Here is a 57,671-nt window from a genome sequence, read left to right on the forward strand (position 1 = left end):
AAACATAGAATGAGGTTCGATGGAACCTCATTTTTTTCGATGATACTATATATAACTGCGTCATTTGTTGCATAGAGAGCCATAATATACAGCTGAAAATATACAGGTATTTATTCATTTTACCTGCTATATTTTCAGCTTTTTCTTTCACTTTGGTAGTATAGGAGAAGGTTTAATTAACAAGGTATTAGATTTTTTAAGGTAAAATTTATAGTGTATTTGTATAGATTATGGGGGTGTGGGTAGTGAGTGCCGATTTAATTAGTACTACCTTACAAGCTCATTTTTGGTTTACCATCTAAGAAAAATAGAATAATCAATAAAAAAGCACCAGTTGTTCTGATGCTTAAGAAAGTCCAGTTATATCATTTGCTTTAGTTTCAAAACAAAGATTTACCGTTCTGCCTTTTGAACGGGTTCTATGTTGTGTAAAAGCAGGTACAGTAAATATTTCACCAGGGAGTAGAGATATAGTTTTCTTATTTTCTAAATCAATAAATAGTTCTCCTTCAAGGACCATAAATAATTCATCTGTGTCATGTTCATGCCAATGATAATCGCCATCGATTACTGCTATTCTTAAAACATGATCGTTTACTTCTGATACTACAAAATTTGTATAGTCGGTTATATCAGAAACACAATGAAGAAGGTTTACTTTTTCTAATATTTTGTTCATTTTTTATGACTCCTATCTTTATTTATATATTAGGAATCTTATAATACTTTTGATAGTGGATACAATTGTCAGCCCCTTAAAAACTAGAAATTTATAGTTATTATGTCGATTTATGACTCTAATTGTGCAATTAACGATTGGCTGTTATGCAACTATCGAGTGCGTTTTTTCCATTACAAAAAATAATAAGAAGTCCAAAATATGAAGATTCTTATTTCATTCCTTGACGTATCCTGTGCAAATTAATTTGGTCAATGGCATTAAAGGCACATTTATTAGTGTTATATTTCAGTCCTACAGCCAACGAGTAGAGATATTATTGCTTTTTGAAAATTCTATAATTTGTTATGATGAACTTTGTAAGTAATTAAGTAGAGTATACAGAGGAGTGCTTAAAAATATGGAATACATAACACTTAATAATGGGTTAAAAATGCCAATTGTAGGTACAGGTACAAATACTTATGGAAAAGAAAATAACGAGTATAACGGGGCACTAACAAATGAGATTCCCGAACTTGGTTCAGCACTTGAGTTAGGATACCGGTCAGTAGACGGAGCCATTATGTATCGAAACGAAGAGCTTGTCGGAAGAGTTTTAGCAGAAAGCACAGTACCTCGAGAAGAGTTATTCATTACGACAAAGGTTCCAGCCAACGAAGAATATATTTCTTCAAAGGAAGCTACTCGAGCAGCTATCGATAACAGTCTGAAAAACTTCCAAACAGACTATCTCGATCTGCTTCTTATTCATTTCCCTATCGAAGACAAAGTACAACTTAAAAACACTTGGGAAGTCTTTGAAGAATATTACGAAGCGGGCAAACTAAAAGCAATCGGCGTTTCAAACTTTGGAAAAAATCATCTAGATGAATTGAAAGAATTCGCTAAAGTGAAGCCAGCTGTTAATCAAATACAAATTAACTTAAAAGAACCTAACAAAGATCTCTTTGCCGTATTAAAAGACGAGGGCATTACACCTGTTGCATGGGGACCTATGAAAGCCGAAGCCCATCAAAAAGAAGTTTTGGATGAAATCGGTAAATCCTATAATAAATCTGGTGCACAAGTCTTATTAAAATACCAAATCCAACGCGGTGTGGTCGTTATTCCTAAATCACACAACCGTGAAAATCAAGCATCTAATATAAATCTTTTCGATTTCGTATTATCTGCAGAAGATATAGAGAAAATTGAAAACTTATAATTAGGTAGTCCTTCGTCCTAGTGATATGAATAATATCGCTAGGATTTTGATTTTTTAAACAATGAGATTGGAGTAGTACCGTTTTTTATTGAACTTAAGGAGCAGATATATGGTTTGACCCAGATATTATTATTGAGTCATAAAACCTACACGTTTTTCTTACATGGCTTTTTTTTTGAAAAAAATCAAACCAATCATCTTTTCGTATAGAAAAACTTATTTAAAAACATGCACTAGAAAAAATATAAATCATATATAGGAGATATCCGTTTACAGATCTGCCCGAACATGAAAGCCCACTAAGGTGCGATAGCACCCCCTTAAGGGGTGGGATGAAAGTGAGGTCAGATACGAAGTACCATTGAAGTTTATGGTACTTTAAGTATCTGAAATTGTTTATTTTTTTTGGTTGTCATTAAATCAAGTATTATAGTATAATTAAAATAATAAGAACATTAGTTCTGTTTATTGAGTTAATGATCCTATAATACCATTAAAAGTATTTGGCCGAATAGGTTTTTTGACAATGGAGAAGGGGTAGTCCGTATAAGTGTCATGCATATAATGAAATCAACCTAGATGCTGAAATGACACTAACAAACGGTGTACTAAACCAAAAAAATGGGTGAAAGGAGAGGTTTATAGTGCCCCGGAAAAGGAAGTTGACCCCTAGTTTTGTCTTAACATTGCCCCTTCAAGTTAGCCACTATGAGTCACATATTTTAAATAAACGATTTGAAATCGCACGCAAAATCTATAATGCTTGTTTGACAGAGGCTGATAAACGCTTGTCCATCATGAGAGAGTCAAAAGCCCATCAAAGAGCCCGCAAACTACCTAAAACAACCCATTCCGAGAGAAAAATACGATCCGTCACCTTTCAAAAACTAAACAAATACTACCAATTTGAAGAATATTCTCTACATACCTATGTTTCACCCATGCAAAAACGATACAAACATCTTATCGATTCTCATTCCGCACAGAAGTTAGCTACTCGTGCTTTTAAAGCTGTTCAAAAAAAGCAATTCGGTGAGGCCAAAAAGGTCCGTTATAAACGCTTCGATGAATTAGAATCGGTGGAAGGAAAAACGAATCAAGCTGGCATTCGATTTAAAGATAATATAGTTCATTGGTTAGGTTTATCCCTACCCATCATCTTAAAATCAAACGATAGCTACGCCCACCAAGCTCTTTTATCTAGAGTGAAATATGGCCGAATCGTACGAAAATGGATCAAAGGTCGTCATCGATACGACGTTCAACTGATTTTGGAAGGGACACCGCCACCCAAGTATAATCGTGTGGGGAAAAAAGGCCAGCTTGGAAAAGGGAAAGTGGGGATGGATATTGGTACTCAGACAGTGACCATTGTGTCCGACCTAAAGGCCTCTTTGCTTGAACTAGCTCCGAGTGTAAATGAAATTCAAAGAGAGATTCGACTCATTCAAAGAGCGCTAGACCGTAGTCGTCGGTCGATGAATCCTGAGAAATATAGGGAGGATGGAACCATCAAACCTTCACGAACGAAATGGGTGTACTCGAAACGCTATCAAAAGAAAAAATCCAAACTTCAAGAGCTACAAGGAAAGAATGCAAGTAAACGTAAACAAGATCACGGCCATTTAGCGAATCAAATCATCGAACAAGGACATGAATTTTTCATCGAAACGATGAATTTCAAAGCTCTTCAAAAACGTTCAAAGGACACGAAAAAGAAAGAAAATGGTTCGTTTAAAAGCAAAAAACGATTTGGTAAGTCTTTAGCGCGAAAGGCTCCGGCGATGTTTGTTTCGATTCTAGAACAAAAACTAGCTAGTATGGGAATCGAACTAAAAAAAATCCACACCGCAAAGGTAAAAGCAAGCCAATATAATCATGAAACAGACACCTTTGAGAAAAAAGAATTATCTACTCGGTGGAATCTCTTATTTCATCAAAAAGTACAGCGGGATCTGTATTCTGCATTTTTGGTGACAAACGTAAATAGTTCGCTAGATCAAATTGTCCGAAGGTTCTGTATAGAGGGATATGATCACTTTAAGCGATTGCACGATGAAGAAATAACAAGAATTCAAGCAAGTCCAAAAAAGAGAATCCAAAGTTTTGGCCTATAAAAGAACGACGGTTTCGAAACGAGCCGATACAGTCGTTAAGCACCACAAAGGTGTTTGGCTGTAAAAGTCTTGAGTAAACATTTTGTAGTGTCTATATGTTGTATCCTATCTTCACTGAGGTTAGGAGAGAGTATAGAAGAAACAAGTCAGTCGCTCAAGAACCCCACTGCTTCAGCTGTGGGAGTTTCAGAATGTTTGAGGAGGATATTATGAAGCCTATGTTACCTAGTGAAAAATATTTCGGTAATTTAGAACTCGTTTATGCATTTTATGGTGCTATGCCTACAGGAGTTACTGTTTCAGAAACCGGTCGTATTTTCATTTGCTTTCCGAAATGGGGAGACGATGTTAAATTTACGGTGGCGGAAATTGTTGGGGATAAATTGCAGCCTTATCCTAATTTACAAACTAATTTGGTTAACCTCGAGAATATCACAACGACTTTCATCAGTGTCCAAAGTGTAGTGGCTGATGGAAGGGGAACGCTTTGGATATTAGATACAGCGGCACCTAATTTTTCCGAACCTATTAAAGGCGGGGCAAAATTAGTTGCTGTTGATTTAAAAACCAATACAATTAGAAGAGTATATACCTTTACAGAAGATGTTGTCCTGCCTACAACTTATCTGAATGATGTCCGTTTTGATTTTCGTGTTGGAACAGCAGGATATGCCTATATAACGGATTCCTCTTCAAAAGGACCAGGAGCTATTATCGTCTTAGATTTATCAAATGGAAACGCGTTTAGACGGTTAAATGGGGCAAATTCAACTTCACCCGATCCCTATTTTTTACCGAAAGTAGAAGGTCAAATTTTAATGAATCGAAACAAAGATGGTTCAACTTCTCCATTTAGATTGGCTTCTGATAGTCTTGCGATTTCTCCCGATGGAAAGATATTATATTTTGCTCCACTAACCAGTCGTCATTTGTTCTCAATTTCAACAGAAGCCCTGAGAAACAGAGCGATACCGGATATGGATTTACCTTATCATGTGGAGTATTGGGGAGAAAAAGGTGCGTCTGATGGAATGATCACCGATGCAAAGGGAACTATTTATGCTGGAGATTATGAAAACAACAGTATCCGTAAAATATTGCCAAATGGCATAATGGAAACTATCGCACATGATCCGAGAATACTATGGCCGGATACTTTTTCAATTGGCCCTGATGGATACTTATATGTCATTGTAAACCAATTACATCGGCAGCCTAGATTTCATTATGGAAAAGACATACGACAGAAACCTTATGGTTTACTTCGTATGAAAATTGATGAATTTCCTACTCCGACCTTTTCGTAATAAAAATAGTCAATTTATTGTTTTCATTATATAGTGTAAAACAAAAACGAGTTAGCAATAAGGATTAACGTTATTTACTTCCGCCAAATAAACTCATAATGGTTTAAAAGGAACAGTTTGTTTTACTGTTCCTAAAAATTTTTTATAATGTCGGTAAGTTCAATGCTGTATTGATATTATTTAAATCCAAACTGATCTGTTCGTTTGTATCCCAAGCATGGTACCATCCTTTTTCTACCATATATGCAGATATTTGTTCATGCATATCAAGAGCTTCCACTAAATGGCGGGTGAGCATTTCTTTAATTTCCGGTGTTCCTGCCTCCGTAACGGCCATGGCATAATTTCTAATTCCACTTTTAGCTGAAATGAGTAGATCCATTGCAACGACTTGATCCGATAGTGCGTCCATTCCAGTTAAAGTTTCAATGATTGGATTCATGTTCATTCATCTCCTAATTTACTGCTTAGCGTTGGAAAGGATAGAAGCATATTCTTGTAATTGTCTCGTAGATACATCAATGTCTTGCAGCATAATATCTTTTAATAGCGGATCTGTAACTAACGCTTTCATCGTTTTGGATTTAGTTAAACAAGTGGTCTTAAATGCAGCCATCTCATGGACCTCAAGAACTTCATGTAAGGCGTAGTTCATTTTTTATACCTCCTTCCTCAAGGTTTCAACACGACTTTTATACAATCATCCATTTTTGTGTCAAAAATCTCATAGCCACGCTTTGCTTCACTAAGTGGAAGTACATGACTTACAACATCTCCTGGATCAATTTTTCCGGTCGTAACTAATTCAAACATATATGGCATATAGTGGATGACAGGTGCTTGACCGGAGCGGATATTGATATTTCGCTGCATAATATCTCCAAAAGGGAAACCATTATATCTGCCGCCATAAACGCCAGTAACTTGAATTGTCCCGCCTTTACGCACTGCTTGTGAAGCCATGATAAACGCACTTAATGCTCCGCCATGAAGCTTCATTCCGCTTGCAAGGAACTCCATATCAGTCATTTTACCGTCCATACCAACTGCATCGATGACAACATCAGCACCGCCTTTGGTGATTTCCTTCAAATAACTTCCAACATTTTCATGGTCTTCAAAGTTAACAATTTCTACTTTGTTGGTTCGCTTAGCGTGCTGCAGGCGATAATTGACATAATCAACGGCAATGACACGCTTTGCTCCTTTTAGCCAACAGAATTTTTGAGCAAAAAGACCAACCGGACCACAGCCAAGAACAATAACGGTATCTCCATCCTTTACACCTGCATTGTCAACACTCCAAAAACCAGTAGTCATCGCATCGGCAATAACTGCTAACTTTTCATCTGGCTCTTCACAAGTCTCTGGAATTTTGAAATGAGTAAAGTTGGCAAATGGCACTCTTAAATATTCAGCTTGCCCGCCTGGATAACCACCTGTCGTACCAGAATATCCGAAATAGGCACCCATATCACCATTATCATTTGAATTATCACATTGGCTTTCCAAATGGTTTTTACAGTAATGGCATTCACCGCATGCTATATTAAAGGGGATAATGACTCGATCTCCCTTTTTTAGCTTAGTCACACCTGGACCAACTTCTTCGACGATTCCCATTGGTTCATGGCCAATAACATAGTTTTCTTGTAGGTTAGGAATCATGCCATGAATTAAATGTAAATCAGACCCACATATAGCTGTACTCGTTACTTTAATAATCATGTCATCTGGTTTTTCAATCTTTGGATCTGGAACTTCTTTAACTACAACATTTTTAATTCCTTGATACGTTACTGCCTTCATTGGTTACAGCCTCCAGTGTTAGTGTTCATCAGGTGTCCGGTCAAACATACCTTTTCTATTGGTCTCAACAGGGAATAGATTCATTTTGCCAATCATCAATGTATTGTTGACAGAGAGTTGATCTAGTTTATACTGTTCACTTAGTTCGTATGGATGGAACCATTTTTTATTAATCATTAGTTCTGTAATTTCTTGGTGCATGGCAATACCTTGCATTAACTGGTTTCGTAAGAGAGTTCTAACATCAGGTGATGCAGATTCCGTTAATGCCACAGCTATATTACGCACACCTTCTTTGGCACGAAGAAGTAAATCCATCGCAAATGTAGTATCTGCTAGCTCTGGTACGTGTAGCGCGTTTATAGGGTCTAAATAGTCCTGGTTCAATGAATTTGCCTCCTTTTCAATTTACTATTGGTGTTGGACGGTTTTGAGGAACTGGAGCTTCAAAAGGTGCACGTTGATAAACTGCCTGTAATTCTCCAAGCGCTTGCATGGATTGTTCAACATCTTTTTGCATTAATGCTCTCAAATCATGATCAAATACGAGTCCTTGCATTAGTTTTGATTTCGCTAAGCAAAGGGTTTTAAAATTGATAACTTCATGTAAATCTAATGATTCATGATCGGCTAATTTTTGATTATCCATTTCTAATTAACCTCCTTATTCGTTAATAGAATCAATTGTATTGTTCCAAAAATAGGAGGGATTTTATTATTGGTAAATTATCTTAAATGGTTGGAATATTCAAAAGGGGGAAAATTTATTTATTGTGATGCTGAGGATGATTGCTGCGACGGTCTTGTTTTTCTTGTAGCTAAAAAAATGTTCAACCAGAAATATCTGGTTGAACTTGTAATACGAAAAAGGAAGAAAGAAATGCCTTATCCTTTTTACTCTTGTGTTGCTTAAGAACCTCCATCTTACGAAAAATCGTATTTATTATTGAAAAGACGTCTTATAACATACATTGAAAATCTGACCAATAAAAAGGAAAAAGAAAGCGAATAAAAAGTAGTTTTCCAATTCCACCCTTTTTTATATTTAACAAGCTGTGTATTTTTTTCTAGCCATAGCTCCGTAATAGTCATCGGTACACTGAAATACAGAACTTTTAAAAGGCACTGAAGGATACGAGAATCCTTAGTCAGTTGATTATAAAATACACAAGAAATTGGGAAAAGTATGTAATCAAACACCACACTTGTTTTAACTTGTTTTGGAAATTTGGTGGGATAATTAACATAACCTTTATTTACAACCAGTTTATCGACCAATGAGGCATAATAAGCTTTTATAAAGAAAACAAGGAGCCAGTCCTTTGCAAGTGGTTTATTAATTAAGTAAATAAAAGAACTAATACCAAAGAAATAAAGCAATTTTATAAGGTTTTTTTCAAATTTTCGACTCATGTTTAGCACCTCCATAAGATAGGTTATCTCTGATGCAGGTGGTTATACTTAGGACATTCGAAAATTAGATAAGTAAACATTGAATAGACAAGTCTTTATTTTGATATAAAATTGTTTCCTAATTATGAACTTTTTTACTTAAACACTTTAAAATAAACACCTTTAAGTTTATTGTTCTTCTACTAAAGGGTGACATATCCAGACCAATGACTGGATTCATTCTAAATCTCTTCCTAAGCTAGTAAATTACCAGTACCACTAATTCCTCTAGGCAGTGTCACAACTTCGCTTGTTATACGAGATCTATGTCCCAACCAGCCTAAACATGTTTCTACAAGTGGGGGGGCGAACGGTTTAGTTGACGGGATCAATGCACCACGAGCAGTTAGGTTCTACCCTGGCTACTGTAATAATAAGACCAAATAAAATAAGGTCAACTAGAAATATTTTCTTATCTGGGTAACCTTAGAATACGAAAGGGCAGGTTTGTGGAAAAAGAAGGTATTTAAGGCTTTTTTATAGAAACTGTTAATATTCTGATAAAGGGGGTATTAAAAAATGACAGAAACAACATTACAAAATAAGACTATTAAAGTACTAGATGAAATAAAGTTAATAGGGTTTCGAGTTTTATGTCCTGGTGACCAATATATTATCGAAATACCTAAAGCGTCATTAAAGTTAAGTGAACGTATTAGTGAAATTAAACATGTCATTAATCCATCACTACAATTTGGTGCATTTGTTGTAGAGAATAGTACTGATGATGAAGATGGCTATTGGGTTTGTGTTGAAGTTAAAGAGTACGAAGATATTCCTTCTGATATGGTTACTCTAACAGTACCACCTCAAAGATATGCTGTTTCAAGATATAAAGGTGCTAATTATAAAATAATGGATGCATATAATGACCTACATCTGTGGATTGAAAAGAACAAGTATAGAAGGCTAAAAGATAAATGGCATTTAGAAAAAATTTATAGTTGGAAAGACACTGAAAATGTAGATATTGATTTATTAGATACTATTCAATAATATCAATCCTACATGAATTACGGTCATACTATGGTCTTTTCCTATTGCTATGTAAGTTTGTGAAATTGTTTACTTAAAGTAAACGGGTGCGATTGTGCCATAAGATGACAAAACAGAAAGCCGAGAATATTCGAGTTTTTATTCAAAAAGACTTGTTGTTCTCGACTTTTTTTGATGCGAATTTTTGTATATTGTTCTGTAGATTTATGTTCATTTCAAATCTCACTTCCTTGAGAATCTATCTATTTTATTCTATTTTGCAAAATTTTACCAAAATTGAAACTACCTCTCTTCTCAATCGTATAACCAGACTAAATAGAAAAAAGGAGGACTATAATGCTTCGTTATCTCATGTTATTTATTCTCTTAACAGGTTTAATCGGTTGTTCGCCAGGGCTAAAAAAAGAAACAGTCATTCCATTAGATCTCCCCCAGGATCAGAAAAAGGCTGTTATGACTACTACTCAACATGAAAACTTATACGCATTTGCGAAGCTTTATGGATATATAAAATATTTTCATCCTTCAGATGAAGTGACTGAACTAGATTGGAATGAGTTTGCTATTTATGGAGTGGAAAGAGTACTGCCCGCTAAAGATACACTTAAATTAGAAATGATTTTGAAAGAATTGTTTTTACCAATTGCCCCAACCATGCTTATTTCTACTAATCAAAAAGAACTTGAGCAATCTCTTATAAAAGCGCCAAAAAGTTTAGAAGAATATTCCTTAATAGCTTGGGAGCATTCAGGTGTCAGTGGACCAAATGAAGAGGTTAATAGTATGTACGAGAGTAAACGGGTACAGTCTGAGGGACATAATGAAATACAAGTCTTTGACCATACGTTACAAGGTGGGGAATCGTTTATAAAGCAAATACATAATCAATTGTTTGTTAAGGTACCACTTGTGCTTTATTCTAAGGATTCGCAGACGTTTGGAGCAAAGTCAAGCAGACCATTTGAAGAACTTGTAGCAAAGATATTTGAATACAACGTAGCCGATGAACATATTCTTCATGCTGCTGATCTCGTTGTTACATGGAATGTCCTTCAACATTTTTATCCTTATTTTCATACTATTAACACTGATTGGGAAGAAGAGCTCACCATTGCCATTCAAGAGGTCCTATCTGGAAAGGAGTTTGAGGGAACGCTTACCAAGATGTTAGCCACGTTGCATGATGGTCATATTAGAGTAGAAAAGGGCTACAATCAAAGATCCTATTTACCAATCGGTTTGGATGAGGTGGAAGGTCAAATTGTTGTTTCTAATGTTGAGGAGATAGAGACCATTAAACCGGGTGACATCTTACTATCGATAGATGGAGAAGCAGTTAAAGAAAAACTGCAACTTGTTAAAACGCATATATCAGGCTCATCACAGTGGACAACGTTTATCGCCTTACGAGAATTGGTTTCTACACAGACCAAAAGCTCCTCCCAACTGGAAGTAAAAAGAGGAAATGAGATTTTGGAAGTACAAGTTCCTTACTCTAAGTATCTTGTGCCAACTGATCCCTTTAAACGCCAAGCTTCTTTTTCAAGGGTCTCTGAAGGTATTATATATATTAACTTATCTGAATCCAAAATCGAAGAATTTATTGAACACCTTCCAACTTTAGAAAATGCAGATGGGGTAATCTTCGATTTAAGAGGTTATCCGAAGAGTAGTATTGAAGAAATTCTGCAATATCTCACACAACAACCTCTTCAATCTGCCATCTGGAAGGTACCACAAATAGTTTATCCAGATCATGAAAAAACACCAAGCTTTAATACAGATGGAAGATGGCTACTCGAGCCCAAGAAACCAAAATTGAGCGGAAAAATCGTTTTTTTAACAAATAGTGCTGCCATTAGTTATTCCGAGAGTATAATGGGAATTGTTGAACATTACCAATTAGGAGAAATCGTTGGCCAACCAACAGCTGGCGCTAACGGTAATGTAAATTGGATTGGAACCCCAAGTGGGTGGGCTGTATATTGGACTGGGATGGAAGTTATAAAGAATGATGGAACTCAGCATCACCTTATAGGCATTCAGCCTACTGTTCCACTAGTACGAACCATTAGTGCCATGGCTTCGGGGAGAGATGAATACTTAGATAGAGCAATCGAGATTATTCGTTCTCAATAATAATAACAAAATTTCTAATAATTAAGAGTGATGTTCAAAGCTAATTCGATGCATTCTATATTATTTTCAGCCAAGAATATCTGTCTCTAACAGTTTTCCGGTAACAATCCACCTTAAATAACCCAAATTATGACGGATCCTTAGCGTTTCTTTTGAAAAGAAATCGAAGAATATTGAATAATATCTTAATAAGCTAAAGGAAAGCTATAATCCTATATAAAAATTATTCTAAAGCCGAAAGTATGCAGCTTTTATGCAGAGTTGTGTAATTCTCGGCTTATTTTATTGGTTATTCGGAACTATGACGCAGATTACTTCCTTAAAACAAGACTTTTGCTTATATAGGCTTATTTTGGATAAGTAGTTTCCAGATACCTTAGTCGCTAATATTCAATTTTCTAGAATGATTTAACCAACGAAACAGTGATATCATAAAACGCCCCCGGTGTTCCTTAGAGCCTTAGCAATGAATTAAAATACCAGCTGGCTTCTGAATCCAACTGGTAATTATGTACAATCAATAATATCATTCATTTGGGAAGTATGGATTCAAATGAATAAGAACTTCTTCTATATTGTCATATTTATTCATGAGTGCCTGCTTTATTTTCCTTGAAATATCATGACCTTCTTTGATTGTTTTTTCATGGTGAATGGAAATTCTAAGATCTACCAAAATATAGTGGCCATGTTCTCTAGCTCTCAACCTGTCGATTCTTTTGACACTTGGAAAAGAGGAAATAATGGATTTATATTCATTTAGGATTTCTGTGTCGATATTACGTTCCAATAATATATCAAACGCTTCTTTCAGAATTTCCCTTGCTATCTTGAATATTAAATAAGCAACTACAATACTTGCTATTTTATCTCCATAAATGAAAAGTGTAATATTTAATTTATCTCCCAAAATTGAAAGAATTACCCCTATTGCTGCAGCGACTGAGGCAACAATGTCTGCTTTATGGTCAAAAGCTATAGCTTCAATGGCTTTACTCTTTTGCTCTTTGGCCTTTTTTAATGAATACCTATATAGAAACTCCTTCGAACCAAATGAAATGATTGCAACCCACATAGCCAGTATACTTGGAGTTTGAACTGGATGAAAGAAACCAACAATTGCTTCATAAACAACATATAAAGCAACGATTAGTAATATTCCCCCTACGACTCCTGACACTATGACTTCCGCTTTTCCATGTCCATAAGGATGTTCTTGGTCAGCGGGCTTATTTGCAATTTTTATAACTAAGAGGACGATAACGGATGCAAATACATCAGCTGCTGAATGAATTCCATCTGCGAATACCGCATCACTATTTCCGAACCAGCCAACCGCTATTTTTCCTATTGTTAAAATGATATTACTAATGACACTTATCCAAGCTACTTTTTTAGCTAATGATTCTCTTGTCCCCAAGATGAAACCTCCTTAAAAGCAATCACTTTTAGTATATTAGCAAACGAAGTTTTGGTGGGTCTAGGGAAACATTATTGTCAGAAGCTATTCTTCTTAGAAGTATAAAACAGTTTAATTCTAGTCAAAAAATGTTGCCCATAGTAAAGAAGATGAAAAATAAATTTATTCCCTATGAAACCTGTCTTTTGAGATACAGAATTTAAATAATAAAAAATAATAACTGATGATAGTTAAAATTGAGCTGGATGGAAATTGTTGAAAACAAAAATGCAGTTATTTCATTAGAACATTCTAATGAGTCATATTATGAATAATTTCACTTAAACTAACGAAGGCTATCCTTCCATAAGCACATATCTTATATAGCTAAGAATATTCAAGGTTTTATGCATAACTTGACTATTTTTAGCTTTTTTCATTCCTTAGGGAGTAAAATTCAAATTTAGTCCATGAGGATTTAGGAAGGGAATAACGAACTCTTAGTCGAAATAAACAAAAACGAAAAAAATGGGGTTTAGGGAAAGTACTTTAGATAAGGAGCGATATTGAAGTGTTGATCTTGCTCTATGAATACATTATAGAATAGGATGTGATGTCATTGAGGACAACTTGTCCGCAATGTCAAAGTAAAGATATAAACCAAATTAGTTCAATATTAATTAGACTATTGTTATCTTGTTACATATTTTTATCTTTCCTATTTTTTTCGGGTGGCATATTTTATGAATCGTTATTAGCTCTAATTCCTTTTGTTATTCCATATAAATAAATGCCAAAACTGTAATACCGCCTTTGTAAAAGTTTTACCTCAATTTAGTAAGGCTAGTTTATATGGTGAAAATACAAAGTTATTAGTGTTCCTAGTTGGCATCTTACCTTCAATATTGATAATTACTTTACTAATCACTCTTTTTCCTAATACTGGATTAGGTAGAATTATCTACTTACCATTTATATTTATCATAAATAGCATAATAATTGTATCAAACTTTAGTTCTGTGAATAAAACTAATCCTATTTTAACATGGGGTATAACCATCATTTTTACATTGCTACTTACAGTTGTATTTTACCCCCAAGAAAATGGACCTCATGTTGTTAAACAGATATTTCATTACTTGCAATGATTTTAAAGACAAATTAAATTATTTTTAAAGAAAATTTCTTCTGATGCTAACAAGAGCTTTCCTTAAATAATTTTAATTATAATTATCCAAGCAGAGAGACATATGTGAAAGTTGAGGGGGAGAGGACGATAAAACGAATTGACTTACTTTTAAAAGTACTAGATTCAACATTCGATAAAGAGAGTTGGTATGCCCCATTTAAAGATGCTATAGATGGACTTACAGCTGAACAGGCTATTTGGAAACCTTCTGGAGAGTCGACTAAAACCATTTGGGAAAATGTCAATCATCTGATTTATTACAAAGAGAGACTTGCAGCAAAATTAGGAGGACGAGATTGGATACTTAATCTGGACGGTAATGAAACCTTTCATTTTATCGAACAATCTAATGATGATATGGAATGGAAGAAAGTCGTTGCACGTTCCGAAAACGCTCAACGGGATTTAAGACAGGCATTGAGTGCAATGTCCGATAGAGAGCTTGATCAAAATTCACTAGAGAAACAACTACTGGATATAATGCTACATGATGCGTATCATACTGGTCAAATTATTCATATTAGAAAATGGCAAGGGTCTTGGCCACCAAATCGTTAATGGTACCAGCTAATAGGATCTGAAAGGAAAGCAAGTTCACCTTCACATATACTAAATGTATTACTTGGACTAATTTGCTGAACCCATTTCATTGGAAACCAATTAACTAAATTTACAATTAGTCGTCTTTTAGTGTTCATTAAAAGCGTAACTAACGGTGAGAATTTATTCACAAACGTTAGTTGTGATTAAGCACCTGCTGCTCAAAATTTAGAAAATTGTCAAATTGTCAAATTGTCGTTGGAGGTCTATCTTGGGTTATATAAAAAATCTACTTAAAAGAATGTCTTATAAGCAAATCATGCTCTTCTCCCTGTTGATTCTTTGTTTTGTGGCCTCAATGATGTTTGTCTATAACAATCATTCCCTCTACGAGAGTCCGATTGCAAAAGTGATAAAAGTGGAACTCACAGCTCAAACGGAACTGGTCAATCAGTTTGGGAATCAAGATCATTTATTCACTCAGCAACTGCTTGCAGAAATAAAAAATGGGGCAGAAAAGGGGAAGCTTATCCATTTGGTGAACGAATACTCTTCTTCCAAGGCGTTTGACCATGAGTTCAAACCTGGAAACGAGCTTTTCGTTAAAATAGGTGCCAACCTAGAGGGAAACGGGGATTTAAATGGAACCATACAAGATGTAAAAAGGGATAAATATCTTCTGCTTGTGGCATGGGTGTTTGTCATTTTGCTGCTAATAGTTGGGCAAAAACAGGGCTTGTACTCCATTATCAGTTTGGTCATAAACGCCATTCTTTTATCGTGGGCATTGGATGTATATCTCAATGATCCAAGGTGGAGTTTGCTGGTCATCTTCGGTATAAGTATTGTGCTTTTTACCGTCATATCCTTGGTGCTAGTAAACGGACTAAATGAAAAAACCTTTGCAGCCATCATTGCAACGCTCCTTGGAACGTTCATTTCCCTGTTTATTACTTGGCTAGTTTTATGGGGAACCTCAGAAAGAGGGCTTCGATACGAAGAGATTCAATTTATTACGCGTCCCTACCGAATGGTCTTCCTGGCAGGGCTGTTCCTCGGATCCCTCGGAGCTGTCATGGACGTAGCCATTACCATGTCATCCTCCATTTTCAACATGTTCGAAAAAAATAACAACATCCCGGTGAAAGCACTGATAAATTCAGGAATGGAAATCGGAAAAGACATCATGGGAACGATGACAAATATATTGTTTTTTGTCTATATCAGTGGCTCTATTCCTATTATGATTATCTATTTTAAAAATGCTTCCCCACTAGGCTATACCCTTTCCATGAACTTGTCACTGGAATTGGTCCGGGCGTTAGCGGGCGGAATTGGAATTGTCTTGGCCATACCCATCGGACTTTATACAACCATCTTTTTTATCAACCGAAAGAGGGCTAAACTATGAACGCACTAGTGGTGTTAACGGCCATTTTATTTATTTTGATGTATCTGATTGGAGGAAGCAAAGGAGCAAGGTCTTTCTTGGCTTTATTCTTTAATTTCGGCGTTGTCTTTATCACCGTCGTTCTTATGAATGACCCTAACCTGAACCCGATTATCCTGACTTTAATCGCTTGTGTCTTCATTAGTTGTATCAATCTTTTTTACATCAATGAAGTGAACCAAAAAACAAAGTCGGCGTTCCTTTCAACCATCCTTTCAACGGTTGTGTTGCTGGTCTTTATTTTTTTTGTAACAGACAGGGCAATGATTCAGGGCTTTGGCGAAGAAGAAATCCATGAGATGAGCATTTTCTCCCTCTATGTTGGGGTGGATTTTGTTGGAGTTGCCACTTCTGTGATCATCATGAGCACAATCGGTGCCATAACGGATACTGCTATTGCCATCTCATCCCCAATGCGCGAAATCCATTATCATAATCCGTGCATTAGCAGGAAGGAGCTTTTTAAATCTGGTTTGAACATTGGCCGGGATATCTTAGGGACAAGCGCTAATACCTTATTCTTTGCTTTTTTCGGAGGCTATTTGGCACTGCTGATTTGGTTCAAAGACTTGGCCTATTCGACAGGGGAGGTAGTAAACTCGAAGATATTCGGTGTCGAAATGATTACCATCCTATGTGCAGGCATTGGCGTTACTCTTGTAATCCCTATTACATCCTGGATTACTTCCTACTTTTTAGTTAAAAAAGGACAGGAGGTTGAAAAATCGTAATAATTCCTGTTAGGCTAATCCTGGTTTGAAAACTGAATTCAATCGTTAGTTAAGGCTCCCAGTTTTCATTAAAGTTTCTTATGATCAGACTTATGTTCTGATGCTGAAATATGAACACTATCGATAAAGATATTAATCCTTAATCTAAATAAAAATAATAAATCCTTAAGGAGCTAACGAAAATCAAAACTTCCAAAAAAAATCAATTTAATAATGCCGAGAATATACGGAATCTTATTCATCCCTGGTATAATCCGTTTTTGTTTTATTAAGGGTAGTACAGGAGATTAGTACAAGAACATATAGATAATAATCATTAGTTGTTAATAACAAAACAAGCACTCTAGAGACTATGTTTGGTTTGAAGGCAATCTGCACGTTTACGTTTTAACTTGATTTCTGATGTCAATTTAAAGCTAACCTTTGGGTACATAAACGGTTTGTTAAACTCAGGATACCGCGCGTTTCCTTGTATATCATCTTTAAGGATGCTTCAGTAAAAGTCTGTCGCTTTTCACAAGCCCTTTCTAATTGATGTGTTATATACTCACTCATTTCTTCGAAAGTTAGCCCTTCGAGATGAACTCGAGGAGGGTACTCTCAGGAAAATGCGGATTTACAACGCTAGGGAATTTCTACTATAAAAAACCCAACTTCTCTGCAAATTAAAATAAAGAAATTGGGCTTTCCATTAATTCAGTAAAGCATCCGATTGCGGAATGGAGTTTTTACTTTACAACTCTTTTACAATATTAACCTGTAATAACTCTTTCTTTCGGATAATGATAATTATCTTCATTATTGTTTTTTCCTCCGATGATAAGAAAGAAAGAAGTTAAACCAATTCTTCCAATAAACATTAAAATCATAAGAACGCACTTGGCAAAAATACTGAGGTCGGGAGTAATCCCCATAGATAAGCCTACTGTACCAAAGGCGGAGCAAACTTCGAAAAAAATAGCAATAAGCTGGTGTTGTTTGTCAGAAATACTTATCATAATAACCGATACTAAACACATTACAATAGCTGATAGAGTAATGGCTAGTGATTTAATAATATCATCCTGATGAATCTCACGATTAAAGATTTTGATATTTCGCTTTCCTTTCGCAAAATTATAAATAAATAACAGATTTAAAGCTAATGTAGTCGTCCTAATCCCACCACCCATAGAATTAGGAGATCCGCCTATAAACATCAAAATACCTAGGACCAAGAGCGTGGGCATTGAAAATTCTGTAATATCCATTGTAGTAAATCCGGTGCTTCTTGTTGATGCGGACTGGAAAAAAGCATAAAAAAATGATTTATGCCATGACATATCCTTAAAATAATTCTGAAATTCAAGTAGTAAGATAAGGATTGTTCCAAGAACAAGAAGAATTCCATATGTAATTGTCGCAAGCTTTGTAAATAATGAAAAACGGAATGGGTATCCAAGTTCTGTTTTCCCATTAAATAAATATTCCTTTACCTCGATTAATACAGGAAAACCAATTGCCCCAATGATAATTTGGATAATTGTCAGCAGTTGTACAAAATAATCACTCGCAAAAGGAGCATAAGACTCACCGGTAATATCCATACCAGCGTTTGTCGTCGCAGTAACTGATGCAAATAGACCTTGAAGAAAAGCTTCGTTCCAGGTAGGATAATAATTCAAGAAGTGAAACCCATAAATGATTGCCCCGATTAATTCAATTAAAAGGATCATCTTCAAAATATCTTTAACTAATCGAACGAGACCCGAAATTGAAAATTGATTATTATCAATCATTATTAGTTGCCGTTGCCGAAATCCAATTTTCCGACCTAAAAATAACCAAAAAAATGTGTTCATTGCCATAATTCCAATACCCGCAAATTGCAATATTAACATAATAATAAAATACCCAAATACACTATAAGTCTCGGATATATTAAATAGAGCCATACCTGTATCACTCACTACACTGACAGCCATAAAAACTGTATCAAAAAAAGACACTTCTACCCCAGACTTATAAACCGCAGGAAGACTAAATAATAGAATAGATATAATGACTGCTAGTAAATAATAGCCTGCAATAATTTGGGCAGGCGAACGTTTTTCCAGCCAGACTCGTACTTTGCTCACAGTGCACCCCATCAATTTTCGTATCGCTTTTACTACTTGATACTTTTGGTAAAAAAGCTAGCTTTCAAATTTATTTATGTATAACAGAGCCTAGCACTAAACTGTAGAAAAAACAACCTAGGATTAATAACCATTTGGATCCAATTATTTATACTGCCAACGAGCGTTTTTAGCTTAATTTGCTAATATGTAAAGCCGAGATTCACGAGTTATTATTTCATAAAACTTGTTTATCTCGGCTTTCTTGCTCTGTGAGAACCTGTAAAGATGTGGTTAGTTGCTTCAGGGATAATAAATAAACTTAAAGATAAATGGGATAGTCTTAGCCAGTACATGTTTGTTTTATTGTAGTGTTGAATCAGAACCATTAAATGGAAACCTAAATAAGGAAAGTCCGTATATTTAAGATAAAGAAGATTTTAAGGGGAGAAATATGAAATGATTCTATTAGGAGTAATTCTAATTATCATGGGTGTTTTAATGATTATTAAACCTTCATTTATATGGCGTATTGCAGAGAGTTGGAAATCAAACGATGGTACGGAACCTTCAGATTTGTATGTCTTGTCAACGCGATTTGGTGGAATTATAATGACCCTGGCTGGAATCGGTGCTGTTGCTGCTGTTATATTTTTAACAAGCTAACTCTTTTTAACCTATTGCTAATGAATCGAACAATCTAGTAATAGTGAGCAATGTTCCTTAACTAAAAACTAAATTAAGTAAACGTAAGAAAATGGCGGGAGGCAGTTTTATGAACAAGATAGATTTTGCATTCGCAATTTATTTAATACTTTTTGGTTTAGCCTTTTTTATTAGCTATAAATACGGATCTTATTTGACACGGAAAACAGGATTAATTTTTCCACCATTCTTTATCGCAGGAATGATAAATTTTGTATTGGGAGTTTTAACGATTATCGGCTGGGTTTTCTTCACTTGGCAAGTTAACGAATTTCTGTTCTTTGGAGGGCTAGTTTTAGGAGTGGGCTTATTACTTGTTGGTGAGGTCATTCTAATCATTCTTTTGTTGCTACGTCGAAAAAGCTTTTACAAATAAATGATAAAAATATAAAGACCATCCAGTAATCGTTCATGTAGAAATTATTAAGTTACTAAAGGTAACGAGATGTTTGGTTGGGAACGCTTAATAAAGGAAATCATCCAAAATAAGAGCGTTGTCAAAAAGATAACGGGTTCTCTTTTGGGGGACAAAGGGTAATGAAAATATTTCTTAACGCAAAAAAACCACGCTTTCCATAAAAAATCGTGGTTTTTAAATATTATGATTTCATCGTATAATTCCCTTCATTTTTTGTTCTTCCTGATATCATCAGGCATACGAGCCTATCATACCCACCTTTCCAAACCTAACTACATTAATGAACTTGTGATTGTCTTTTTCCGGAAATCTTTTAAGGGGGGAGGTCAATTCGTGAATAAGATTCAACTTTTCTTATCAACTTAAGTATTATACAAACTAGAAGAAGGTGTATTATGGCAAAGAATTTTTATCGGTCATTTACCATCATTTCTTTAAGCATGGCCTTATTACTCATGTCATCCTGTAGTCAGTTACAAAGAAAAGAGGAACACAAAAGTGCAAATGCTAAAACTCCTCGAGAAGTTTTAGGTTTTTACACAGAGCAGGAAGGAACGTATCCAGGGTCTCAACCTACAGTAAACGCGCAATTCGCCAGTTTAAGCATCATTGCACCTTTTTGGTATAAGCTTGATGATAAACGTCCAGGCAATCTTATTGATTCCGTTTCATCAGATCATAAAAGAAAGGTTATTCAGAGTGCTCATGATAAAAACCTGAAGGTCTATATGGTTGTACATAATCTCTTCTATGAAACCGTAGAGAAGGGCAAGCAGGTAGCGAGTAATGTACTTAACAACGTTAAAAACCGGAATGTTTTCATTCAGAACCTACGTAATGAAATGGGTCAGTTTAAATATGACGGTATTAATATCGATATCGAAAATTTGAATTTGACTGATCGAGATTCCTTTAGTCAGATGATAAAAGAATTGTCTGATGCACTAAATCGTGATGGAAAAGAAGTTACGGTTTCAGTTCCGGCAAACACTGGTGATTCCCGGGCTAATCCCTGGTCACCATGGTTTGATTACGAAAAACTTGGTCAATATTCAGATGGGTTAATGATTATGACATACGATGAACACAATCCTAGAACAAAACCAGGTCCATCAGCATCAGTCGATTGGACAGAAGCAACGATTCGTTATGCTTTGGAACATGAAGTGCCGCCATCAAAAATATTACTTGGTATCGCTGGTTATGGCTGGGACTGGGATACAACAGCAGGCAAAGCCAAGTATAGCTCCTATAAAGAGTTAATGGACCGGAAAACAAAACATAAAGCTAATGTATTATGGGACTCCCATTCGCAAACACCTCATTTCAGTTATGTAGATGAAAAACAGCATGACCATCAGGTTTGGTTTGAGAATAGCGATAGTCTGAAGATTAAGCTAAACCTAGTAGAAAAATATAACTTGCGTGGAATCGGGATTTGGCGACTTGGCTTAGAAGACACAATGTATTGGACGACCATAGCCGAGAATATAAAAGTGAAAAAATGATAGAATGGTTATCCCAATCCTGAATATGGGTTCTGAAAACAAGGAATGTTTCAGATGGAATGGAGAAGTTTAAATTTGACCTAACGAAGGCAAGAAGCTGCCAAAAATTCTTGGTGGCTTTTTCTTATTCAGCTGCCTCTTTAGTTGAACAAGAGAAGGTGAGTTTTTATATCGCATTTGAACAATAAAACGAAGCGTTTACAATATGAAACACATATCATTATCAACTAATTAAAAGCCACCTCATTTCAGTTTTTAATGAGATGGCTACCGTTTATATTTGATTGATGGATTCTATAGAATTATAGGGACTGAATAATATAGTCATTAACAAATGCTTTTATGAAAAATATTTCATTTTCGTTAGGGTCCCTTTTATTTTCTGCCTTAAAAGACTCTATAGCATTTTCTAGTGAAGTGGACTTTACAACGTGACTTGCTGTTGTTAACTCTTCCCAATATATATTCATTTCATTTAAATCACATATAGATTCATGACCAAGTAGGAACATTTCCGCATCATATTTTTGAATGTCTTTAATCATAGGTAATAACAGTGACTGCTTGTAATGGAATAAAGAATTTGTGGTTGTACCATATGCACAATCACCTAAAAAAACAACTTTTTCATCAGGAATATAAATGATGGTAGAGTCATCAGTATGGGTACTCTTGATACTTTCAAGAATGCAAACTTTATTACCTAAATCAACAGTTAATGTATTTTCAAAGATAATATCTGGAGATTTCAACTTAAAACTGTCCCTGTTTGGCATATCAGTTTGTATAATCTTCATACACATAGCACTCATCTGATTAGTAGTCACATACTCATGTAGTGAACGATCGTCATATGACAAACTTTGCCATTCCTTTATGATTTCGTTTGTTTGGCTATTAACTATAACAGTTGCATCAAATTCATTCATTCCTAAGATATGATCCCAATGTGCATGGGTAATAACAACATATTTAACGGGTGGTACATTTAGATTCTTGAATTCTACTAAAAAGTCCTTAGCGTGCTGAGGGGAATTACCAGAATCTATTATTAGACTATATCGATCACCACATACCAGTCCTAAGGTTGGTCTTTCTCTATCATCTTGATTGGATAAATAATATATAGTATCACTTAATTTATTTAACATGTTAATTTTCCTCTCTACTCTACTATCTATTCATTCTATGAAAGAGAAAATCTACATGCTTATTCTAAAGTTATTAGGATAATTTAAGATTTTCTCTGATTATTTTTTTACCATTGGACTAGTACCTCCTTGTATCACTAAAGAAAAGTATAACATAATCCAAACTAAACATTTAGAAATTTCAAAATATTACTTGTGTTTGTTTCCGTTAGTTATAGTTCTCAGTTCAAAAATTATTTGTATAGAAGTGAAGGTGCTTGTACAACTAACGGAAGCAATGTGGTAAAGTTTTAGGGATTTTTGTAGAGATTTCTTGATGTAATAGTAAAACCATAGTAAGGGATAGTATCTGGTATGATATTAATTTTTAAAAATTTTTAAATTATAAAATACAAACTTTTTCATCACTCATAGAAGTCTATATATTGAACTCAACCCTTAGGAGGTGAAACTAGTGAATAAAAAAGTTAAACAAGCACTACTTACAGACTTAATATTGGAGAACAAAGAGAATTTTTATCGTTTAGCCTATAGCTACGTCAAAAATGAAGGAGATGCTCTAGATATTGTTCAAGAGTCAATCTATAAAGCCTTGAAAAGGATTCACACCATAGAAAATCCGCTTGCATTAAAAAGTTGGTTTTTTCGTATTGTTGTTAACACAGCATTAGATTTTATAAACAAAAGGAAGAAGGTAATGGTAGTAGAGGATGATATTTTAGAATTTATTGCCCCTTCCGCAAATGATAAATATGAAGATGTTGACTTGAAGAAGTTCTTAAATGAATTGCCACCTAAGTATCGAATTGTCATCATTCTTAAATTTTTTGACGACTTGACAGTGAACGAAATAGCTACCATTCTAAATGAAAATGAAAATACGATTAAGACTCGTATTTATAAGGCGCTTTCAATGCTACGAATAGAGATGAATAAAATTTCATTCTAGGAGGTTGTTAAAAAGTGGAGAAAAAAATGGAAGAATTAATAAAAGAATATAATGAGATTCCTATCCCTAGTCAGTTAGACATTATTGTTAATAAGGCTTTAAAACAAAAGCCTAAGATGCGTGGGATGAAGAAAGTGACGATTGGATTAGTTGCCTCTGCCGCAATGTTCATTGGAGGACTCAATACCATACCGGCATTTGCCAATTCAATGGAAGAGGTTCCTGTAATAAAAAATGTGGTGAAGGTATTAACATTTAGAGAATTTAAGGTAGATGAGGATACGTATCATGCAAATATTAAAGTACCAGAAATAAAAAAACTTGATAATCAAGAATTACAATCAATGCTAAATGAAAAATATCTTAATGAAAGTAAAGAACTCTATAAAAGTTTCGAAGCAGATATGAAGGATCTAAAAGATAATGGCGGTGGACATTTGGGAGTCGATAGTGGCTATGAAGTAAAAACCGATAATGATCAACTCTTATCCATTGGACGTTATACCGTTAACACAGTCGGATCGTCATCAACAACGTTCCAATATGACACGATTGATAAGAAAAACCAGCTGCTTATCACATTACCAAGCCTGTTTAAAAATGATTCATATGTGGATTTTATTAGCACTGAAATTAAGAAGCAAATGATAGCCAACATGGAAAAAGACCCTTCCTTATTTTATTGGGTCACTAATCCAAATAAGAAAGAAGAAAATTCAATAGAACCATTTGAAAAAATAAATCCCGACCAAAATTTTTACATTAACAACAATCACAAGTTGGTCATTTCTTTTAATAAATATGAAGTAGCTCCTGGCTACATGGGAGTTGTTGATTTCGTCATCCCTACGGATATCCTAAATGATATTTTAGTTAGTAACGAATATATAAAATAGCATAACCATTTTTAGGAACGTATTTGTGGTAGATTAACCTATTAATTTATACATTGAATTTATTTTGTCATGCATAGACGAATGGATAGCTAATCGTCTATGTATGACTATTTTATTTTGGATTGTTCATACTCTGTTCCTGTTTGTTGAGTAAGTTATAAAAAGAGATTGAAAGTGTTAATTCTTTACTAGCAACATACTCCAACTGTTTTTCTGTCACTTTTATTCGAATACAATCAAGCCAGTTTGATTCATCGATATCTACGAATCTTACACTCATCAAACCATCCTTCCAGATATATACAAAATAACACAAGCTAATCTTAACTTTCATAGAGTTAGTGGTCAATATTTTTTATCTCAGCTCTTTGTAGAAGAAATCAGGTATAGAATCAGGTTAGTTCATTAAGAGTATTCGGTTCTTTTGTAGATTTTGTAAAAGGCGATTGATTCATTAAAATGAATAGTATCTCCATAAAGAATTATCTTGAAAACCTTTGCGCTTCATCATATAGACTTAAGGATTCCATTAAATCCATAATTAAGTCAAAAATATTCTCTTCAATGTCTGTTCTAATCACATAAATGACATCACGTATAAAAGCCAGCTTTTCAATTCTGTTACTCTCTTTTAAATATTCATTAATGCTTATTAGTTCGTGATCATCCAATGACTGATTAAAATATTTATTAAAATCAAATTGATATTTTCTGTAGGTAATAGTATGTTCCTTTCTTTCTAAAATTCCCAATCCATCCAAAGTTGGCGCGGTTATGGTATTAGCACGCTTTTTCTGTACTTGCTGTAAGTAAGATCCTATTTGAATGGGTTGGGTTACATATTTGACCTTAAAACGTTCCGCAACCTTCCTTCGCTTCTCTATCCAATCAGAAGGGGTATCTTTTATAAAATCCATGATTACTTGTTGAATTTGAGCTTCATCATGATTTGCCCAAAAACCCTCTAACATTTCAGCATGGGGAACAGAGCTTACTAAATTCAAGAAATCCCTTATGTTATCAGCTATATACCTAAGTGGAGGATCGTTAGTAGGGCTTACACATACAATTGGTGCCTCACTTAATGTAGGTACTTGACCAAAATCAGTCAAGAAACCAAAATGAATACCATCACCTCCAGTGTTTGCGAAAGGGATTAAATCTGGAGGGGAAATTGGGTCACAATAATCGTGAAGGCAAGGTTGTAATCCGATTATATAAAGTGACAAATCTACCTCGCTAAGCTCTCTTTCAAGTTCATATAATTTATAAACTTCTTCTGGTATCTCATAAGAACCATAGATTTCTCTAATACTATTGTCCATTTCAGATCTCACTCCTTGAGAATAACTCTGTACAAACATATTTCGCTTCTCTTTCTAATTTTCCTTCAAATAGACCCTATGTATTGAATATGTGATAAAGACATAAAAACTAAAGAAATGATTGATAATACAATCTTTGACAAGAACGGGATTGCAGATTGCTATTTATTTTTTTAAGGAACTAATGGACATGTAGTGAAAGAAGGAAAATAAGAAGCAAATGCAGAATTTATCATAATTGTTAAAAAATAGGGGTGATCAAGTGGAACAAAATAAGAAATTCCACCGTGCGCTTGGGGTGTACGGCCTATACTTTAACGAAGGAAAATTGTTAGTGATAAATAAAAATGGAGGTCCGTACATAAACCGTTTTGACCTACCTGGTGGGAGTTTAGAGGAATCAGAAAGCCTAACAGAAGCAATGAAAAGGGAATTCTTTGAGGAAACAGGTATAGAGATAGAAATCGAAAAGAACTTAGGTGTTATAGATTTTATGTTGCCGTGGAAGTGGAAAGAGTTCAGCCACGTTCATCATATCGGAATATACTATTTAGTAAGTAAAATCGGTGGAAACCTTATCATCCCTGAACAATTCGATGGGCAAGACTCGCTTGGTGCGTTATGGGTATCCGAGAATGAAGTGACGCTTAACAATTCTTCTCCACTGGTCCTTAAAGCTTTTGAATGGTTAAAGAAGGGTGAATTAGGTATAGATGTAGAATGCTATCAGAAGTGGGAAGTAAAGAGATAACGTTGTTGAACGGAGTGTGTTTTATTCCGTAATAATCCATATTGAAAAGTCCAAAATAGGCAGGATCTAATACATCTCCTTTGCGTATCTTGGACTTTTTTGTTTATTTAAAGGCATTATCGGCGCAGGTGAAAAAATTTAAATTGTCAGAAACAAGAGATTCTCCAAAAAAAATAGCCGATTTCAAGGAATCGACTGTTAAATTAAAGCACCTGTAAGTGAAAAATAATGATATTTTCATCGTACGAATTTTATAGAGATATGACTATTTTTATTTTGCCTCAAAGTTCTAGGGTCTTACTCGCCTACCATACCGTCCTTATCAGCATCGTGCATATATGGATATAACCAATGATCACTCGTTATTGGCATACGATAACCTGCTGCTTTCGCTTCTTTAATCGTCACCTGTCCATTACCGTCTGTATCAACTGTAGAAATATCACCAGTTGTACTTGGATTAGTGGAAGCCTTACCGCCTGTTAAACCCAGCGATGCATTTACTTCATCTGGGTTCACATTATCAAATTTATCAACGATTACGTTCCCCCTTAACGTATAGGTGTACTGATAACTTGAAGGAATCTGCGTTTTTGTATTCGGATAGGTGATAATGGCTTCAAAATGAGTGGCTCCGCCTGCTTTGCGGATTGCGTCTTCCATATAAGCTTGGTCACCATGCCGGTTGAGTGTACTATCTTGTGGGGTGATATTATACGCATTTGATACCCCACCGAGAGAATCCGCAATGACATGTCCTTCATCTAAAACAGGACTTTCGACACCAGGAACCTTTGCTTCATCAGCATAGTATCTGCCAGACGATAACACAGGTTCATTACGGTCATCTTGTAAAATGATTTCGTCAGCGATGACACGCACTAATTGCCCGTATTCATTCGTAAATGCCCAATATTCACGGTCTCCATACCCAATGTCAACGACGACGTTAGGTTCACGATATCCAGATAAATCACCACCATCAACTTCAATAAGCTTGTATCCTGAGAACAGATCATTATTTTTAATTGCTTCAACTTTTTGTGAATCTGTTTCTACGTCTATATTGGATGTATCTTCTTCGATGGTACAACCAACCATAGAGATGATCGTTAACAGTAAGATTAAATAATTCATTTTCTTTTTCATTGTAGGACTCTCCTGTAATAGTTTCATACTTTTCATTCTAAAAACGATGACTTTCAACTTATTCTATAATCTTACCATAAGATTTTTTATTCATCTTTTTATAATCTCAGTTTATTAGTTTAATAAGGGGAATATAACGACTGAAGGGGAAATTCAACTTCTTGTCGAATTCTTGTAAACAATGTAGATAGAAGTATCACTTACGAGGAGGTATATAGTGTGAAGAGTAAATATAAAGTAGCATTCACTTTACTTTTTGTCCTGTCTATTATATTGATAGTTGTTATGGTCATATATTCAGTGTTTGACTATAAGCAATACTTACTACATCCTGAATTTTCAACACCATTTTCTGCGTATTTGTTATTAAATGGTACTATCTATGGCATACCAATCCTTTTATTATTGCTACTATCCTTTATTTTTAGAAAAAAATCAAAGAGATTATAGAAACAACAGGAAACTTATCACGGTATTTCCTAAATAACTAAACGAGGGCTAGAGTTAATTTGAGGAAGCGCGGATGCGCTTCCTGTTTAAATTACACACTTCAAATTAGCTTCTGGAAATAGTTATCTTGGTGGGGCGAATTTTATTAAGGAATTAACAAAGAAGTATGGTGTAAGTAAAACGTTGCTACATAGATGGACAGCAATATACCTTGTCGTTATTATGTTAATGTACTGGGGGTAGATACAGAGGTAACTTCGTTTTTGTTTTCAAGAAGTGAGACCTCAACTAAAGATCTCTGTTGGAGAAATCTACGTATCTCCTCCGTAGGCATCCCTATTTGTTTAGCTTGAATCATCAATTCCACCCATTCTTGATCTAAATTTCTCTCCATTATCATGTCTCCTTACCTCATAATAAGCCATGTCCATACTATGCTGGTTTTGTTTCAAAATCAGTAAATTTGGCATCCTTCATACCATTGGAACAATAGCTTGTGGTAGCTTTTTGACAAGCCATGCACTAAGAGAGAAAATGAGAGTAATATCCACAAGCGATAAATCACTTTTCACTTTTTGACAACATGCCATTTAGAAAAAGATAAACAATCTCCGATGCAATCTCTTCAGGTTCTTTTATACCTGGAAATAATTTAGTAAGTGTAAGACGCTCAATGGAGCCAACTAAAATCTCAGCTATTAAGCACATGTCCACTTCATTTCGAAAATAACCATTATTCACTTCAAATATTAGGTTTTCTTTTATTTTTTGCGCTAATTGCCTTTTAATCACTTCAGCTTCTGAAGAATTAAAGAATCCAATGCGTGTTAAGCTTTGATTCTCAGAAAAAAAAGTAAAAATTCCCGTTAACCCTTTTGTAATCCTCGATGGCAAGGAGTTCAAATCAATTCCAGGTTCTAAGCGGCTCTCACTCGTAAGATTAAATAGCCCTTTACAAAATGAATCTATTAATTCCTGAAATATTGCCTCTTTGCTCGTAAAGTAAAGATAAAAAGTTGGTTGTGTTAAGCCAGCCCTTTGGACGAGTGTGCTAATTTTTGTTTCATAATAACCTTTTTCAGCAAACTCTTCTGCAGCGATAGCAAGCAATTGAGCTCTACTTTGCTCACCATTAGCCCCTTTTTTTCGGCCTCGATTACTCATTTGAGATCTCCTTCAATAACTACAACGTATATTACTCACAAGTATTATCTTATGAAAATTGACATTTAGTCAATGGTAAATTTAAAATTTTCAGAAAAAGGCATGACCAAGGAAAGTGCTTAGACTGTTAGAATAAAAATGTACTGTTTTTGCTTGAGATGATAAAAAATTATTTACCCAAACACGCCAGCATGAATAATAGTTCCGCCTCTTGAATGAAAAGTACATTATTTACAGTGGAGGGCAGAAAAGGGGATAAGTGGGGAATGTACATGGAGATAATGCAATTATTAAAACAAGGATTAAGTCGGACTAAGATAGCTGAAAAATTGGTGAATTCTAGAGTACCATTGTTTTCTAGTTATCCTGAAACTAGTAATGGTATAGAAACTAATATTAGAGAAAGAATCGTAAATAGTAGCCATTTCATAAAGCTCTCCATGAAAAGCAGGGACATTGATTATTGCTAAAATAGTAGATTTGGTGGATTGAGAAGCGTGGGAGTGATCCTACGCTTCTATTTTTTAGGAGATTGGTGACAGGCACCATTCGTTTGCTTTACCTCCTTACATAAACACATCACTATGAATGATATCAGCTGTTAACATTTTTAACATATCTATATCATAGACTTCTGAATCTTGTAGGGCTGTTCCATCTTTTTCGATGACACGAAGAACAGGTCGTTCCGGAAAGTTTTCATTATTTTTAATGACAATACCGGTTTCCCCTGTACTTAATTTAACTGTTATTCCAATAGGATACATAATCAGTGATTTCTTAAAATTTTGTACTAATTCTGTTTCAAAATGTGTGCCTGAGCCACTATAAAGAATTTCAAAACCTTTGTGAGGTAGCATTGCGTTTCGATAAGAACGGCTCGAGGTTATCGCATCAAATACATCAGCGACCGCCATGATTTTGGCAAAAGGGTGAATTTCCTCCCCTGTTAATCCATATGGATAACCAGTCCCGTCTATCTTTTCATGGTGTTGCAGTGCGCAATGGGCTGCTAATGGAGAAATGTTATGCTGTTTCTTTAAATATTCATAACCTTCATTTGTATGCGTTTTGACAATTTCAAACTCCTCATTGGTTAACCTTCCTGGTTTGTTTAATATTTCAAATGGAATCATCATTTTGCCAACATCGTGAAGTAACGCACCTATTCCTAATTCATTTAATTCCTTTGGATTAATCTTTTGGTTTATTGCTAGCTGCAAAGAATAGACCATTACATTAAATGAATGGTTAAACAGGTAATTGTCAAACATTTGTACAGATGTCATTAAACTTAATGCTTTTTTATTGGCTAGGAGCTCCGTTAATACATCATCTGATATATTTTGTAAAGTTTTAAGGGTTTGAGAACTGATTCGACCAGTCCATTTCAGGTTTGTCTTTAAATTTGTGAATGTAGAACTAATCACTTTTAATGACTTCTGTATTAATTCGTGTGAAAGCCCATTTTCCTCTATTAGCCCATCCGTATATTTGTCTTTTACATATACAGCATGGATACCATGATGGCGTAACCTGGCCATGACTTTATTTGTTAATTTAAACCCTTCTGCTAGTAAAACAACTCCATTAGTATCATATAACGATCTTGCTAACTCTGTTCCTTCCTTACAGCTGTTTAATGACATTAGCCTCACAATATATGTCTCCCAATCGTTTTTTAATATGTTTAATACATATTTTACCTTTTAATCTATTAGTTTTTCAATTAAAAAACTAATTTTTGGAAGTTGTTTAAGTGAAGCAAATCTTATAAAGCTGTCCAAACCCTATTTTTTCGGTAGTTCACACATACCCCTAAGTCCCATCCCCCTTTAGTCACTAATACCAACCAGACCGGCATTTGAAAAAATTTTAGTTGGTTACAGCTGGTATTCCAAGCCGTTGTGAAACCTTCTTAAAACTATATATTTAAAATTCGCCTTAATGAAACTTATACATAAATTGTACGTAAAATTGCAAAAATATTGCAGTTTTTGCATAAGTTTTATATGATTAGGTTTAAGGTGATACACAATCTATACAAAAACCATATTAAAGGAATGGGTTCGATGAAAGATACAATAGAAAATCGTTCTAAAGCATTTGATGTGAATTCTGTGTTTACTGCCATGAAGCAATCGTTAGCGATGATTGAATTCGATACAGAAGGAAATGTATTATGGGCCAACGAGAATTTTGCCAAAACGATGGGTTATCAAGAGGCTGAAATGCCAGGGTTAGCACATCGCCAGTTCTGCACACCGGAATTCGTAAACAGTCAAGATTACTCACTTTTTTGGAAAAACTTACGAAGCGGGCGTACGTATCAGGAAAAAATCATGCGAGTAACAAAAGATCAACGATTTTTATGGTTTGAGGCAACGTACACGCCAGTTTATGATCAGGATGGCTCCATAAAGGGTGTGGTAAAGGTGGCAACAGATATCACTTCCCGTGAAAGCGCGCGTACCCAACTGACCGAAAAGTTAAAGAACATGGTAGAAGATCTATCAAAACGGGCTGAGGGAGGAATTTCAAGTGGTCAGGATGTTGTGTCCTATATCGAAAAGGTGGTCAACGAAACGAATGGAAACATGGAAATCCTTCAATTGTTAGAAAAAAAGGCTCAATCCGTTCAGACCCTTATCGATAATATTCGCAGCATCGCGGATTATACCAATTTACTCGCTTTAAATGCTGCAATTGAAGCCGCACACGCGAAAGAATACGGAAGAGGATTTAACGTAGTGGCAGAAGAGGTTCGTAAATTAGCTAAGCAATCGGAGGTAACAGCGAGAGAAGTGAAAGTAAATCTAGAGAGTATATCCTCTCAGGTTGAAGAGATGGCTAAGAGAATGAAAGATTCGCAAAGAAACATTGTAGATAGCCAGACTTTTATTGAAAAGACTGTTGATGAATTCACCGGTATTGGCGAAGCGGTCACGCAACTTGATCAACAAACAAGGATATTAGTTGATTTGTTGTAATAAAAAGGGTTCTTGTACTAGCGTGTTGGGTCCCTAATGAAGGAGGCAAAAGCGATGAGCTGTAGGAATTGCTTAATCCATAGCGATGAATATGAAATTCGATTTCATGAAGAACACCTGGAAACCGTAATGGATGACATAAAATGGTTGTCCAAAAAGGGAAAATGAGTCCGAACCGGGCGGCAGTTCGGACAGGAAAGAGTCCAAAAGGGAAGATGGGTCCGAAACAGGGACAAGGGCACAGTTTACAGGTCCTTATCCAGGAAATCAGGTTTCAATGGGACCCTGTCCCTCCGTGCCCAACTATACATTCCTTCCCTTCTTCATATGTAATATAAAGTTGATGCAAGGCACGGCTAGTCGCAACATAGGCTAATTTTCTATCAAAGTCAATCGAATGATAGTTATTAAATCGTACAATAACTACCGCCTCAAATTCTAATCCTTTCACGGCCGTTGGCGTTGTGAGAATGACTTTGGTTTTTGTGGGAAGTTCCGTTGCTGTTTGAATCCCTACAGTGAAGTATGGATCTAGCATATAGCTGTAATGCTCGAGCAATGATTCATCTTTCACCACAACAGCAACAGACTCATACAGATGGGTAAAAATAGCCTCCTCTATTATTTCTTTCAACTGCTGTTCCTCTGTAGTTGCTGTAATTGCTACCCATTCTACTTCGGTACCATCTCGGAATGTTTCGGTTGATAGCTTATATTTGCCTGTTGCGAACGGTCTTATAATTTCATTACCTACTTCAACAATTTGGGCTGTCGAACGATACGTGGCTTGCAATTCATAGTAAGCTGGATGACCTATTAATGTATCAAGTGTATGCCAATCCTGTAGAGAGCTTGCTAGGTTCAAGTTTTGTCCTAAATCTCCAATGAGCATTAATCCATTTTTCTGTGTTAGTGCATTCAACTCGACAATTTCATAGGGCATATAGTCTTGTGCTTCATCCACCATTAAATAAGATAATTGATGCTCTTTTGACACACCAGACATGAGCCTAGTAATATGCAGCAGCGCGGGTAAATCTTCATAATAAGTATCGAATGTTTGATAGTTATCGGGTAGAAGAGCCTGTGCTTGGGCATTTCGAATGGCTTCATCAAAGCAATCAAAAAGATCAAGTTCAAGATGTTTTTTTACATATTTTTGTAGACTCTCTCTTTCGGATGATGACAACTGGAGTTCTTTTTCGAATACATAGCCTGTATAATTCTTTTCAAAAAAGTACTCTAAATCAAAAACTGCTTTTAATGCTTTTGTAATTTGCCTATAGTAGGATTGCTCCATCCTCATTAATACTTCTGACAGCATAGCCTGTTGGAGCGTATTCTTTTTCGCATTAAAAAATGCCTGCTGTTTATTAGCTAATTGTTCAAGCACAGTTTGCTGCATTTCATCCTGCTTCTGTTGGAAGATAGGTGTTTCGGTAAGTTCATCTACACTCAGCACCTCAAAGGGATGCTTGGCGATCATCTCCAAGATGGCTGATTCTTTGGCTTTTCGTACTTCCATCCTAATATGATGTTGCCAAGTTTGTGAAATCATCGTTTCATCGATATTTTCAGAAATTACCGTCTGAAGAACGGCACTATGCTCTGTCATTTTCATCCCAACGGCGTCTTTAATCGCAGAAATGAATTGACGATGACTAGTTTCCACTTGAGTTTTAATAGCTTTAGCAGGCTCATCTCTATACGCGGCAACATGCTTACTCCAAATTTCTCCTAATCTTGCAATTTCAGGTGTGATAAACTCATTTTGATCAAGCGGTAAAATCATCACCTCTTGCGTTTCAATCGACTTTGCCTTTTCCTTCACCCAATTCTTGATTCGATGCCGGACTTCATTTTCCGTTTTTAATTCCGACTGCAAGCTTTTAGAAAATAAGTTAAAATACAGATTGTCACGCTCTTTTAATGAAAGGTGTGGATACTTTTCCATTTCACGTAAAATAGGGACGATAGGGATTGAAATTGAATTTACCTTATAAGGTTTTGCCCAAGTTCGAAGGTCATTGAACATCCTTAAGGTCGTTTCCTGTACAATATTTCTAAAATCTAAAGATCCCTTCATTCTAATCATATCTAGCTCCGATACGTTGTGACGTTTCACTTTTGATGTCGAGATCAATAAAATGTCACAGGCCATTCCTAAAAAGGTGGATTGTTTAATACCGAAATCACCTAATGTCGGCAATACATTTTGAATATGCTTTAAAAACGCTTCATTCGGTCCTAATATGGCCACTCTATCAGCTTTTAAATTCTGATATTTGTATAGTAAATAACTTAAGCGATGAAGGGCAATTGCCGATTTACCACTTCCAGCCGAACCTTGAATAATAATCGGTTTTGTCATTGGCAAACGAATCATCTCATATTGTTCTCGTTGCAAGGTTGCTACAATTGATTGCATATCGATCCCGCGTTTATTTGACAGTGCGGAAACTAATCCTTCATCTTTAAAATACTGGCTCGTTGCTGTAATAGGAGGATGAAGAGTTCTAATTGCCCCATTTTGAATATCAATTTGTCGTATGTAATCAGTCATAACATCCCCTAATGTTTGGTGAGCAATCGTCTGACCGACTACTCGTAAATAATATAGCGATGCGGCCTCTGCCTTCCACGAGATAACATGCCCCTCAATCCCTTGTTCCCCGATGTAGATTGTTTCTGCCCCAGCTGAAGTCACATAGTCTACACGCCCGATATAGGGGCGATCCTTCATAAATTGTAAGCGACGGTTATGCTCATATTTATGTTTGCGGATTATTCCTTCCGCATAAGCCGTAGCATAATCAATTTCATAGGTGGAATTAAACTCAATGTTGCGAATTTCGAGCATGGATTCCATGATTTTGTTTATGACTCTTCTTAAATAGTCATGCTCTGCACTGTCATCACGCCGTAAAAAGGAAGAGGCATCATAGGCAGGAAATTCAGATAGTACACCTTTATCTTTAGTCGGAACCGTTTTTAACAGTACATTCGACATTGCTTGTTCCAATTGTGTTTCATCTACTTCCAGCTCGACAAGAAGTACACTTTCCTCTGACTCCTCATCTAAAATGACTTCATCAAACACTAGATGTTCCTTTTCTTCTTCAACGAAATCTATTATTCCAACAGATGATACTTCTTCTAGAGTTGTTACTACTTCTTGCGCCATATCAGTGGATAATTCATCTGGACAATCCTCAGTAATTACCTCATTAACCTCTATTTGTAAATCGTCTGTTTCGAGCCTAGATTCTGTGACTGAGGGCGGTTGCAGTTGTTCCAATTGCTCCTGTAAATGCTGCAGTTGCAAAGTTAATAGCTGGTTTTGTTGGAGCTGCTCTAAATAGTCAATTTGTAATTTATCATGATCCGTATGTAAAGCATTGTATTTATCTTCTAAAGAGTCATTTTTCTTTGACTCTAGTACTTTTGCCTCTAATTGCTCAAGCTGCTGTTGAAGATCGCTATTAAGTGTTTCGTAATCACTAACTATATTTTCTAGTCCTTTAACAGTAGTATTGATTCTTTGCAGCTCTTGTGTTAATTGTGCGGTCTTTTCCTGTAAATGGTCATACTCCGCCTTTGAAACAGTTACTTCTTTTACTTTTTTTAAGATTATTTTTAATTGCTGAACTTGCAAATCCTTATCGTTAAATTCAGATAGTGTTGGACGCTTTGAGAGTTCTATATTTTCTTCTTCAAGCTTACGATAACGCATTTTTATTATTTTTAATTCAGCTAACTGAACCATTTTTTCAAGATTTTCCTGATTCGTTATTTTTGAACTAAATAGTTTATATAAATCGCTTTTTAGAGAATCATCTTCTTGAACATCACTTATACCGGGTTCCGCCCTTGTCACCATCGAAGGTTGTGCATCTGGTTGCTGAGGCTTATCCCCCTTTTTTGAAAATAATAAGTCTAGTAAATTCATAATGCACCTACTTACACTTTTGATAAAATTTCGGATATCAAAATATTCTATATTATTATACTAAAGATTGGAGAATTGCCACATTATAAAAATTATTCGTTCGAGGACGGAGAGACAGGTTCCCCCGTCCCGTTGTAAAAGAGACACTTTTATATAAAATAAGACAAAATACTTAGCACCTTTCGACTGTATTTGTATGGCATGATTTGTATTCTATAATTAACAGAAAATTAGGGAAAATATTTCTGGAGGGGGAAACGATTATGCCGTACTATGCGTTTAAAGAAATATGGACACCTTTAAAATTATTGAGGATACGATTTTTTATTGAAACGGACCAAAAAAGCTATTGGATTAAGGTAGGTAAAAAATCAAGGAGACAACTATTTTAACAGGGACAAGGAATGCACCCTAAGATGTATCTGAACTTTGAAATAAATGGAAGATGATATATTGTGTTTAGGATAGGACAGAGATGAAACACGGGACCGGTTCTCGTGTTTCATTTTTTGTGAATTTGTGACCTCTAAGGGGGTCCCAGGTGAAACATCAGAACCGTACCTCATGTTTCACGCACTGGCATATATTTCTTTATACCTATATAATTAGTGTGATAGTAAGAAAAGCAAGTAGGGGTACTTATGAAGGAAATTAAAAATAAATTAAATAAAAGAATATATTATGTTTTCGTTTGGATTTTCGTGCTCATGATGATATTCGGTTTGTTTGTGGATAATCCACTTTTAGGGAAGTTTAGTGTTGGTTATGTAGCCAATAGCTTACTGGTATTGATTCTTTCTGGGTGTTTATTGCACTATCCTAAACGTGAAACATATGCCATGAGAGTAACAATCATTATTGTTGCCTCTGTTTATTTCTATACCCTTTTCTTTATTTACCCAGAAACGTGGTCCACCTTTATTTTTTTATGTTTTATTCCAGCTATTTCGATTTTGTATTTTGATGCCAAGCTTTTTTATTTTTCAATGCTATTAAATGTTGTATTTATCTCCTTACTATTTATCTATATCATCATCATTGATCCAGCGCATCATCATCACTATATAAGCGAGGACATCATTGGTAATTCGGTTAATTTTATTGCAAGTCAAATTATTATCTACTTTATTTTCTATTTAACGAATGTGCGTATTAAACAACAGCAAGTTTATTACGAACAGATCCAACAGTCCGAGCGTTTGAAGACAACAGGTGAACTTGCAGCTGCAGTGGCGCATGAAATTAGAAATCCTTTAACGGTTGTGAAAGGTTTTTTGCAATTATTTGAGCAAGATACTTCCGTTAATGAGGAAAGAAAGCGGCATTATCAGTTAATGATTGATGAAGTCAATACGGCTGAACAGGTTATATCTCAATTTTTAACGATGTCGAAACCAAATAAAGAAAAAGCAACGGACACTGATGTGAAGGTGGCTCTTCAAAGTGTAACCGACTTGCTTCATTCCTATGGGCTTATACATGATAATCGGATTGAATTAACGGTCATTGGTGAATGCCATATCTTGGCGAACAACATCGAGATTAAACAATTATTCATCAATATTATTAAAAACGCCATTGAGGCATCTAAGGTGGGGGATGTCGTCCGGGTGACAGCTGAAAAGGAAAAAGATTTTGTTGTGATTAAAGTAACGGACCACGGACGAGGAATGTCCGAAGCCGAAGTTCATTCTCTTGGTACTCCTTTTTACTCTTTAAAAAGTAAAGGAACAGGATTAGGATTGATGGTTTGCTTCAATATAGTTGAAAAATATAAGGGAACCATCAACTTTGAAACCTCTATTGGTTATGGAACAACCGTTAAGATAGGCTTTCCTTCTTTAGACAAGTGAAACGACTTTCCAGACATATACCCAACTTTTTGAGGTTATGCCCAAGTTTTTACACTTATGTCCAAGTCATAGCCCATTCCCTTATAGTGTAATCATCATGAGGAGCTATGCAAAAATGAGGGATGACACTGCGGTAGCTGTCTCTACGCTCCACTGAAAAATTTGTCGAAATAGGCTATTAGTCTCATTCTCACTTAGTAAATAGTGGATTATAATGAAAATATATACATAGTTCGTACGAAAAGGCAAACCCATTGAAAAATGGTGACGCAAAACTATAGGGGCTAAGGCGAGAAGCTAAGCTAGCCAGTTGCCGAATACAATCACCTTCTACGGATTATGAAAAATATTAGGAGGTTATATGCTATGTTACCTTTTATTGTTGGAACAATGACAGGTTCTTTCGTCATGTTGTTTACCATGAGCTTAATGTTTATCTCTAGGCGTGCAGACGAGAACAGTGAAATAATGTTTAATGATATTAAGTAAGAAAAGCAATCCTTAACGGGTTGCTTTTTTAATTTGGTCGCTAAACGCCAAATTTGGTCATATGTCAGGCAGAGGGTTAGTTCCTTGTTGCACCTTGCCATATCGAACAAGCCCCTATATTACATCCTAAATTTTACAACTCTTATAGGTAGACTAGCGAAATAAATAATTATAAACTATTAATATATGACATTTTTTTGACAATTATCACTGAAGGGTTGACTTATCGTAAGGTAGCGGTACGATCTTACCGAATAAAGTGGGCTAGAAGGCACGCAAATCCAATCATTTTTTGTTGAGGATTGCGTGTTTTTTTCAAAACGAAATACTTGGAAATGATTAGGGGGTAGAATCTATGAACGATCCAGAAAGGATTCACATTTTATTAGTTGATGACCGACCGGAGAATTTGCTCGCCTTAGAGGCGATCATCGAACGTGATGAATACCAACTAGTGAAAGCTAATTCGGGTGAAGAAGCACTAAAGTATCTATTAAAATATGACTTTGCTGCCATTCTCTTGGATGTGCAAATGCCCGGGATTGACGGTTTTGAAACAGCCAAGATTATAAAAGCCCGTGAAAAAACGAGAAACATTCCAATTCTATTTATTACCGCCAACTACATGGATTCTCAGCATATTTTTACCGGCTATTCCATTGGGGCGATTGATTATATTCTAAAACCTTTTGATCCGATTATTTTAAAGGCGAAAGTGGATGGTTTTGCTGAACTGTATCGGTTAAATCAGCAGCTCATTCAACAAGCGGCCCAGTTATCTGAAAATAAAAAACAACTAGAAAACGCCTATCAAGAACTCTCCTATTTAGCCGCTGAACTACGAATCTCAGAAGAACTTTCAAATGTCATTAACGAAACTTCTATTGATACGATGATGGTTATGGATGAAACAGGCAGGATTCTCAAGGTGAACCCTGCCATCCAGAAAATGTTTGGGTATCAAGATCATGAAATGATTGATGAGAATATCACCCTATTATTCTCATCTTCCGATACTTCGAAAAAATATATCGAAAAAGTCCTAGGGGCCATCAATGGCGTAGAAAGCTTTACCGGCTATCGGAATAGAGAAGAGGTTTATGTTACTAGAAAAAGTGGTGATTCCTTTCCGGCGGAAATACAAGTCGGCAAACGATTTGTCCAAGGTCGAAATATCATTGCCATCACGATTCGTGATCTGACTAGCCAAAAGCAATATGAAGAAACCATCACCCATATGGCTTATCACGATAGTTTAACCGATTTGCCGAATAGAAGATTATCGACTAAACAATTAAAGAAGCTACTAGATGAGGCAAAACAAACGAATAAGTTGTTATCGCTATTATTCATTGATATGGATCGGTTTAAATATATCAACGATTCCTTAGGTCATGTCATGGGGGACAGGGTCTTGCAGGAGATTGCCATTCGCCTTAAGGAATGCATGGTGGAAGACGGGCTACTGGCAAGAATAGGCGGGGATGAGTTCAATGTGATCTTGCCAGGTGCGAATCGAGAGAAAACTTTAGAGGTGGCCGAACGGATTATTGAAAAATTTAAAACGCCACTCTATGTCGATCACTATGAATTATATATAACGGCTTGTATCGGGATAAGTATTTTCCCATACGATGGTGAAGATGCCGTATCACTAATCAAGAATGCAGATGCTGCTCTTTATCGAGCGAAAGAGCAGGGGAAGAATCATTATCGGGTTTACCATTCGGGGATGAATATTCAGTCCTATAAAAAATTCATTTTACAAAATGATTTGCGCAGGGCAATGGAGAAGGATGAATTGTTCCTCGTGTATCAACCACGAATCGAAATCGAAACAGGAATGGTTGGAAGCGCTGAAGCGTTATTGCGATGGAATCATCCAAGTTTAGGAACGATCTCTCCATCGGAATTTATCCCGTTAGCGGAGGAATCAGGACTAATCGTGGAAATGGGTGAGTGGGTGATCACCTCGGTTTGTCGGCAAATCAGGGCATGGGAGGCTGAAGGATTGTCACCTATACGTGTGGCCGTGAATTTCTCTGCGCAACAGTTTTTACAAAAAGACTTAATCGCCACTATGAAACAAATCCTTATCGACTCAGAGGTTGATGGGAATATGATTGAGATTGAAATTACCGAGTCGGTCATCTTGGGAAATGAACCGATTGTCACTAACACTTTAAATCAGCTGAAAAATATGGGGATATACCTCAGTATTGATGATTTCGGAACAGGCTATTCCTCGTTAAATTATTTACGGCGTTACCCGGTTAATGCGATTAAAATCGATCAATCATTTATTGGCGACCTGACGAATCCGTCATCGGACAGTAAAGCACTTGTGTCTACGATGATTAATCTAGCGAATCATCTCCAAATGGATGTAATAGCGGAGGGGGTCGAAATGGAAGAGCAATTAAGTTTCTTGAAGGAGTATCATTGCCAAAAATATCAGGGGTTCCTCTTTAGTCAGCCTGTTTCATCAAAGGAGTTTAGAAGATTCCTAGGGAAAAAGGAACCTCAAACATCTCTTATTGACCATCCAAAACAGGAGCAATTAAAGATCGACCTGAACGACTCTCACGTAGTGAATGGTTCCGATCCCACTACTCACGAAGAAATTCTTACTTTAGCCTTGAATCGGATGCGAGATGCTTATACCATCTCCGTTCGGGAGATGGATGTTTTTCGGCTAATGGTTGAAGGGTTGAGTAATAAGGAAATTTCGGAGGAGTTATTTATTAGTGAGCATACCGTTAAAAATCATATTACCCGGATTTTCCAAAAACTAATGGTTAATGATCGCTTGCAGGCCATTGCCAAAGTGTACCAAGAGTGCATTGAAGAGGGAATCAACCTACCGATTCATTAAACGTATTGAAAAAACGCTAAGGAGCATCAAGCATGAAACTGAGAACAAATTTATTACTAGGGCTAAGTATCCTACTCGTCGTCCTTCTTTCGCTGCTTGTTCTAGGATGGTTTCAGCTATCTAGCCTAAACCGCACAAATGAAAACCTGCAAAAAAATTATGAATTATCCTCCATGGCCGGGGAAATTCATATTAGTGTAAAAAATGTCGCAATGGGTCTAAGAAATATTACCTTCATGGATGATCCGATTGCCTTCGAAAAGGAAGTAGCCTTGATAAGAGCTGAGGATGAATTCATCCTGAAGAATATTTCCTTGATGGCGGTAAATTCTCAAACGGCTGAAGAGAAACAGGGGGTTCGTCACCTCCAAGAAACATACGATGAATTTCATCAATATATGGATAGTATTATTAATATGATCCATTCAGGTCAAAAAAGCGAAGCACAAAATTTAATGCTTCAAAAGAGCCATGCGTACCATACCCAATTTTTTGAGGATGTCTCAGGGATTACCGGTGATTTTAAGAGTAGTTTTCATGATTCATTGACGAATGATTTGCATACTATTAAAAACCGAATTGCCATTAGTGCTTTCATTTCCCTTATTGTGATTAGTGGAATTATTGGTTACTTATTTCGAAATATCTGGAAGGTTGTTGATAGGCTCCGACAGATTGCTCATACGATGTCGGATATTACCGATGGGAAGTTGGCCCTCACGACCAATATTGAGGTACGGTCCAATGATGAAATTGATGAAGTGGCCCAATCGTTTAACCGAATGACCACTTCGCTGTATGAACAAAAAATCATCGACGAAAATAGGACTTGGAAAAAGGAACATATTGCTGATATTACCACAACCCTTACAGGGATCCATGATATCGATGGTTTATCCAACACCTTTTTGTCTAAAACCGTTCCCCTTTTGGGAGCAGCACAAGCTGTCATCTATCTAAAAGAAGTGGATGCGCATGGTGAAGCTATATTCAAGATAAATAGCTCCTATGCGGCTTTTGATAAAGAGAAGCTCTCTCAAACCTTCCGTTTAGGAGAAGGATTGGTGGGACAAGTAGCTCTAGAACAAAAGCCAATGATTTTTCGGGATATCCCTGCGGATTATCTCAAAATAAAATCGGGGCTTGGAGAAGCCACACCGATCTCTCTGTATGTCCTGCCTGTTATTTTTGAAGATGAAGTTTCCGCGGTGATCGAAATTGCCTCGTTTACTTACTTTAATGAGACTCAATCAGCATTACTCCAGGAAACGGTTCGCAATTTTGCGATCATCTTAGAAAGTGTGGTCAGTCGAATACAGTTGGCCAAACTTCTCGAAGAAACGCAAATATTAATGGAAGAGATCCAGGTCCAGTCCGAAGAATTGCAGTCACAGCAAGAGGAATTACGCATAACGAATGAGGAGCTGGAGCATCAGTCACAAATATTACGTTCATCTGAAGAGGAACTTCAAGCTCAGCAGAAGGTATTAGAAGAAACCAATGGTGAGCTAGAAGATAAGGCCAACATGTTGGCGGAACAAAACCAAATGCTACTATCAGCTAACCAGGAAGTAGAACGGGCAAGAGTGGAATTAGAAAATAGAGCCAAACAACTCACTCTTAGTTCGAAATATAAATCAGAGTTTTTGGCCAATGTGTCGCATGAGCTCCGTACTCCTTTAAATAGTTTACTGATTCTTTCCAAATTATTAGCGGATAATAACGACGGAAATTTATCAGAAAAACAGGAAGAATATGCGCGAACGATTTATCATTCCGGAAAAGATCTATTAACGCTGATTAACGATATTCTTGATCTTGCCAAAATTGAATCAGGCAAGATGGAAGTGAGCCCAGTTCAGATCCAAATGATGGATTTGGTGGAATTACTGCAACAACGATTCAACCCCATTGCCAAAGAGAAGAAGGTCAACTTTAAAGTCGACTTCATGGAAGGACTCCCTTCCACTCTTTACAGTGATGAAAAACGATTAATGCAAGTTCTGGAAAATCTATTATCGAATGCCTTTAAATTTACTCATGATGGCGAGGTTCTGTTACAAATAGGCTGTCAATATGATCAATGTAATCAACGCCACTTTGTTTTTTCGATTCACGATACCGGAATAGGTATCCCTAAGGAAAAACAAAATCTTATCTTTGAAGCTTTTCAACAGGCAGATGGAACGACGAGCCGAAAATATGGCGGTACCGGTTTGGGGTTATCCATCTGTCGGAAAATGGCGGAATTGTTAGGTGGAAAAATTACCGTAACCAGTGAAGAGGGGAAGGGTAGCACGTTTACCTTTACAATGGTAGATTATACAAAAAAGATGCCGGAGCCTAGAACCTTCTACCTAGATGAGGTATCTGCTACGAGCGAAATCTCATTAGAAACTATCGATGTCGCAGAATCCATTTCTACTTTACCTGTGATTGATTCAATCAAGGTCTCGAAACGGAGCAGTCTCATCAAGAGGTTGTTAATTGTCGATGGAGATATTCATCAGCGGAATGAATTGATGGAGATGATTGGTGATCTCGATGTCATTATCAAGGCGGTTTCGACCGGTCACGAAGCCATTGAGCAATTAAAGGTCAACCAGTACGATTGTATAGTGTTGGACTTGCGCTTATCGGATACCTCTGGTGTCCAATTATTAGAGGAAATAAGACAAAATGGGAACGCCAAGACAAAAGTATTTATTTATACAGCAAAGGAACTTTCTCCAAAAGAAGAGCTTTATTTAAATAAATATGTTCACTCGATTATTATCAAAGACGAACATGCACCAATCCGTTTGAAGGATGAGTTGGAGTTATTTTTACATTCCGATGATACTGGTCAAGAAACCCTCAAAGCGGGAGCGGGGTATGAGCTATTCCCAGATCTCAAGGGCAAGAAGATTCTTTTAGTTGATGATGATGTTCGTAACGTGTTTGCTCTATCCAACGTTCTTGAACTATATGGGATGAATGTGACTTTTGCCGAAAACGGTGTAGAAGCACTGGAATTATTAGAGAAAGATCAACCTTTTGATCTGGTATTAATGGATATTATGATGCCGGAAATGGATGGCTATGAAGCGATTGGGCGATTACGGGCGATGCCTGAATGTAACGATTTACCGGTTATTGCGCTAACCGCAAAGGCGATGAAGGAAGACCGCGAAAAGTGTATCGAAGTAGGGGCATCGGATTATATTGTGAAACCGGTTGTCCCCGAACAGCTTATTTCTTTAATGAGGGTTTGGTTATATAAACGTGAAGGGAAACAAGATTGGGAATGAACCAACATGAGCCTTTGATAGATTCTATTTCACAACTGAATAATGATCTTGAAAAACTTGAAATTGAGCTGTTATTGCAGGGACTCTACTCTTGGTGCGGCTACGATTATCGTGATTATTCCTATCAATCGATTCGAAGAAGAGTGTGGAACCGGGTGCGTGCGGAAAAATTACAATCGATTACCGCTCTACTGGATAAAGTTTTACATGATCCGGATTGTTTAAAACGACTCATCGCTGACTTCTCGATTAATGTGACAGAAATGTTCCGAGACCCATTCTTTTTCTTAACCTTTCGGGAGAAAGTGGTCCCTTTGCTGCGAACCTATCCGTCCATTCGAATTTGGCATGCGGGATGTTCAACAGGTGAGGAAGTCTATTCCATGGCGATCTTGTTACAGGAAGAAGGGCTATATGAACGAGCCAAGATTTACGCTACTGATATCAATGCTGATGTACTCGAGAAGGCAAAGGTAGGTATTTTTTCCTTAGAGGTCATGAAAGAGTATACGAAAAACTATCTCAACTCTGGTGGGAAAAAGGCGTTTTCTGATTATTATAATGTCACGAATAATGGTGTCAAATTTCACTCCCAACTTACGAAAAATGTTGTTTTTGCCCAGCATAACCTAGTAACGGATAGGTCATTTAATGAATTCCATGTCATTCTCTGCCGGAATGTACTGATTTATTTTAATAAATCTCTACAGGAAAAGGTGCACGGTCTTTTTTATGAAAGTCTTGGAATGTTTGGTATTTTAGGATTAGGTGATAAAGAAACCATTTCTTATATGAACAAAGCTGACTGTTATGAGACAATTGGCGGTAAACAGAAACTTTATCAAAAAATAAGATAATCTAATGGATGTCCTGGAAAATCGGGACATCTTTTTTTGTCAGTGGGAGTAAGAGTAAGAATAGGAACAGGTTCCTAGTCGATAGAAAATGATAAATTGGGAATAGATGGGGATATCTCTTTTTTTCAATTTTTTACATAATAAAACTATCAAACATTGTAATAGAAAGTATGGGTGATAGGTATGGTGAAGTTAATCGATTCTGAATACGTCTTACTGGAGCAAATTAAAATAAAACGAATCCACCTTATGAAAGAGGCGTTAGAACGAGAACTTACCGATCAATATGTTGTTCGTTTAAGCCAAGAGCTGGATCAATTAGTTTTTATTTATCAGAGTAAGCAGTATTGTTCATACATCATGCATACATCCCAGAATAATTAAATATCGACTGGAAGGAGAAATCGATGGGGTTTCTTCAGTGGAATAAAACCTGGTACCAGTGGCTGTCATCTCTTCCTCCCGAAAATTGAAATTCCATATTAATAGTGAAATAAGTATAATAAAATAGTTATTTTGTTTTGGGGATAGGTCATCTGTCCCAGTATCCACCAAGAGCACGCGGGAACCTTCGCTATGTTCCTTTTCTTTTTATTTTGTAAGATCAAGGAGTAGTTAAACGTGATCATTGATTTCGTCACAATAAGTTTATGGTTTATAGCAATTGTCGCTATTTCAGTTGCTTATTTTGGAAAAATAAAGGCTCAAAGGCTTCAAAAGGAAGCAGAAGATCGACTAGAGGAAAATGAAAGGTGGTACCGAAACATCTTAACTACGGTAAAAGATGGTATCGTGCTATATGGGGAAGATGGACAAGTCATTGTATTTAATGACAGCCTCTATGAACTGTTCGGTATGAAGAAAGGTGAACTTAGTACAGAGTTGTTCGATAAGCACAAATATGATCTCTTTAAGGAAGATAGCTCTATCTATTCAAGAGAGGAGCTTCCATTAGCCATAACATTAAAAACAGGACAATCAAAATTTGGAGAAGTCATTGGAATTAAGAAAAATGGAAAAATGACTTGGATATCCGTCAATACAAAGATCCTTAATCCTTGTGAGCAGGAGGGTGTTCGACAAGTCGTTATCACGATGACCGATATTACAGACAAAAAACAACAAGAAACAAAACTAATCGAGTCAAATGCATTGAGACGGACCATCATTGATAATTTACCAATTGGGGTCATTGTAGTGGATAATGATATGAAAATTGTCGCCATTAATCGACCTTTATGCAGGATTTTTAATATACAAGAGCCGTTCCAACAACTAATTGGCAAAAATGTTTTAGATTATAGTGAATTCTTTTTTAATGATCTAAAAGGGATGGAAAAATTAGTAGACAGAATCTGCCATAAAAAACCGTTTGAAACTGAATTTGAAAGGAATCAAAACTTAATATTAAAGATGAATTATGTCCCATTTGCCATTGATGAAAAGATAATAGGACATTTATTAACATTTGAAGATTTAACGGAACGAAAAAAAATGGAAAAGCGAATTATCGCCTCAAAGGATGAGGCCGAAAAAGCTAATTTAGCGAAATCTGACTTTTTATCGAAAATGAGTCATGAACTCCGAACTCCACTGAATGGTATTCTCGGTTTTTCACAGTTATTAGAATTAGAGGATACCCTTACGGAGGAGCAACAATTATTTGTAAAGGAAATTATCAAAGGTGGGCGCCATTTATTAAGCCTTATCAATGAAACATTGGATTTATCGAGAATTGAGACGGGTAAATTAAAAATTTCTTATCAAACAATTGGAATCAATCAAATCATCAATGAATGTCTCAATTTGATGGTACAGCCCTTTGCGGCAAAAGGGATTCAATTTACGAATAAGCTAGACAAGAGAAATGAATTATTTATTTATTCTGATCCAATACGGTTTAAACAAATCATTTTAAACTTATTGGAAAATGCGGTGAGATATAACCAACAGAATGGTGAAATCATGATCGACGTCGAACTTAAGGATGAATACGTTATTATTCATGTTACCGACAATGGGATAGGTATTTCTAAGAACGATCAAGAATTGATTTTTGAACCATTTTATCGGGCTAAGAATAGTAATGCGGAAGGAACCGGAATTGGTTTATCGCTAGTCAAACAACTTGTCATTTTAATGGGTGGGAAGTTGGGAGTAGAGAGCTCTGTTGGAGAAGGAAGTGATTTTTGGGTAGGCTTCCCAGTAATCACTATCGAAAAAGATTATTCCACTGATTATATAATAAGCGAAAAAGTTTTTGTACCTGAAATGAAGCAGAAGAAAATCTTATATATAGATGATAATCCATCCAATCTTTTATTAGTTTCACAAATTTTTAAAACGGTCCAAGAAATTACTTTATTATCAGCATTGACAGGAAAAGAAGGAGTTGATATAGCTTTAACTCAATCCATTGATCTAATCTTATTAGATATGAATCTTTCCGATAGTAATGGGTTTGAGGTAATGAGGCAATTGCAGTCTTCTCCGATAACGAAGGACATTCCCGTCATTGCATTAAGTGCTAATGCCATGCCAAGTGAGATCAACCATGCATTAGAAAAGGGATTTAAAGACTATATCGTAAAACCGATTGAAATATCCTCTTTCTTAAAGGATATTATTGTGCATTTAACTTAATACTATAAGGGTTAACTCTCGGGAGCCTTCACAATCTGACTCCCTTCCTTTATGAGGAAATACAGGAAAATCCTATAGGTTGTTGTAAAATGTCCTATTTTTGTTCTTTCATGTCCGAAATTTGTTCTGAAGTGTATAAAATGGTTCCTTTTATGCCTTTTAAACGTTAGACGCAATCTAGGGAAAAAGTTACATTTACATAAGGGAAAATATAGGTAAAAAGAAATAGAAGGACAACTATGGTTTCCGTTAATTGATTAAAATTTCTTATATTCGTATATTAAGATTCAACTTTAATTAAGGTTTTAAAGATATGGTAAAAGTGGGGGTAATTGAATGGAGAAACTGACCGTTATTTTGGCAGAAGATGATGATTCCTCTAGACTCCTATTATCTAAGTTTATAGAGGCTTTACCTGAATTTGAGGTAATAGGTGAGGCTTCTACTGGAGAAGAATTAGTCGATTTAGTGATGATAAAACATCCTGATCTTGCTTTAGTGGATATTCATATGCCTGTGATAAATGGAGTGGAAGCGGTAAGAGTTTGTAAAAAAATATTCCCTTCCCTTCAAGTGATTTTTACTACTGGTTCGGTTGACTTTGCTGTAGATGCTTTTAACGTTTCAGCAGTTGATTATTTAGTAAAACCTATTGAAAGACTTCGCCTTTATGTCGCTTTAGAAAAGGCAAAAAAATCAATCCGATTGGAACATAACATAAGTAAAAAAGTGTTAAGTAAGCTCACAATAAAATCCAATAACGCTTTTATCTATCTAGACATTGAAGACATTCTATTTATTGAAAAGGAAGGTCGGAAATGTATGATCCATACTGTGGATAATCAATTTGTAACAACGCAAACACTTCAAGAATTGATAGAACAGCTACCAGGATATTTTTATAAATCACATCGTTCCTACATCATCAACATTAGAAAGGTTGAAAAAATTGCCCCTTTTGGTGAGACGTATCTAGCTTATTTTGCTTCTGAAAAAAAAGTCGCTCATATTTCAAAATTGAAAATTAATGACGTACACCAGTTACTAGGGAATTGAGCCTGAAGCATGGGGACGGTTCTCGTGCTTCATTTTCTAATACATATAAATTACGGCTACCCAGGGAGTTGGCTCCTTTGAGATTTAATAATTTATCTAAGGAAGTTCGGTTGCATTTTTCCTTTTAGGTTAGCTATAACTAGCCATTTGGAAGTGGAATGTCGAATTTTGTACGTATCATGTCCAAATTGAACTCTATAATGGCATTCCTAATGCTCATTATGTCTGTGGCTCATTGGCTAAATAATAGTTAAAAAGTTACAATTATTAATAAAAATTGTTTAGTTCTTTTGGAGAGGCAGAACGTATACGCCTTATTTTTCCTTAACCGATAAATCGGATCAAATTTCAAGACCGAAAATCAATGATGTATGCAAGGTATTGGTAAATCATCCGACATCATGATCTTGCTCAAGGACATTGGCGTAGCCATAATGGAAAGGAGAGACCCAAGTGTCAGTTACCATTACCGAAGAACTTCATGGTTTAATCACCGTTCTTCACTTAACTCGGACATTGGATTTAAAGACTAGTGAGATAGTAGAAAACTATGTAACGGAAATGAAAGAAGTAGACCTGTTAATTTTCGATTTTTCAAAAACAGAAACCATTCCACCCAACTTTATGAATACAATCAAGAAAGTGATTTTTTTATCCAGAGTCAACAAGTTCACACTGAAACTTGAAGGAACGAGCGATCGGATTTTCGAATCATTCCAGAGGGCTGGAATTTACCAAAATCTCAAAACTGCAAATACCATGATAGGCTAATGATATGTGAATGGATAAATGGAGGTATAATCAAGGACCTAATCGTTACAGTTCCACCCCATTTAGGAACATTTCAGTTCGTTTGTATTGTAAATAAATAGGGGATAAACGATGATGCTCCTAATTTATACTCCGGATAGGGGATTTTGATGGGGAATATGAAGGTTATGATTGTAGAAGAAAATGAGAGATTTGCTGAAGATATTTGTGAAAATATTAACAAACAGGATGGATATGAAGTAGTCGAAGTGGTACATGATGGAAAAAGTTGTCTTTTATCATCTCAACTAAAACATACTGATATTCTTATATTAAACGATTTACTGCCTGTGATTGATGGTTTGACTGTTTTACAGGAGTTAAATAAACGGGGCGTTATGCCATCGAGTGTCATTTTTATTAATTCCATTCCAAGTCAGTATGTCATAAATCAAGCCAAAATAGCTGGAGCTCGTTTGATCCTTCAAACACCTTTTGAAATGGGCCATTTCATTAATCAAATGAAATTAGTAACCCCTTCGAAAGGTGAGCAACACTATACACAAAATGAATTACACACACTCATTACCAAGTGCATCTTATCGCTAGGAATAGTAAGTCATTTAGATGGCTTCCATTACCTGCTAGAATCAGTTTTTATGATCGTAAATGATAGAAATTTAGAAGGGTCTATTACAAAAAAAGTGTTTCCGGTCATTTCAAAGAATCGCCATGCATCCGTAAGTACGATTACGAAGAGAATTAATTATGCCATTCATCATTCCTGGACTCGATCCCAAAAAGAGATGAGGGATTTTCATAAACGGTCTAATCTAATGGAGTATTTCTCCTATGAACCTTCCATTAATGAAGTCATTGGTCTTGTCATTAATCTCATTCTTCCCAAATTCACTCATCAATTAGATCAGTCTAGTTAACTATATATTGACCGGGGATGCCTAATTTGTTTGGAGGAATTTTAATGATAGAAAACATCCTATTTAAAGGAAATATTGGGTATTTACTTATTAAATTGGTTAAAGTGTATCCATGTAAAAATGGCGGTTATGATGTGGAAGGAAAAATTGAAATCAAAAGTGGAAATTATGCTGTGATTGGTCAACTATGGTTTTCCATAGATGATCTAACTAAATTCTGTAACCAATTAGAACATTGTCTTCGAAGTAAGACAGAAGAAGCCGTTTTTTGGAATTATAATTTTAATTTGAAGATTTCTGTTAGGGTGAGCCCATCAGGTACCTTCATTATTTATGGGTTCTTTAAGGAAAATACCCACCTAGAGAATGAATTATCATTCGAATTGGAAACAAATCGAATGGAGTTGGCTAAAACACTAGAAAACCTACAGAACATCGTTCAATTTTATTCAGAAACGGCTGAATAAATCATTCATTTTGTTTGAAAGTGTTATTCATGATAGGTATTGCAAGGTTTTTATAACATAGGAGGTGCAGTTGTGAAAAGACTTTTTAATAGACTAGTAACAGGAAATAACTTAAGTACACCAACTATTAGGACAGAGGAATTTCCCTCTGTAGTCCATAACTATCTAAAACCTGTGATAATACTAGATGTTAATGGAAATATCATTTCTATTAATCCTGCCTTTACTCAACAATTTGGTTATACTCTAAGAGATGTGGAAATGAAAAAGCAGTTCTTTAAATTCTTTATAAAAGATAACCTGGAAGAGGCAAAGGAATACTTTAAAATGGCTAAGACAGGAAAAATCCAATCTTTTCAGACGACAGGAGTTTCCAATAATTCTAAAACATACGATATTTTGGTTACCTTCATTCTAGAAACCAATGAAAATAATATTTATGTCATCATAAGAAACATAACGGATCTAATAGAGAAGGAAAAGGATAGAAAAAACTATGAACTTATGCTTTATGAAAAGGAAAAGCAGCTTTCCAATCTTTATAACAACCCTGATGTAGGAATTTGGTCTTTAAACCCAATTAGTAATCAAATATTCTTCTGTTCCCAAGGAGTAGAACAAATCACAGGATATTCTATCAAGGAATTGCAAAGTCATGATAATTGGAAAGCGATTATTCATGCGGAGGATTTGTCTCAATTTGTGAAAATGCAGCAGGGGTTGACGAAAGGGAATATTATCCGCCACCAATACCGTATTTTCCGGAAGGACGGAAAAACTGTTTGGATTCAAGATTATATGATCCCTACATTAGCTGAGAACGGAAAATTAGTTCAAATAGATGGTCTCATTTCAAATATTACGGAGCAGAAAGAACTAAGTGAACGGGTAAATCATCTTTTATATCATGATTACTTAACGGATTTGCCCAATCGGCGAATGTTTGAAGAAAAACTCCAGCAGCTTACAGTGGACATACATGATGAGGATAAGAAATTTTCGATTATGCTCCTTGATATTGATAACTTTAAATATATAAACGATACGCTCGGACATACTCTTGGGGATGAAATTCTTAAAGTATTTACTGACCGTATTTCGTCCTATTTAGCTCCCCGTGATTTTTTTGCTAGACTTGGTGGGGATGAGTTTGGTATTTTACTTACTAAAATGGATTCGTTTGACTACCTAAAAGATTTTGCGGAAAAGATCCTTCTTAGTTTAAAAGACCCATTTTATATTAACGGTTATGAATTATTCATCACCGTAAGTATCGGAATTAGTATTTATCCCGAGGACGGAGAAAATCCGCAGGAATTATTGCGGAATGCTGATATTGCTTTATATAAAGCGGAAATGCAAGGGAAGAACAATTATATGATTATTTCTCCGTCCAGTAGTATTGAGTCATACAAGTTATTTAGCTTAGGCCGTGATTTACAAAAAGCAATAGGGAATAATGAGTTGGTTTTGTATTATCAGCCTAGGGTGGATACAAAAACTGGTAGGATTGACAGCGCAGAGGCTCTTATACGATGGGAACATCCGAAATGGGGACTTATTTCACCGAAGGAATTTCTTCAAATCGCCGAAGAGAATGGATTCATTACCAGAATTGAAGATTGGGTATTAAATCAAGTATGCCAACAATTAAGAAAATGGAAAGATGCCATGTTTTGTACGGTACCCATTTCGATCAATATTTCCGCTATCCATTTTATGAAAAAAAATTGGCTGGAATATGTTGAACAAACGATCCAAAAAGCAGAGATTAGCCCAAGTGAAATCGAATTCGAAATTACTGAGACGACCCTATTGAACAATGAAGAAGTGGTAAAAGAAACAATTCAATCAATCAAGCAGATGGGCATTAGAATTTCATTAGATGATTTCGGAAAAGGTTATTCTTCTTTATCCTATTTAGCTCTTTTCCCTTTTGATGTCATCAAAATTGATAAATCGTTTATCCAAAATATGACCGAATCCCAGCATAACTTGTTTATTGTAAAGTCGATTATTTATTTGGCAAACAGTTTGAAAATAGATGTGGTTGCCGAAGGAGTCGAAAAGATGGGACAATTAAAATTACTTCAGAAAGAACATTGCCTACTTTCTCAAGGTTATTTATTTAGTCGTCCAGTTCCAGTTGAAGAATTTGAACCTCTAATGCAGCAAAAAGTCCTACAACCAATCGATCCATTATTAAAAGAAAAGCAAAGAAAAAGAAAACACTTTCGAGTAAGTTTCCCTTATCCACTTGAAGCAGAAATGACACTTCTCTCTATTGGAGGTAAAACATTGCATTTAGGAAAGGCAAAAGTTTTAATATACGATATGAGTATCGGTGGGCTTCGCTTTCTTTCTACCTTGAAACTGCCAGTTAGGGGCGATATGACCCTTCGGTTTTCTACAGAAATTCTCCATAAAACCATTGAAGTAATGGGGCGTATTGTTTGGAAAGAAGAAGACAATGAGGACATTACTGAATATGGTATTGAATTTATGATTGGAGAGCATGAATCGACATATATTAACGGAATTCTTAATAGTTTTGCAGTCTTAATGAATAATAATATTGGGCCGGCTACCTATAAAATGGTGACAGAAAATAATTATGAATATTTTCAAAGAAAATAGATTTTTAAACGGTATAATAATGAAAAGGCAAATTTATCGAAAGATGAAGACGCAAAACTAGAGGGGCTAAGATCCTTAGGATGATGCCAGCCAGTTTCCGATGATTTAAAGTAGACTAATCGGACTGATTAGTCTTTTTTTATAGAAAAAAATACGTTCGTAAGAGGTAAAAAGATTGATTCGTAAAATATTATATTTGTTGGTAATGGTAGTTATTTCAATTTTGCCTATCATTATTCATGTCCATTTGAGTGAAGAAATGCGACGGCTATCAACATTTGTTTGGTCCATTTATTTGATTCCTAATATATTGATAGTCATTATGTATCCAAAATGGAAGGTCGCTGTTGGAGTTGCCTGTTTCTATAGTCTTTTAAAATATGGGACGTATTTTTGGGGTGAAGGCTTTTCAAGTAGTATTGAGTTGATTGCTTTGTTTTTGGAGTCCTTAATGAATGGAGCGATTCTGCTAACGGTTACTCATTTTCGTATGGAGCATATCAGGGTATTGAAGAAGATGCAAAAACTAGTCATCATCGATTCGTTGACTGGATTATACAATCGAAGGTATTTCGACTTAATTCTTGAAAAAGTGATTCCGTATAGTCAAAGAGAAAATAGTCCCTTGATCCTTATTATGTTGGATATTGACTATTTTAAAAAGGTAAATGACCATCATGGCCATCAATGTGGTGACGAGGTCTTAAAACAGATTTCAAACATCATTAAAACTAATGTTAGAAGTTCTGATGCGTATGTTCGGTTTGGGGGCGAGGAATTTGCTATTGTTTTGCCAAACACAGAAGTAGGCGAAGGAATAAGATTAGCAGAAAACATCCGTAAAGAGGTTGAACAATCATCATTTACGTATAAAAATGAAAGAATATCTATCACGATTAGTATGGGTTTATCCAAATACCAAGGAGAAATCGTCCAAGAATTTATCGGAAAAGCCGACAAAGCCCTATACAAAGCCAAAGAAAATGGCCGAAACCAAGTAATCGTTACGTGATGGGATGGGAATAGGGGGACGATTTGAGAATGATGGGTAATTATGGCAGTAGGAAGAGCTCAAAATGTCCAATAGAGGGCTTCTATTGGACAAATGGTGGCTTCATAGGTGGTTGGTGCCAGGCACCACGTTAAGCTATTTTATGATAGGAAAATATAAATCAAATTCCGACTGTGCTGATGTGGGGTTATATCTTTTATCATAGCGTTCGAACCAGAAGGCTGTATGGTCAATGGTATAACCTGATTCTACTATGGTTTTGCGAGCGTTGTTAATTGTTTCTCCTAGATTCTCCGTTAATCCTTTATGTGTGAAGACTGCATAGGTAGCAGCAGGGATGGTCAGAACCATCATTCCTGCTGGAACATTGGTCGTTTCGGACACTTCAACTGCGGTATAGTAAGTAAAATCGCTTGGACGATCGTTGGTTAATCCAATTGATACCTGAGGGTTTACGATTGCCGATATTTCTGGAATACGGCTTACAAATTTACCCCATAATGGTCCGATTTGTGATAGTTCACTGTATGGACCAGATAGTTCCATACCAACCACTTTAAATTCTTCTTTTGATACGAGTTGGAAACCTAAATGATTACTAGTTAACATGATATCCCTCCGCTAAAAAAAATGTCTATCTATCTTTATTGTACTAACCCATATCTTGAAATTTTTGATATTTTTTGCGGAAATCTTATGGTCACTCTACAGGAGATTCAATCTCGTGAATCGGAACCCATATTTCCACTCCTATTTCATCACTTTCACTTTTCTTCCAACTTTCATTGTACACCTCCATTTCGACTCCGAAATTTAACCGATAGGTGGTAGTAGGTAACCATGAACCATAAATATAGTTTGCTAGCTTAGGTATGTTTTGTGAGTTGCCGTAATAGGTAAAGACTGCATACGTTCCTCCTGGGACCTCTGAACCAATCATCCCCGTTGGTATGGGCGTATTCCCCGAATGGACTTCCATACAAGCCATGTAGGAAAAATGAATGCCCCCACCTGTAGGTCGTCCAATTCCATAGGTTATTCTACTGTCGGTTTTCCCTTGAATTTGGTCCATGTTTAAAAGAAACGATTCCCATAATGATGGGATATCATGTTGAATCGTTTTGTTTCGATTAGCTGACCCGGCAATTTCAAGTTGTTGTTTCTCCATACCTATTACATAGAATGAATCCCTTTTCTCGATTCTTGGATTTAAATTGGCTACATCAAGCTCTTTATCAAAAATGTCCAAAATCTCATGGGGGCCTACAAACTCTAGGTAAGGTTTATTATTTCGATATTTTCCGGGAGTGACCCCGAATAACTGTTGAAATGACCTCGTAAAGGACTCCTGACTTTCAAATTGATATTCGTACGCAATATCAATAATTCTTTTATTCGTTTGATTTAAATCATATGCCGCACATGTAAGTCTTCTACGTCTAATATACGTTTTAATAGAACAACCCATAATAGAGGTGAATATTCTATGAAAATGATATAAGGAATAACCGGCATGAGAGGCTACTTTTTCAAGAGATATATCATTGTGAATATTTTCTTCTATATAATCAATAGCCTTTTGAATGGAATGAATATATGGCATATGAATTCTCCCTATGTTTCAGAATAAGTTTTCTAATTTTAAATATTACAACAATTCTAACTGCCGGTAAAGTTTTTGGTGACCGTAGAATCATTCGTTGTTGACCTTGTGTCAATGGTATCCCAATTGATTAATGGTGTTAACATTTGCAAATTTACTCTATTGTTCTTGTTGATGTAATGGTTTAGCGAAAGTGGAATGGAAATTTATAGTTTTAACTTTTAACAGCAGAGCACTTATTATATAATATAAAAGAGTAGGGTGTTGACAAATTGTCAATGAACTGAGTATATTAAATTGGCACTTTATAGAAACAATGGAGAAGCAATGTTTTGCGTCATGGCATCCTATATTTATTAATGGATTGATTTTTACTATAGAAAGGAACATAGAGATGGCAGATACCAAATTAAATAGTCAACTAGGCTTGCTTCTAAGTAAATTATTGAAAGAACGTTCCTTATCAATGCGAAAGCTTTGTGAACTAACCGATATTGATACAGCAACGATTTCTCGGATTATGAATGGTAAACGCAAACCGAAACTAGAGCATCTACAAAAATTCGCCTTATGTCTAGGAGTTCCTATTTCAGAATTGCTGGAAGCTGCAGGTTTTCCGATGGAACCGAAACAGGTACATGGGCATACTGATTTTCATGAGTCGGTCAACAGTATTCAAAGTGTT

Annotated in this window: 49 protein-coding genes and 2 riboswitches (1 of these 51 running past the window's edge); of the genes, 30 read left to right on the forward strand and 19 right to left on the reverse strand. The window is 35.8% G+C overall.

The window, feature by feature from the left end; translation table 11 throughout:
* Nucleotides 1–346 precede the first annotated feature (346 nt).
* On the reverse strand, nucleotides 347–679 hold the full coding sequence (locus ACX9YW_RS18155; protein WP_460349076.1) for a cupin domain-containing protein: 333 nt from the start codon (nucleotides 677–679) through the stop codon (nucleotides 347–349).
* Nucleotides 680–1,079: 400 nt separating this feature from the next.
* Here ACX9YW_RS18155 and ACX9YW_RS18160 point away from each other — a divergent pair, with 400 nt between their 5' ends.
* From ACX9YW_RS18160 to ACX9YW_RS18170, 3 genes are all read left to right on the forward strand, one after another.
* Complete coding sequence (locus ACX9YW_RS18160; protein WP_460349078.1) at nucleotides 1,080–1,886, forward strand: aldo/keto reductase; 807 nt, start codon at nucleotides 1,080–1,082, stop codon at nucleotides 1,884–1,886.
* 644 nt (nucleotides 1,887–2,530) lie between these two features.
* Nucleotides 2,531–4,003, forward strand: coding sequence for a nuclease/transposase family protein (locus ACX9YW_RS18165; RefSeq protein ID WP_460349080.1), 1,473 nt, complete (start codon nucleotides 2,531–2,533; stop codon nucleotides 4,001–4,003).
* A gap of 209 nt (nucleotides 4,004–4,212) precedes the next feature.
* Nucleotides 4,213–5,310: an L-dopachrome tautomerase-related protein gene (locus ACX9YW_RS18170; protein WP_460349082.1), complete on the forward strand. Its 1,098-nt coding sequence runs from the start codon at nucleotides 4,213–4,215 to the stop codon at nucleotides 5,308–5,310.
* Between the two features lie 142 nt (nucleotides 5,311–5,452).
* Here the strand turns inward: ACX9YW_RS18170 and ACX9YW_RS18175 are convergent, their stop codons facing one another.
* The 5 genes from ACX9YW_RS18175 to ACX9YW_RS18195 are packed head-to-tail and all read right to left on the reverse strand — an operon-like array spanning nucleotide 5,453 to nucleotide 7,768.
* Nucleotides 5,453–5,752: a spore coat protein gene (locus ACX9YW_RS18175; protein ID WP_066400456.1), complete on the reverse strand. Its 300-nt coding sequence runs from the start codon at nucleotides 5,750–5,752 to the stop codon at nucleotides 5,453–5,455.
* Nucleotides 5,753–5,770: 18 nt separating this feature from the next.
* The gene (locus ACX9YW_RS18180) at nucleotides 5,771–5,965 is read right to left on the reverse strand and encodes a hypothetical protein (RefSeq protein ID WP_307284103.1); all 195 of its coding nucleotides are present in this window, start codon (nucleotides 5,963–5,965) and stop codon (nucleotides 5,771–5,773) included.
* A 17-nt stretch (nucleotides 5,966–5,982) separates the two neighbouring features.
* Entirely contained in the window at nucleotides 5,983–7,119 is a 1,137-nt protein-coding gene (locus ACX9YW_RS18185) for a zinc-dependent alcohol dehydrogenase (RefSeq protein ID WP_460349084.1), read from the reverse strand.
* 18 nt (nucleotides 7,120–7,137) lie between these two features.
* Nucleotides 7,138–7,506 carry a spore coat protein gene (locus ACX9YW_RS18190; protein ID WP_460349086.1) on the reverse strand — a complete coding sequence of 123 codons (369 nt, stop codon included), beginning with the start codon at nucleotides 7,504–7,506 and terminating at the stop codon, nucleotides 7,138–7,140.
* 16 nt (nucleotides 7,507–7,522) lie between these two features.
* Nucleotides 7,523–7,768: a spore gernimation protein GerQ gene (locus ACX9YW_RS18195; protein ID WP_460349088.1), complete on the reverse strand. Its 246-nt coding sequence runs from the start codon at nucleotides 7,766–7,768 to the stop codon at nucleotides 7,523–7,525.
* A 69-nt stretch (nucleotides 7,769–7,837) separates the two neighbouring features.
* On the opposite strand from ACX9YW_RS18195, the gene ACX9YW_RS18200 reads away from it, so the two are divergent.
* Nucleotides 7,838–8,032, forward strand: a complete 195-nt coding sequence (locus ACX9YW_RS18200) for a hypothetical protein (protein WP_460349090.1) — start codon at nucleotides 7,838–7,840, stop codon at nucleotides 8,030–8,032.
* Nucleotides 8,033–8,043: 11 nt separating this feature from the next.
* Here the strand turns inward: ACX9YW_RS18200 and ACX9YW_RS18205 are convergent, their stop codons facing one another.
* The gene (locus tag ACX9YW_RS18205) at nucleotides 8,044–8,532 is read right to left on the reverse strand and encodes a CBO0543 family protein (protein WP_460349092.1); all 489 of its coding nucleotides are present in this window, start codon (nucleotides 8,530–8,532) and stop codon (nucleotides 8,044–8,046) included.
* Nucleotides 8,533–9,090: 558 nt separating this feature from the next.
* On the opposite strand from ACX9YW_RS18205, the gene ACX9YW_RS18210 reads away from it, so the two are divergent.
* Together ACX9YW_RS18210 and ACX9YW_RS18215 are read left to right on the forward strand one after the other, a co-directional pair.
* Entirely contained in the window at nucleotides 9,091–9,567 is a 477-nt protein-coding gene (locus tag ACX9YW_RS18210) for a GyrI-like domain-containing protein (RefSeq protein ID WP_460349095.1), read from the forward strand.
* Between the two features lie 336 nt (nucleotides 9,568–9,903).
* Entirely contained in the window at nucleotides 9,904–11,706 is a 1,803-nt protein-coding gene (locus ACX9YW_RS18215) for a S41 family peptidase (RefSeq protein WP_460349097.1), read from the forward strand.
* A 526-nt stretch (nucleotides 11,707–12,232) separates the two neighbouring features.
* Here ACX9YW_RS18215 and ACX9YW_RS18220 read toward each other — a convergent pair.
* A complete protein-coding gene (locus ACX9YW_RS18220) occupies nucleotides 12,233–13,129 on the reverse strand; it encodes a cation diffusion facilitator family transporter (RefSeq protein WP_460349206.1) in 897 nt (298 codons plus the stop codon).
* A 1,252-nt stretch (nucleotides 13,130–14,381) separates the two neighbouring features.
* Here ACX9YW_RS18220 and ACX9YW_RS18225 point away from each other — a divergent pair.
* The 3 genes from ACX9YW_RS18225 (at nucleotide 14,382) to ACX9YW_RS18235 (ending at nucleotide 17,015) form a co-directional block, all read left to right on the forward strand.
* Nucleotides 14,382–14,852, forward strand: coding sequence for a DinB family protein (locus ACX9YW_RS18225; protein ID WP_460349208.1), 471 nt, complete (start codon nucleotides 14,382–14,384; stop codon nucleotides 14,850–14,852).
* 283 nt (nucleotides 14,853–15,135) lie between these two features.
* Nucleotides 15,136–16,245, forward strand: a complete 1,110-nt coding sequence (locus tag ACX9YW_RS18230) for a YibE/F family protein (protein WP_460349210.1) — start codon at nucleotides 15,136–15,138, stop codon at nucleotides 16,243–16,245.
* A complete protein-coding gene (locus ACX9YW_RS18235; RefSeq protein WP_460349099.1) occupies nucleotides 16,242–17,015 on the forward strand; it encodes a YibE/F family protein in 774 nt (257 codons plus the stop codon). Before ACX9YW_RS18230 ends, ACX9YW_RS18235 begins: the two co-directional genes overlap by 4 nt.
* A gap of 752 nt (nucleotides 17,016–17,767) precedes the next feature.
* Here the strand turns inward: ACX9YW_RS18235 and ACX9YW_RS18240 are convergent.
* A complete protein-coding gene (locus tag ACX9YW_RS18240) occupies nucleotides 17,768–19,144 on the reverse strand; it encodes a TrkH family potassium uptake protein (protein ID WP_460349102.1) in 1,377 nt (458 codons plus the stop codon).
* A gap of 426 nt (nucleotides 19,145–19,570) precedes the next feature.
* Between ACX9YW_RS18240 and ACX9YW_RS18245 the strand changes: the two genes are divergently transcribed.
* From ACX9YW_RS18245 to ACX9YW_RS18260, 4 genes are all read left to right on the forward strand, one after another.
* Complete coding sequence (locus ACX9YW_RS18245) at nucleotides 19,571–19,777, forward strand: DUF6199 family natural product biosynthesis protein (RefSeq protein ID WP_460349104.1); 207 nt, start codon at nucleotides 19,571–19,573, stop codon at nucleotides 19,775–19,777.
* 109 nt (nucleotides 19,778–19,886) lie between these two features.
* A complete protein-coding gene (locus ACX9YW_RS18250) occupies nucleotides 19,887–20,192 on the forward strand; it encodes a hypothetical protein (RefSeq protein WP_460349106.1) in 306 nt (101 codons plus the stop codon).
* A gap of 437 nt (nucleotides 20,193–20,629) precedes the next feature.
* A complete protein-coding gene (locus tag ACX9YW_RS18255) occupies nucleotides 20,630–21,742 on the forward strand; it encodes a glycosyl hydrolase family 18 protein (RefSeq protein WP_460349108.1) in 1,113 nt (370 codons plus the stop codon).
* 59 nt (nucleotides 21,743–21,801) lie between these two features.
* Nucleotides 21,802–21,930 (forward strand): hypothetical protein, encoded by a 129-nt coding sequence (locus tag ACX9YW_RS18260; protein ID WP_460349110.1) that lies wholly within the window; start codon nucleotides 21,802–21,804, stop codon nucleotides 21,928–21,930.
* 114 nt (nucleotides 21,931–22,044) lie between these two features.
* On the opposite strand, the gene ACX9YW_RS18265 is transcribed toward ACX9YW_RS18260, so the two are convergent.
* Entirely contained in the window at nucleotides 22,045–22,893 is an 849-nt protein-coding gene (locus ACX9YW_RS18265; RefSeq protein ID WP_460349112.1) for an MBL fold metallo-hydrolase, read from the reverse strand.
* Nucleotides 22,894–23,347: 454 nt separating this feature from the next.
* Between ACX9YW_RS18265 and sigV the strand changes: the two genes are divergently transcribed.
* Together sigV and rsiV are read left to right on the forward strand one after the other, a co-directional pair.
* The gene (gene sigV / locus ACX9YW_RS18270; protein WP_460349114.1) at nucleotides 23,348–23,842 is read left to right on the forward strand and encodes an RNA polymerase sigma factor SigV; all 495 of its coding nucleotides are present in this window, start codon (nucleotides 23,348–23,350) and stop codon (nucleotides 23,840–23,842) included.
* Between the two features lie 14 nt (nucleotides 23,843–23,856).
* Entirely contained in the window at nucleotides 23,857–24,738 is an 882-nt protein-coding gene (rsiV, locus tag ACX9YW_RS18275) for an anti-sigma-V factor RsiV (protein WP_460349117.1), read from the forward strand.
* 112 nt (nucleotides 24,739–24,850) lie between these two features.
* Here the strand turns inward: rsiV and ACX9YW_RS18280 are convergent, their stop codons facing one another.
* Nucleotides 24,851–25,018: a hypothetical protein gene (locus tag ACX9YW_RS18280; RefSeq protein ID WP_460349120.1), complete on the reverse strand. Its 168-nt coding sequence runs from the start codon at nucleotides 25,016–25,018 to the stop codon at nucleotides 24,851–24,853.
* A gap of 202 nt (nucleotides 25,019–25,220) precedes the next feature.
* Nucleotides 25,221–26,063: a hypothetical protein gene (locus ACX9YW_RS18285; RefSeq protein WP_460349123.1), complete on the reverse strand. Its 843-nt coding sequence runs from the start codon at nucleotides 26,061–26,063 to the stop codon at nucleotides 25,221–25,223.
* A 262-nt stretch (nucleotides 26,064–26,325) separates the two neighbouring features.
* Between ACX9YW_RS18285 and ACX9YW_RS18290 the strand changes: the two genes are divergently transcribed.
* Nucleotides 26,326–26,814, forward strand: a complete 489-nt coding sequence (locus tag ACX9YW_RS18290) for an NUDIX hydrolase (RefSeq protein ID WP_460349126.1) — start codon at nucleotides 26,326–26,328, stop codon at nucleotides 26,812–26,814.
* A 297-nt stretch (nucleotides 26,815–27,111) separates the two neighbouring features.
* On the opposite strand, the gene ACX9YW_RS18295 is transcribed toward ACX9YW_RS18290, so the two are convergent.
* From ACX9YW_RS18295 to ACX9YW_RS18310, 4 genes are all read right to left on the reverse strand, one after another.
* Entirely contained in the window at nucleotides 27,112–27,963 is an 852-nt protein-coding gene (locus ACX9YW_RS18295) for a DNA/RNA non-specific endonuclease (RefSeq protein WP_460349128.1), read from the reverse strand.
* A gap of 670 nt (nucleotides 27,964–28,633) precedes the next feature.
* A complete protein-coding gene (locus tag ACX9YW_RS18300; RefSeq protein WP_460349131.1) occupies nucleotides 28,634–28,807 on the reverse strand; it encodes an anti-repressor SinI family protein in 174 nt (57 codons plus the stop codon).
* Nucleotides 28,808–28,974: 167 nt separating this feature from the next.
* Nucleotides 28,975–29,577, reverse strand: a complete 603-nt coding sequence (locus tag ACX9YW_RS18305; protein WP_460349134.1) for a TetR/AcrR family transcriptional regulator — start codon at nucleotides 29,575–29,577, stop codon at nucleotides 28,975–28,977.
* Nucleotides 29,578–30,143: 566 nt separating this feature from the next.
* A complete protein-coding gene (locus ACX9YW_RS18310) occupies nucleotides 30,144–31,226 on the reverse strand; it encodes an HD-GYP domain-containing protein (protein ID WP_460349212.1) in 1,083 nt (360 codons plus the stop codon).
* Between the two features lie 423 nt (nucleotides 31,227–31,649).
* Here ACX9YW_RS18310 and ACX9YW_RS18315 point away from each other — a divergent pair, with 423 nt between their 5' ends.
* Entirely contained in the window at nucleotides 31,650–32,567 is a 918-nt protein-coding gene (locus tag ACX9YW_RS18315; RefSeq protein ID WP_460349137.1) for a methyl-accepting chemotaxis protein, read from the forward strand.
* 274 nt (nucleotides 32,568–32,841) lie between these two features.
* Here ACX9YW_RS18315 and ACX9YW_RS18320 read toward each other — a convergent pair whose 3' ends face one another.
* Nucleotides 32,842–36,516, reverse strand: coding sequence for a helicase domain-containing protein (locus tag ACX9YW_RS18320; RefSeq protein WP_460349140.1), 3,675 nt, complete (start codon nucleotides 36,514–36,516; stop codon nucleotides 32,842–32,844).
* A 641-nt stretch (nucleotides 36,517–37,157) separates the two neighbouring features.
* Here ACX9YW_RS18320 and ACX9YW_RS18325 point away from each other — a divergent pair.
* From ACX9YW_RS18325 to ACX9YW_RS18385, 12 genes are all read left to right on the forward strand, one after another.
* Nucleotides 37,158–38,369 carry an ATP-binding protein gene (locus ACX9YW_RS18325; protein WP_460349142.1) on the forward strand — a complete coding sequence of 404 codons (1,212 nt, stop codon included), beginning with the start codon at nucleotides 37,158–37,160 and terminating at the stop codon, nucleotides 38,367–38,369.
* Between the two features lie 234 nt (nucleotides 38,370–38,603).
* A riboswitch (cyclic di-GMP riboswitch) is annotated at nucleotides 38,604–38,687 on the forward strand.
* Between the two features lie 526 nt (nucleotides 38,688–39,213).
* The gene (locus tag ACX9YW_RS18335) at nucleotides 39,214–41,733 is read left to right on the forward strand and encodes an EAL domain-containing protein (protein WP_460349147.1); all 2,520 of its coding nucleotides are present in this window, start codon (nucleotides 39,214–39,216) and stop codon (nucleotides 41,731–41,733) included.
* A gap of 32 nt (nucleotides 41,734–41,765) precedes the next feature.
* Entirely contained in the window at nucleotides 41,766–45,023 is a 3,258-nt protein-coding gene (locus tag ACX9YW_RS18340; RefSeq protein ID WP_460349150.1) for a response regulator, read from the forward strand.
* Nucleotides 45,020–45,880, forward strand: a complete 861-nt coding sequence (locus ACX9YW_RS18345) for a CheR family methyltransferase (RefSeq protein ID WP_460349214.1) — start codon at nucleotides 45,020–45,022, stop codon at nucleotides 45,878–45,880. Before ACX9YW_RS18340 ends, ACX9YW_RS18345 begins: the two co-directional genes overlap by 4 nt.
* Nucleotides 45,881–46,063: 183 nt before the next feature.
* Nucleotides 46,064–46,264: an aspartyl-phosphate phosphatase Spo0E family protein gene (locus ACX9YW_RS18350; protein ID WP_460349153.1), complete on the forward strand. Its 201-nt coding sequence runs from the start codon at nucleotides 46,064–46,066 to the stop codon at nucleotides 46,262–46,264.
* 237 nt (nucleotides 46,265–46,501) lie between these two features.
* Nucleotides 46,502–48,523, forward strand: a complete 2,022-nt coding sequence (locus ACX9YW_RS18355; protein WP_460349156.1) for a PAS domain-containing hybrid sensor histidine kinase/response regulator — start codon at nucleotides 46,502–46,504, stop codon at nucleotides 48,521–48,523.
* A 336-nt stretch (nucleotides 48,524–48,859) separates the two neighbouring features.
* Nucleotides 48,860–49,579 carry a LytR/AlgR family response regulator transcription factor gene (locus ACX9YW_RS18360; RefSeq protein ID WP_460349160.1) on the forward strand — a complete coding sequence of 240 codons (720 nt, stop codon included), beginning with the start codon at nucleotides 48,860–48,862 and terminating at the stop codon, nucleotides 49,577–49,579.
* Between the two features lie 453 nt (nucleotides 49,580–50,032).
* The gene (locus ACX9YW_RS18365; protein ID WP_460349163.1) at nucleotides 50,033–50,350 is read left to right on the forward strand and encodes a hypothetical protein; all 318 of its coding nucleotides are present in this window, start codon (nucleotides 50,033–50,035) and stop codon (nucleotides 50,348–50,350) included.
* Nucleotides 50,351–50,499: 149 nt separating this feature from the next.
* Nucleotides 50,500–51,267, forward strand: coding sequence for a sporulation initiation factor Spo0A C-terminal domain-containing protein (locus tag ACX9YW_RS18370; RefSeq protein ID WP_460349165.1), 768 nt, complete (start codon nucleotides 50,500–50,502; stop codon nucleotides 51,265–51,267).
* 44 nt (nucleotides 51,268–51,311) lie between these two features.
* Nucleotides 51,312–51,734, forward strand: coding sequence for a WapI family immunity protein (locus ACX9YW_RS18375; protein WP_460349168.1), 423 nt, complete (start codon nucleotides 51,312–51,314; stop codon nucleotides 51,732–51,734).
* Nucleotides 51,735–51,806: 72 nt separating this feature from the next.
* Nucleotides 51,807–54,371, forward strand: coding sequence for an EAL domain-containing protein (locus ACX9YW_RS18380; protein WP_460349171.1), 2,565 nt, complete (start codon nucleotides 51,807–51,809; stop codon nucleotides 54,369–54,371).
* A 16-nt stretch (nucleotides 54,372–54,387) separates the two neighbouring features.
* A riboswitch (cyclic di-GMP riboswitch) is annotated at nucleotides 54,388–54,473 on the forward strand.
* Nucleotides 54,474–54,546: 73 nt separating this feature from the next.
* Nucleotides 54,547–55,383, forward strand: coding sequence for a GGDEF domain-containing protein (locus ACX9YW_RS18385; protein ID WP_460349173.1), 837 nt, complete (start codon nucleotides 54,547–54,549; stop codon nucleotides 55,381–55,383).
* A 135-nt stretch (nucleotides 55,384–55,518) separates the two neighbouring features.
* Here the strand turns inward: ACX9YW_RS18385 and ACX9YW_RS18390 are convergent, their stop codons facing one another.
* Nucleotides 55,519–55,992, reverse strand: a complete 474-nt coding sequence (locus tag ACX9YW_RS18390; RefSeq protein ID WP_460349175.1) for a GyrI-like domain-containing protein — start codon at nucleotides 55,990–55,992, stop codon at nucleotides 55,519–55,521.
* 91 nt (nucleotides 55,993–56,083) lie between these two features.
* Nucleotides 56,084–56,986 (reverse strand): AraC family transcriptional regulator, encoded by a 903-nt coding sequence (locus tag ACX9YW_RS18395; protein WP_460349177.1) that lies wholly within the window; start codon nucleotides 56,984–56,986, stop codon nucleotides 56,084–56,086.
* A gap of 394 nt (nucleotides 56,987–57,380) precedes the next feature.
* Between ACX9YW_RS18395 and ACX9YW_RS18400 the strand changes: the two genes are divergently transcribed.
* Nucleotides 57,381–57,671, forward strand: partial view of a helix-turn-helix domain-containing protein gene (locus ACX9YW_RS18400; RefSeq protein WP_460349179.1) — the beginning only. Its footprint extends 354 nt past the window's final position; 291 of the gene's 645 nt are visible here — the first part of the coding sequence; the start codon lies at nucleotides 57,381–57,383; its stop codon lies beyond the right edge, outside the window.

The organism is Pseudoneobacillus rhizolycopersici (genome assembly GCF_054786815.1).

What these genes read in the sequence shown, in the direction of transcription:
- ACX9YW_RS18155 (WP_460349076.1), bottom strand. Translation starts at nt 679, where the DNA reads ATGAACAAAATATTAGAAAAAGTAAACCTTCTTCATTGTGTTTCTGAT.
- ACX9YW_RS18160 (WP_460349078.1), top strand. Translation starts at nt 1,080, where the DNA reads ATGGAATACATAACACTTAATAATGGGTTAAAAATGCCAATTGTAGGT.
- ACX9YW_RS18170 (WP_460349082.1), top strand. Translation starts at nt 4,213, where the DNA reads ATGAAGCCTATGTTACCTAGTGAAAAATATTTCGGTAATTTAGAACTC.
- ACX9YW_RS18175 (WP_066400456.1), bottom strand. Translation starts at nt 5,752, where the DNA reads ATGAATCCAATCATTGAAACTTTAACTGGAATGGACGCACTATCGGAT.
- ACX9YW_RS18180 (WP_307284103.1), bottom strand. Translation starts at nt 5,965, where the DNA reads ATGAACTACGCCTTACATGAAGTTCTTGAGGTCCATGAGATGGCTGCA.
- ACX9YW_RS18185 (WP_460349084.1), bottom strand. Translation starts at nt 7,119, where the DNA reads ATGAAGGCAGTAACGTATCAAGGAATTAAAAATGTTGTAGTTAAAGAA.
- ACX9YW_RS18195 (WP_460349088.1), bottom strand. Translation starts at nt 7,768, where the DNA reads ATGGATAATCAAAAATTAGCCGATCATGAATCATTAGATTTACATGAA.
- ACX9YW_RS18205 (WP_460349092.1), bottom strand. Translation starts at nt 8,532, where the DNA reads ATGAGTCGAAAATTTGAAAAAAACCTTATAAAATTGCTTTATTTCTTT.
- ACX9YW_RS18210 (WP_460349095.1), top strand. Translation starts at nt 9,091, where the DNA reads ATGACAGAAACAACATTACAAAATAAGACTATTAAAGTACTAGATGAA.
- ACX9YW_RS18215 (WP_460349097.1), top strand. Translation starts at nt 9,904, where the DNA reads ATGCTTCGTTATCTCATGTTATTTATTCTCTTAACAGGTTTAATCGGT.
- ACX9YW_RS18230 (WP_460349210.1), top strand. Translation starts at nt 15,136, where the DNA reads ATGTCTTATAAGCAAATCATGCTCTTCTCCCTGTTGATTCTTTGTTTT.
- ACX9YW_RS18235 (WP_460349099.1), top strand. Translation starts at nt 16,242, where the DNA reads ATGAACGCACTAGTGGTGTTAACGGCCATTTTATTTATTTTGATGTAT.
- ACX9YW_RS18240 (WP_460349102.1), bottom strand. Translation starts at nt 19,144, where the DNA reads ATGGGGTGCACTGTGAGCAAAGTACGAGTCTGGCTGGAAAAACGTTCG.
- ACX9YW_RS18245 (WP_460349104.1), top strand. Translation starts at nt 19,571, where the DNA reads ATGATTCTATTAGGAGTAATTCTAATTATCATGGGTGTTTTAATGATT.
- ACX9YW_RS18250 (WP_460349106.1), top strand. Translation starts at nt 19,887, where the DNA reads ATGAACAAGATAGATTTTGCATTCGCAATTTATTTAATACTTTTTGGT.
- ACX9YW_RS18255 (WP_460349108.1), top strand. Translation starts at nt 20,630, where the DNA reads ATGGCAAAGAATTTTTATCGGTCATTTACCATCATTTCTTTAAGCATG.
- ACX9YW_RS18260 (WP_460349110.1), top strand. Translation starts at nt 21,802, where the DNA reads ATGGAGAAGTTTAAATTTGACCTAACGAAGGCAAGAAGCTGCCAAAAA.
- ACX9YW_RS18265 (WP_460349112.1), bottom strand. Translation starts at nt 22,893, where the DNA reads ATGTTAAATAAATTAAGTGATACTATATATTATTTATCCAATCAAGAT.
- ACX9YW_RS18280 (WP_460349120.1), bottom strand. Translation starts at nt 25,018, where the DNA reads ATGAGTGTAAGATTCGTAGATATCGATGAATCAAACTGGCTTGATTGT.
- ACX9YW_RS18285 (WP_460349123.1), bottom strand. Translation starts at nt 26,063, where the DNA reads ATGGACAATAGTATTAGAGAAATCTATGGTTCTTATGAGATACCAGAA.
- ACX9YW_RS18295 (WP_460349128.1), bottom strand. Translation starts at nt 27,963, where the DNA reads ATGAAAAAGAAAATGAATTATTTAATCTTACTGTTAACGATCATCTCT.
- ACX9YW_RS18300 (WP_460349131.1), bottom strand. Translation starts at nt 28,807, where the DNA reads ATGGAGAGAAATTTAGATCAAGAATGGGTGGAATTGATGATTCAAGCT.
- ACX9YW_RS18305 (WP_460349134.1), bottom strand. Translation starts at nt 29,577, where the DNA reads ATGAGTAATCGAGGCCGAAAAAAAGGGGCTAATGGTGAGCAAAGTAGA.
- ACX9YW_RS18310 (WP_460349212.1), bottom strand. Translation starts at nt 31,226, where the DNA reads ATGTCATTAAACAGCTGTAAGGAAGGAACAGAGTTAGCAAGATCGTTA.
- ACX9YW_RS18315 (WP_460349137.1), top strand. Translation starts at nt 31,650, where the DNA reads ATGAAAGATACAATAGAAAATCGTTCTAAAGCATTTGATGTGAATTCT.
- ACX9YW_RS18320 (WP_460349140.1), bottom strand. Translation starts at nt 36,516, where the DNA reads ATGAATTTACTAGACTTATTATTTTCAAAAAAGGGGGATAAGCCTCAG.
- ACX9YW_RS18325 (WP_460349142.1), top strand. Translation starts at nt 37,158, where the DNA reads ATGAAGGAAATTAAAAATAAATTAAATAAAAGAATATATTATGTTTTC.
- ACX9YW_RS18335 (WP_460349147.1), top strand. Translation starts at nt 39,214, where the DNA reads ATGAACGATCCAGAAAGGATTCACATTTTATTAGTTGATGACCGACCG.
- ACX9YW_RS18340 (WP_460349150.1), top strand. Translation starts at nt 41,766, where the DNA reads ATGAAACTGAGAACAAATTTATTACTAGGGCTAAGTATCCTACTCGTC.
- ACX9YW_RS18345 (WP_460349214.1), top strand. Translation starts at nt 45,020, where the DNA reads ATGAACCAACATGAGCCTTTGATAGATTCTATTTCACAACTGAATAAT.
- ACX9YW_RS18350 (WP_460349153.1), top strand. Translation starts at nt 46,064, where the DNA reads ATGGTGAAGTTAATCGATTCTGAATACGTCTTACTGGAGCAAATTAAA.
- ACX9YW_RS18360 (WP_460349160.1), top strand. Translation starts at nt 48,860, where the DNA reads ATGGAGAAACTGACCGTTATTTTGGCAGAAGATGATGATTCCTCTAGA.
- ACX9YW_RS18370 (WP_460349165.1), top strand. Translation starts at nt 50,500, where the DNA reads ATGGGGAATATGAAGGTTATGATTGTAGAAGAAAATGAGAGATTTGCT.
- ACX9YW_RS18375 (WP_460349168.1), top strand. Translation starts at nt 51,312, where the DNA reads ATGATAGAAAACATCCTATTTAAAGGAAATATTGGGTATTTACTTATT.
- ACX9YW_RS18390 (WP_460349175.1), bottom strand. Translation starts at nt 55,992, where the DNA reads ATGTTAACTAGTAATCATTTAGGTTTCCAACTCGTATCAAAAGAAGAA.
- ACX9YW_RS18395 (WP_460349177.1), bottom strand. Translation starts at nt 56,986, where the DNA reads ATGCCATATATTCATTCCATTCAAAAGGCTATTGATTATATAGAAGAA.